We start from the raw sequence: 57,044 nt of genomic DNA on the forward strand, positions 1-57,044 counted from the left end.
GGCATCGCGCCTCCGTCCAGGAGGCGCGGTGCCGGTTCTCGTGGAGAGCGCACCTCTCTCGTGGCGCGCGTCCAGAGTCGCCGCCCGGAGCGCTAGTAGATTGAGGGCATGAGCGCTCCCGACAAGGACTACCGGCTGCCGAACGGGGGCCCGCGCCTCGCGGCCCTGCCGAAGGTCTCGCTGCACGACCACCTCGACGGCGGACTCCGGCCCGAGACCATCGTCGACCTCGCGGTCGAGGCCGGCATCGATCTCCCCGCGTCCGAACCCGAGGCGCTGCGCCGCTGGTTCGTCGAGAACGCCGACTCCGGCACCCTCGTCGACTACCTCGCGACCTTCGAGCTCACGGTCGCGGTCATGCAGACCCGCGAGCAGCTGACCCGGGTCGCGCACGAGTTCGTCCTCGACCTGGCCGCCGACGGCGTCGTCCACGCCGAGGTGCGCTGGGCCCCCGAGCAACACCAACGGGAGGGGCTCACCCTCGACCAGGCGGTGGAGGCCGTGCAGGCGGGCTTCGCGTCGGCCGTGCGGTCGCTGGCCGACGACGGGTACGAGATCTCGGTCGGGCAGATCCTGAGTGCGCTGCGCCAGGGCGAGCGATCGCTCGAGATCGCCCAGCTCGCCGTGCGCCATCGCGAGAACGGCGTGCTGGCCTTCGACATCGCCGGTCCCGAGGCGGGTTACCCGGCCGCCGACCACAGGGTCGCCTTCGACCTGTTGGCCCGCGAGTTCATGCCCGTCACGGTGCACGCGGGCGAGGCCGACGGTCTCGACAGCATCCGGGGTGCGCTGATCGACGGGCGGGCCCTCCGGCTCGGCCACGGGGTCCGCATCGCCGAAGACATCCGCGTCGTCGCGAGCAAGGGGTCGACCTCCACCGTCGAGATCGGGCCGATCGCGTCGTGGGTGCGCGACCGCGAGATCCCGCTCGAGTTGTCGCCGCAGTCGAACCTGCAGACCGGTGCCATCGCCGCCTGGGGAACGGACCTCGACGACCACCCCTTCGACCTGCTGTACCAGCTCGGCTACGGCGTGACGGTCAACACCGACAACCGCCTGATGAGCGACACGAGCCTCTGCAAAGAGCTCGCCCTGCTCAGCCAGGCCTTCGACTACGACCTCGACGACCACGAGACCTTCCAGCTCAACGCCGCCGCGTCGTGCTTCCTGCCCCTCGAGGACCGCGAGGCGCTGGCCGACCGCATCACCGCCGGCTTCGAGGGGGCCTGACATGGCGCTCCCGCCGCTCCCGGACGAGGCCGTCGTCATCGGCGCCCAGGTCGTCGACTGGCGTGAGGCCGTCCGGGTCGCCGGTCGTGCCCTGGTCGACTCCGGTGCCGCCCGCGAGGGCTACGGCGACGAGATGGTCCGCATGATCGACGAACACGGCCCCTACGTGGTCATCGCCCCCGGTCTCGCGCTGGCCCACGCTCGGCCGGGTGACGACGTCGTCCGCGACGGCCTGGCCGTCGTGACCCTGGCCGAGCCCGTTCCGTTCGGGCACCCGCACAACGACCCGGTCAGTGTGGTCCTCGGCCTCGCGATCGTCACCGTCGGCGGCCACCTCGAGTCGATCGCCGACCTGGCGAACGTCTTCAACGAGGCCTCCGTCATCCCCGCCCTCGCGGCCGCCTCCTCGGTCGACGAGGTGCGGCGGCTCATGGGCGTCCCCGCCTGATCGCCCTCCCACGGATCGAGACCTCCCCACAATGAAGATCGTCACCATCTGCGGCGCCGGCATCGGCAGCAGCGGAATCCTCAAGGTCAACGCCGAGCGGGTCCTGGCCAAGCTCGACATCGAGGCCGACGTGGTCGCGGCCGACATCGGCTCGATCGCGACGGTCGGTGACGATGCGCAGGTGATCCTCACGTCGGCCGAGTTCGTCGAGGCGATCGGCTCCACGTTCGCCGACGTCATCGTCATCCAGAACCACTTCGACCAGGCGGAGCTCACCGAGAAGCTGCAGAAGTCGCTGGGCTGACCGCGGCGTGCGGCACCGGGTGAACCGCACCGGCCAAGACGAGAGAGACCCCGGAGGCGCAGCTCGCGCCTCCGGGGTCTCTCTCGTCGTCCGGGCGGTCACCGCCCCGACCGTCAGGCCAGGAGGTCGCGCATGCCCGCGTCGAGATCGGCCACGGCCGCCTCGGCGACGGCTCGACGGGCGACGGCGTCGCCCTCGGTGCTCGACGCGTCGATGTAGACCTTGAGCTTCGGCTCGGTGCCGCTCGGGCGGACGATGACGCGTGAGCCGTCGGTGAGCCAGTAGCGGAGGATGTCGCCCGCGGGGAAGGCTCCGAACCCGTCCCGGAAGTCGTCCACCCGGTCGACGCGGTGCGAGCCGATCGTCGACGGCGGGCGCCGGCGGAGACCGTCGGTGAGGTCCGTGATGGTGGCGAGGTCCTCGACCCGGATCGAGATCTGCGAGGAGGCGTAGGCGCCGAACCGCTCGTCGAAGGCGACGAGGTGCTCGGCCAGGCTCGACCCGGCCGTGTGCAGCTCGGTGGCGAGGGCGAGGAGGTCGACCGCGGCCGAGATCCCGTCCTTGTCGCGGACGACGTCGGGGTCGACGAGGTAGCCGAGTGCCTCTTCGTAGCCGTAGAGCAGCCCTCCGACGCGGGAGACCCACTTGAATCCCGTGAGCGTGTCGACGTAGTCGAGTCCGTGTACCCGGGCGATCTCGCGCAGGGCGGGCGACGAGACGATGCTCGCGGCCAGGGTGCCGTCGCGGTCGTCCCGTCGTGCCCGTTCTGCGGCGCGCCAGCCGAGCAGCGAGCCGACCTCGTTGCCGCTGAGTCGACGCCAGCCGCCGTCGACGGGGATCGCGACCGCGAGCCGGTCGGCGTCGGGATCGTTGGCGATGACCAGGTCGGCCTCGACGCGGCCGGCCGTGGCGTACGCGAGGTCCAGGGCGCCGGGCTCTTCCGGGTTGGGGAAGGCCACGGTCGGGAACGCCGGGTCGGGGGCGCTCTGCTCGCCGACCGGGATCGGCTCGGTGAAGCCGGCGGTCGCGAACACGCGGCGTGCGACCTCCCACCCGACGCCGTGCATCGCGGTGTAGACGACCCGTGGCTGACGACCGTTCGCCGCCGTGCCGGCCACCGCGGCGGTGCGACGGACGTACTCCATGACGAGGTCGTCACCGGCCTCGCGGTAGTCGTCGGAACGGGCCAGTCGCGTGACGGGGGACTGCGCGGCCTTCTCGATCTCGGCGGCGATCTCGCCGTCGACCGGGGACACGATCTGCGAGCCGGCGTCGACACCGCCGAGGTAGACCTTGTAGCCGTTGTCCTGCGCCGGGTTGTGGCTCGCGGTCACCATGACGCCTGCGCTGACGTCGAGGTGGCGCACGGCGAAGGCCAGCACCGGGGTCGGGAGGGCGCGGGGCAGGATCGTGGCCGCGACGCCCGCGGCGGCCATGATCTCGGCCGTGTCCCGCGCGAAGACGTCGGAGTTCTTGCGCCCGTCGTACCCGATGACGATGGAGGGGCTCGACTCGCGGCCCCGCAGGAAGGCCGCGAAGCCGGCCGCGGCCTGCGCCACGAGCACGCGGTTCATGCGGTTCGGACCCGAGCCGAGGGCGCCGCGCAGGCCGGCCGTGCCGAACTGCAGGCGACCGGCGAAGCGGTCGGCGAGTTCGGACGAGGCGTCGGCGTCGTCGGAGCCGGCCCGGGTCAGCAGTCGGTCGAGCTCGTCGCGCGTCTCGTCGTCGGGGTCCTGGTCGCGCCAGGAGGTGGCCGACGCGATCAACCGCTCGAGGTCGGACGAGACCGGCGAGCCGTCGCTGCCGGGCCCCGTCACGTCGCCGCTCACAGGGCCGCCACGATGCGGGCGAGCAGGTCGCTGATCTTGGCCTCGGCGTCGCGCCCGGCCTCGAGCACCTCGGCGTGGCTGAGCGGGGTCTTCTGGATGCCCGCGGCCAGGTTGGTGATCAGCGACATGCCGAGCACCTCCATGCCGGACTGGCGCGCGGCGATGGCCTCGAGGGCCGTCGACATGCCGACGATGTGCCCGCCGATGGCCTTGGCCATCTGCACCTCGGCCGGCGTCTCGTAGTGCGGGCCGCGGAACTGCGTGTAGACGCCCTCGTCGAGGTCGGGATCGATGCCGCGGGCGACGTCGCGGAGGCGCGTCGAGTAGAGGTCGGTCAGGTCGATGAACGTCGCGCCCTCGAGGGGCGAGTCCGCCGTGAGGTTGATGTGGTCGCTGATCAGCACCGGCGTGCCGGGCTTCCAGGTCTCCTTGATGCCCCCGGCACCGTTCGTCAGGATCATGGTCGTCGCGCCCGTGGCGGCGGCCGTGCGCACGCCGTGCACGACCCGACGCACGCCGTGGCCCTCGTAGTAGTGGGTGCGGGCGCCCATGACGAGGGCGTGCTTGCCCGAGGGCAGTGCGATGCTGCGGATCGAGCTGGTGTGGCCGACGACGGCCGACGCGGCGAAGCCGGTGATCTCGGTCGCGGGGACCTCGGCGACGGTCTCACCGATCAGGTCGGCGGCCTTGGCCCAGCCGCTGCCCAGCGTCAGGGCGATGTCGTGTCGGGCGACGCCGGTCTTCTCGGCGATCTCGGCGGCGGCGGTGCGGGCGACCTCGAAGGGGTCGGCGGCGCGGTCGTCGAGCGGGTGCGTGGTGGTCTCAGACATGGCGTCCACTCTAGGGTCTGCCGACGCGCGTCCCCGGTCGCCGCCGGGCCCGGCGCGGGGGTCAGTCGATGCTGAGCAGGACGTGACCCGACGAGACCGTCTCGCCGACGACGGCCGCGATGCCCGAGACGGTGCCGTCGCGGTGGGCGGCGACGGGCTGCTCCATCTTCATGGCCTCGAGGACGAGCACCAGGTCGCCCTTGACGACCTGCTGACCGGCCTCGACGGCGAGCTTGACGACGGTGGCCTGCATCGGAGCCTTGACCTCGGCACCGGTCGCGGTGACGACCGACGACCGGGGCGCGCCCCGGCGCTTGGGCGCGACCGCAGGAGGCGCGGTGCGCGACCCGAGGCCGGCCGGCAGCGAGACCTCGAGGCGTTTTCCGCCCACCTCGACCACGACGGTGTCGCGTTCGTCGGCCGGCCGGGGGGCCTCGGCCTCGCCGCTCCACGCAGGGATGGTGTTGTCGAACTCGGTCTCGATCCAGCGGGTGTAGATGGAGAACGGTGCACCGTCGGCCGGCGCGAAGGCGGGGTCGTCGACGATGGCACGGTGGAACGGCAGCACGGTCGGCAGGCCGGCGACCTCGAACTCGGCCAGGGCGCGACGGGAGCGCTCGAGCGCGTCCTCGCGCGAAGAACCCGTGACGATCAGCTTGGCGAGAAGCGAGTCGAACGACCCGCTGATCTCGTCGCCGGCCTGGACGCCGCTGTCGACGCGGACGCCGGGACCGCCCGGGGCCTTGAAGACGTGGATCGGACCGGGGGCGGGCATGAAGCCCCGACCGGCGTCCTCGCCGTTGATGCGGAACTCGAACGAGTGGCCGCGGGCCTCGGGGTCGTCGTAGTCGAGCACGCCGCCCTCGGCGAGGCGGAACTGTTCGCGGACGAGGTCGATGCCGGTGACTTCTTCGGACACGGGGTGTTCGACCTGGAGGCGCGTGTTGACCTCGAGGAACGAGACGGTGCCGTCCTTGCCGATCAGGAACTCGCAGGTGCCGGCACCGACGTAGCCGACCTCGCGGAGGATGGCCTTCGACGACTCGTACAGCTTCGTGGTCTGCTCGTCGGTGAGGAACGGTGCGGGGGCCTCTTCGACGAGCTTCTGGTGACGGCGCTGCAGCGAGCAGTCGCGGGTCGACACGACGACGACGTTGCCGTGGGCGTCGGCCAGGCACTGGGTCTCGACGTGGCGGGGCTGGTCGAGGTACTTCTCGACGAAGCACTCGCCGCGTCCGAAGGCGGCGACGGCCTCACGGGTGGCCGAGTCGAACAGCTCGGGGACCTCCTCGCGGGTGCGGGCGACCTTGAGACCGCGTCCACCACCACCGAACGCCGCCTTGATCGCCACGGGGAGGCCGTGCTGGTCGACGAACTCGAGCACCTCGTCGGCGCCCGAGACGGGGTTGAGGGTGCCGGGGGCGAGCGGGGCGCCGACGCGCTCGGCGATGTGCCGGGCCGAGACCTTGTCGCCCAGCTGCTCGATGGCCTCGGGCGACGGGCCGATCCAGACCAGGCCCGCGGCCTGGACGGCCCGGGCGAAGTCCGCGTTCTCGGCGAGGAAGCCGTAGCCGGGGTGCACGGCGTCGGCACCCGAGCGACGGGCGATCGAGAGGATCTTGTCGATGACCAGGTAGGTCTCGGCGCTCGTCGTCCCGCCCAGGGCGTAGGCCTCGTCGGCGAGGCGGGCGTGTTGGGCGTCGCGGTCCTGGTCGGCGTAGACCGCCACCGAGCCGATTCCGGCGTCACGCGCGGCCCGGATCACGCGGACGGCGATCTCTCCACGATTGGCGATGAGGACCTTGCTGATACGCGGCATAGTTCCCCACCCTATTGCGCCCTCCCCGTCCGCCTTTGGCTGACGTGCACAAAAAGGACGAGGAGGCGCGAGGCAGAACCTACAAGGAGCCGGCGGTCGGCGAGGTCCACAGCTCGTGCCACGGCACGCCGAAGCCCCGGACGAGCGACCGCAGCACGGGCACCGAGAGTCCGACGACGGCGCTCGGGGTGCCCTCGATGTGCGTGATGAACGCGGATGCCCGACCGTCGATCGTGAAGGCCCCCGCGACCTCGAGCGGCTCGCCCGTCTCGACGTAGGCCGCGAGCTCGCGCGGGTCGAGGTCGTCGGCGAAGGTGAGGGACGCGCTCGCGACCCGGCCCGCGCCTCCTGAGGGGGTCTCGGCGGTGACGCGCGGAGCGCCACCGCGGTGGTCGACCAGCCAGTGACCCGACCAGAGGGTGCCGTGGCCGATCTCGGCCATGCGGCGCCACCGGTCGAGCGCCAGGGCGGGCTCGTGGGGTTTGCCGTGCACCTCGCCGTCGAACTCGAAGGCGCTGTCGCCCCCGAGGACCAACCCGTCGAGGGGGCGGCCGTCGACGACCGTGTCGAGCACGGCCTCGGCCTTGAGCCTGGCGAGGTGCTGCACCGTCTCGGCCGCCGTGAGCGCTCGGCCGAGCCGTGTCGACTCGACCGCGACCGCGGCCTCTTCGTCGACACCGGGACTGATCAGCACCGGCTCGACGCCGGCGGCGCGCAGCAGGGCGAGACGGGCGGGGGAGGTGCTGGCCAGGTAGAGCGGGACGGTCATGCCGCCCAGCCTGTCAGACTCGACGCATGGGAGACATGCTGGGCCGCGAGGTCGAACTGGACGTGACGGGCATCGCACACGGGGGCATCTCGGTGGCCAGACTCGACGGGCGGGTCGTGTTCGTGACCGACACCCTGCCCGGCGAGAAGGTCGTGGCGCGCATCACCGACGACCGCAAGAAGGCGTTCTGGCGGGCCGACACGGTGCGCGTCCTCGAGGCGAGCGAGCACCGTCGACCCCACGTGTGGGGCGCGGCCGCCCTCGAGGTCGATCCGACCGACCGTGCCGGCGGCGCCGAGTTCGGGCACGTCGAGCTCGGCCACCAGCGCGAGCTGAAGCGACGCGTGGTGGTCGACGCGCTGACCCGCATGGGCGGGATCGCCGACGCCGACGGCCGCGTCTCGGTCGAGGCCCTGCCCGGCGACGACGAGCGCGGCGGCACCGGGTGGCGCACGCGCCTGCGCCTGCACCTCGACGCCGAGGGGCGTCCCGGTCAGTACGCGGCTCGGTCGCACCGGGTCGTGCACGTGCCCGACCTGCCGCTCGCGTCGCCGGAGGTCGCCGAGGTGGCGCCGCTGGGTGACGCCTTCCCCGGCGAGGAACACGTCGATGTCGTCGCCCCGAGCGGCGGAGGCGCGCGTCTGATCATCGGGCGGCAGGCCCGCTCGACCATCACCGAGGTCGTCGGCGACCGCGAGTTCCGGCTCGACGACGGCGGCTTCTGGCAGGTGCACCGCGAGGCAGCGGCCACGCTCACGGCCGCCGTGCAGACCATGATCGACCCCGAGCGCTTCGACCCGAAGGGCGCCAACCTCGACCTGTACGGCGGGGTCGGACTCCTCGCAGCCGCCGTGGGGGACCGCTTCGGTGCGGGGACGCGCATCACGAGCGTCGAGAGCGACGAGCGGGCCACCGAGCACGCGTCCGAGAACCTGGCCGAGTGGATCGGCGCGTCGGCCGTGACGGGACGCGTCGAGCGCTGGTTGCGCCAGACAGCGTCGCAGGCGAGCGACGCCGAGCGCGAGCGCCTCGCCGCCGCGACGGTCGTGCTCGACCCGCCCCGCTCGGGCGCCGGGCGCGACGTGGTGTCCGAGATCGCGGCCCTCCGCCCGGCCCAGGTCGTCTACGTCGCGTGCGACCCGGTCGCCCTCGCCCGGGACGTGGCCCTCTTCGCCGAGCGGGGCTACGCGCTCGACGCCCTGCAGGCGTACGACCTCTTCCCGAACACGCACCACGTCGAGACGGTGGTGCGCCTGCTGCCGGCCTGAGCCGCCGTCCGGTTACGATGAACCCCGTGCACGCCCGGGATTCAGGGACCAGGGCACACGCCGACCGAAGGATCACCGTGTCAGACATCACGACCGAGACCCCCATCGCCACCCGCCAGACAGCACCCGTGCGGGTCGCCGTCGTCGACGACCACGAGTCGGTGCGGCTCGGCATCCAAGCCGCGTGCCAGAACGAGGGCTTCGAGGTGATCCTCACCGCCGCCGGCGTGCAGGAGTTCGTCGAGAACCTCGCGGGTCGCGAGGTCGACGTCGTCGTCCTCGACCTGTCGCTCGGCGACGGCTCGACCGTCACCGAGAACGTCAAGCGCGTCCAGGCGACGGGGTCGGCCGTCCTCGTGCACAGCATCGCCGACCGGGTCGCCTCGGTCCGTGAGGCGCTCGCCGCGGGGGCGGCCGGCGTCATCCCGAAGTCCTCCGCCACGAAGACCGTCATGGCCGCGGTCGCCACGGTCGCCCGCGGCGACGTGCTCAACAACCTCGAGTGGGCGAGCGCGATCGATGCCGACCGCGACTTCGCCAAGGCCCAGTTGGGTCGTCGCGAGCGCGAGATCCTGCACCTCTACGCCTCGGGTCTGCCGCTGAAGCTGGCCGCCCAACAGCTCGGCATCGGCTACTCGACGGCCCGCGAGTACCTCGACCGCATCCGCGTCAAGTACGTCGAGGTCGGACGCCCGGCACCCACCAAGGTCGACCTCCTCCGTCGCGCCGTCGAGGACGGCATCCTGCCGGGGCTCGACGCGGACGGTGGCGATGGCCGGTGAGGGTCGGCTGACCGGCCCGCTCCCGCTCGGGCCCCTGCGGCCCCCGCGCAACCCGATCAGTCGTGCCCTGCTCGACAAGGTGCTGGGGCGCATCATCGCCGCGGCCGGTCTCGTGTTCGGCCTGCAGGCCCTGCCCGGGATGATCGGTCAGGTCGGGAGCATGCAGCTCGCCTGGGCCTGGGTGATCGGCCTGGCCATGTTCGGCGGGTTCCTGGCGTTGGTCGTGGCGAGCCTCGTGCAGCGCGGCGTGACCACGGTCGAGGCCTTCGTCGCGATCGCCTACCTGATCGCGCTGGTCACCTGGCCCCTCGCCGTCGACGACCCCAGCGAGGTCCAGGCGAGCGTGCCCTGGCTCTGGTACCTGTGCACCGTCGCCACGGCCTCGGCCGCGTCGGCGTTCTCCACCTGGATCGCGACCGGCTACCTCTTCGTCGCCCCCGCCGTCTACGGCTTCATCCGCCTGACGCCGTCGGGCGGAGCGGTCTCCCCGCAGCGCGCGACCCTCGACTCCGTCTACGCGATCCTGCTCGGCGGTGCGGTCCTGATCCTCGTGGTGATCCTGCGCCAGGCGGCCGCGAACGTCGACCAGGCCCAGGCGACCGCGGTCGCGCGGTACTCCGAGGCGATCCGCGAGCACGCCACCGAGCTCGAACGGGTGCAGGTCGACGCCATCGTGCACGACAGCGTCCTCACGACCTTCATCCAGGCGGCCAGGGCCTGGTCACCCGAAGAGCGTGAGCTGTCGACCAACATGGCCCGGAACGCGATGTCCCACCTCTCAGCGGCGGCGAGCACGACTCCGTTCGACGAGTCCGACACGACGGTCACGGGCATGGTCGACCGCATCGAGGCCGCCGTGTCGGACCTGGGCGTCTCCGTCGAGCTGCGCCGGGGCCCGATCGAGGGCGAGGGCATCCCGTCCACCGCCGCGGAGGCCCTCTACTCCGCCGCCGTGCAGGCCCTGGTGAACAGTTCCCAGCACGCCGGGGACGCGCCCGGTGTCCGGCGGTGGGTCGACGTCACCCGCGAGGCGACCGGCCTCACGACCGTCGAGGTCGGCGACACGGGCAAGGGCTTCGAGCCGGCGACGGTGCCGACCGAGCGTCTGGGTGTCCGGGTGTCGATCCACGAGAGGCTGAACAACGCCGGCGGACTCGCGACCATCGACTCGGCACCGGGGCGCGGAACCCTCGTGCGACTGCAGTGGCCGGTCGGCGCCCTCCTTGAGGGAGGATCGGCTCCCCGTCCCTCGCCCGACCGCGCCGACGAGACGGGCATCCCGGAGGGCGTCGCGTGAGGGTCTCCGTGCCGCGGTGGCTGATCGTCTCGCTCGCCGCCGTCTTCTCGGCCTACCATCTGGTCCTCGCCGTTGCCTCGTTGGACCGGTTCACCGATCCGCTTCCCGTCGTCGCGTGCATGGTGTTGTATGCCGCGGCGACCGTGGCCGTGCTGTGGCCCAGCCGCCACGTCATCATGCCCGTGTGGCTGGCCTCGTTCTGCCTCGCCGTCAGCATCGTCCTCCCGCTGGTCGTGACCTCCGAGCTCGACAGCTCGGTGAAGAACGGCTATGCCACGTGGTACGTGGCGGCCGTGGGCACGCTCATGGTGATCGTGTCGACGAGACGCCGCCAGGGGTTCGCCTGGCTCGGGGTCGGATTCATGGCGGCTCACGGGGTGCTCTGGGCCGGGGCCGAACAGATCGCCGACCTCGGCATCGTCGGCAGCGTGGTCTGGGTCGCCTTCAGCCACGCGATGTCGAGCACGCTCACGCGTGCCGGGCGCGAGACGCGAGAGTTCATCCTCGCCGAGCACGAGGCGGCGGACTGGCAGGCCGCGCAGGAAGCCCACGTGAACGAGCGGCAGTACCGGCTGCTGCAGACGGGCCGGACGGCACGGCCGATGCTCCAGACCATCGTCGATCGACACGGCGACCTGACCGCGGCCGAGCGCCAGGAGTGCCTGAACCTCGAGGGGGCCATCCGGGACGAGATCCGGGGACGCCGCCTCCTCGACGACGACGTGCGTCACGAGGTCATGGCGGCGCGGCGTCGCGGGGCCGTCGTCAGCCTCCTCGACGAGGGAGGCCTCGACGACCTCGGGCCCACCGACCTGCGGCGGGTCCATGCCGTGCTCGCCGAGGCCCTCCGCGGCTCGCTCGCCGATCGCATCATCGTCCGGACCGTCCAGGGCGGGGGAGACGACGCCGTCACGGTCGTCGGGCTCGGTTCGCCGGACCTGTCGTCGAGCGCCCTCGGCCGGGGCGTCTCGGCCGACGCGGACGAGGACGACGACGCCGACGAGGTGCAGCTCTGGCTGCAGATCCCCCGCTCGGCCCCCTGATCATCCACCGGGCAGCCTCACGGCAGGGCCGGGGAAGAAGGAAGGGCCGGACGATCGTCCGGCCCTTCCGAGACCCTGAGTCAGGGCGGCAACCCGAATGTCGCCCTGACTCCCCCCGGCAGGAATCCACTACCCATGTGGTCCTGCTGGTGGTGTGACTCCGAGAGAGACACCTAGCAAGAGCAAGCATGGTGGGTCGGGGCCGCGGGTGCAGTCGTCATTTAGGGGGACAGGCGGGGGAAGATGACTGCGTCTACCCCCGTTCCGGGGGCGTCAGCCCTCGAAACCCCGCCAGCGGCCTTCTCCGGCCGTGATGACGGGACGCGGTGCCCGGGCCGATCGCGTCCAGCCCGACGTCGTGGGTCGGGAGGACGTCGTCGTCGCCGATCCGGCCCGGCCGACCGCGACGGCGGCGAGCAGCGCCGTGACGGCCGCCAGTTCGTCGGGCGTCGGGTCCCCGGCGACGACCCTGATGAGGGGAGCCGACGGCTGCTCGTCCGGGTCGGTGGGGGAGTCCGCCGGGTCGGGGGAGGCGGCGGCGTGGCGACCACTCACAGGGGGATGTTCCCGTGCTTCTTCGGCGGCAGGGTCGCCCGCTTGGTCTTGAGGGCGCGCAGTGCCTTGATGACGGCGACGCGGGTCGCGGCCGGTTCGACGACACCGTCGAGTTCGCCCCGCTCCGCGGCGAGGAAGGGACTCGCCACGTTGTAGGTGTACTCGTTGGCCAGTCGCGTGCGCACGGCCGCCACGTCTTCGCCCGCCTCGGCCGCCGCCTTGATCTCGTTGCGGTAGAGGATGTTGACGGCGCCCTGACCGCCCATCACGGCGATCTCGGCCGTGGGCCACGCGAGGTTGATGTCGGCACCCAACTGCTTCGACCCCATGACGATGTAGGCGCCGCCGTACGCCTTGCGGGTGATCACCGTCACGAGCGGGACCGTGGCCTCGGCGTAGGCGTAGAGCAGCTTGGCTCCGCGACGGATGACACCGGTCCACTCCTGGTCCGTGCCGGGCAGGTAGCCGGGCACGTCGACCAGGGTGAGGATCGGGATGTTGAACGCGTCGCAGAAGCGTACGAAACGACTGGCCTTCTCGCCGGCCTCGATGTTGAGGGTGCCGGCCATGGCGGACGGCTGGTTGGCGATCACGCCCACCGGACGGCCCTCCACCCGGCCGAAGCCCACGACGATGTTGGGCGCGAACAGCGGCTGGACCTCGAGGAACTCGCCGTCGTCGACGACGTGGTCGATGACGGTCATGACGTCGTAGGGCTGGTTCGGGCTGTCCGGGATCAGCGTGTTCAGCTGGCGGTCGTGGTCGGTGGTCTCGAGTTCGACCGGCACGTCGAAGACGTGCGGGTCGGCCAGGTTGTTGTCGGGCAGGTACGAGAGCAGCGCGCGGGCGTAGTCGAGGGCGTCGTCCTCGTCGCTCGCCAGGTAGTGCGACACGCCCGAGACCTTGTTGTGGGTCAGGGCTCCGCCGAGCTCTTCGAAGCCCACGTCCTCGCCCGTCACGGTCTTGATGACGTCCGGGCCGGTGACGAACATGTGGCTGGTCTTGTCGACCATGATCACGAAGTCGGTCAGCGCGGGGGAGTACACCGCGCCTCCGGCCGCGGGGCCCATGATCAGCGAGATCTGGGGGATGACGCCCGAGGCGGCCGTGTTCAGCCGGAAGATCTCGCCGTACTTGCCGAGGGCGACGACGCCCTCCTGGATGCGCGCTCCGCCCGAGTCGAGGATGCCGATGATGGGCACCCCGGTCTTGAGGGCCAGCTGCATGACCTTGATGATCTTCTCGCCCGCGACCTCGCCGAGCGAGCCGCCGAAGATGGTGAAGTCCTGCGAGTAGACCGCGACCTGGCGGCCGTGGATCGTGCCCGTGCCCGTGACGACCGCGTCGCCGTAGGGCCGTTTGGCCTCCATGCCGAAGGCGTGGGTGCGGTGCCGGACGAACTCGTCGAGTTCGACGAACGAGCCCGGGTCGAGCAACTCGTCGATCCGTTCGCGGGCCGTCTTCTTGCCCTTGGCGTGCTGCTTCGCGATCGCGGCCTCGCCGCTGGCCGTCACGGCCTCGTGATAGCGGGCCTTGAGGTCGGCGAGCTTGCCCGCGGTGGTGTGCAGGTCGTGCGCGGCGTCGGTGGGTGGCGCGGAGTCAGGAGTCACGCGCTTCACTCTACTGACCGACCCGCAGCCATCCGTTGGAGGTTTCCACGCGTGGACGCCGTCGTACGTCGTAGGAGTCGTCAACCGAGGCCGCCTAGGCTGACCCGATGGACTTCCCCCTCAGCGCGTCCGTCAGCCCCCGTCTCGTGGTGCTCGAGTCCACCGGATCGACCAACGCCGACCTGCTGGCCGCCGTCGACGAGCCGCACCTGGCGACCTGGCTGACCCTCGACCAGTCCGCCGGGAGGGGCCGGCTCGGTCGACGGTGGGAGACCGCGCCCGGTCGTTCCCTCGCGGCGAGCGTCCTGCTGCGCCGCGGCGACCTGCCGGTCGACTCGCTCGGCTGGGTGCCGCTCCTCGCCGGCGTCGCGATGCGCGCCTCCGTCCAGGGCCTCCTCCCGGGCGGCGACGTCACGCTGAAGTGGCCCAACGACGTGCAGGTGGCCGGCGGAAAGGTCTGCGGTCTGCTCGCCGAGCTGAGGCCCGACGCGAGCGCCGTGGTCGTGGGGGCCGGGGTCAACCTCACGGTGCCGGCCGACGAGCTGCCGACGCCGACCTCGACGTCGCTCGGTCTGCACGGTGCGCGGGGCACGGCTCTCGAGCTCGCCGACGCGGTGCTGTCGGCCTGGGTCTCCGGTCTGGCCCGGTTCGTCGCCGACCTCGTCGCGGTCCGGGGCGACGCCGTGGCGAGCGGTGCCCTGGCGCTGGTGCGCACGCACTGCGCGACGTTGGGGCGCGACGTCCGCGTCGAACTCCCCGGAGGCGCTGCTCTCGTGGGCGAGGCCGTCGACGTCGACGAGGCGGGCCGGCTGGTCGTGCGTTGCGCCTCGACCGGCGGGCTGACGGCCGTCGCTTCGGGTGACGTCACGCATCTGCGGTATGAATGAGCCTGTGAGCAGCGACGGACCACAGCCGACCGAGTACGTCGTCGCGCGGCTGCGTCCCCACGCCCGGGTTCTGTTCTGGCCGTCCCTCGGGCTCGTCGGCATCTGCGCCGCGACCGGCTACTTCGGCGGTCGCTTCGACGTCGCCTGGCAGAACTACGTCGTGCTGGGCTCGGCCGTCGCCCTCATCGTGCTGCTCTGGTTGGTGCCCGTGCTGATCTGGCTCGGCAAGCGCTACGTCATCACCTCGCGTCGCCTCGTCGTGCGCAAGGGGCTGTTCGTGCGCACTCGTCAAGAGTTGCTCCACAGCCGCGGCTACGACCTCACGGTGCGCAAGAACTCGGTGCAGAGCGCCTTCCGCAGCGGAGACGTCCTGATCAACACCGGCCTTGACCGTCCGCTCGTCCTCTGGGACGTGCCGTCGGCCGACCTCGTCCAATCGACCCTGCACGACCTGATGGAGTCGAACCTCAACAGCGTCGCGCAGCGTCGCCAGCACGAGCAGTCCGTCGGACACACCGACACCACCTCATGGGGCGACGACCGGGTCATCTGATCCGGCTCGCGTGATATAGGATATTACAATGCGAATCTCAGTCATCGGTTGCGGTTACCTCGGAGCCGTGCACGCCGCGTGCATGGCCGACCTCGGGCACGACGTGGTCGGCATCGACGTCGACCCGGGCAAGATCGCCCTGCTCTCGTCGGGTCACGCCCCGTTCTTCGAACCCGGACTGCCCGAGGCGCTCCGCCGGGCCCTCGACTCGGGGCGACTGCGGTTCTCGACCGACCCGGCCGACGCCGCCGGTTCGCAGGTCCACTTCGTCGCCGTCGGCACCCCGCAGACCCCGGGCAGCGACGCGGCCGACCTCACCTACGTCGACGCCGCGGTCCAGGGGCTCTTGCCCCACCTCGCCGACGGCGACCTCGTGGTGGGCAAGTCCACCGTTCCCGTCGGCACCGCCAGCCGACTCGCCGACCTGGTCCGCGCCTCCTCCGGGGCCGACCTGGCCTGGAACCCCGAGTTCCTCCGCGAGGGCTTCGCCGTGGCCGACACCGTCGCGCCCGACCGCTTCGTCTACGGAGTGCCCGAGGGTGACGCCGGTGAGCGGGCGACGGCCGTGCTCGACGAGGTCTACGCGACGGCTCTGGCGACGGGCACGCCCCGGCTCGTGACCGGGTACGCGACGGCCGAACTGGTGAAGGTCTCGGCCAACGCGTTCCTCGCGACGAAGATCTCGTTCATCAACGCGATGGCCGAGATCGCCGAGGCCACCGGTGCGGACGTGACGCAGCTGGCCGACGCGATCGGGCACGACGCCCGCATCGGCCGCCGGTTCCTCAACGCCGGCCTCGGCTTCGGCGGCGGGTGCCTGCCGAAGGACATCCGGGCGTTCCGGGCCCGATCGCGCGAGTTGGGGCTCGAGTCCCTGGACTTCCTCGCCGACGTCGACGCCGTCAACCTGCGCCGCCGCGACCGCGTCGTCGAGCTCGCGGGCGAGCTGCTCGGCGAGGTGCGCGGTGCGCGCGTCGCCGTCCTCGGGGTGGCGTTCAAGCCCGACAGCGACGACGTCCGCGACTCGCCGGCCCTCGACGTCGCCCGTCGACTGCACGCCGCCGGCGCCGACGTGGTCGTCCACGACCCCGAGGCCAACGAGACCGCCGCTCGGCTGGCTCCCGACCTCACCTACGTCGGGGACGTCCCCACCGCCCTCCGCGACGCCGAGCTCGTGTTGGTCCTCACCGAATGGACGCAGTTCAAGGCGCTGCGTCCGGCCGACGTCGCCGCCCTCGTCTCCCGGCGACGCATCGTCGACGCGCGCAACGTGTTCGACCCCGCCGAGTGGCGCGAGGCCGGGTTCGAGTTCCGGGGGCTCGGGCGACCGTAGCCTCGCGACGAGCTGTGGGTGCGCGATCTCGTGCCGGTGCCGGGCCCCGTCCGGCAGGTCGACGACGCCCGGCCGGATGCCACCGATACGATGACCGCATGACGAACCGGGCCCTCATCGCCATGCTGACCGCCGGGGCCCTGGCCCTCACCCTCTCCGCGTGCACGAGCGACGACGACCCGACGCTGACGGTGTCGAGCTTCAGCCCGACGTCGACCGCATCACCGTCGGCTCCCGACACGGGGGCCGAGACGGTCGCCCCCACGGCGCCGACGGACGACCCGAACGACACCGTCGAGACGCCTGTCCCCGTGCCGTCCGACCAGGCGGACGGCTGGACCGACGCCCGCGCTTACGACGCCTGTCGGAACGAGGCCACGAGGTCGCAGGGCGCGGACTACACCTGGAACGACCGTTCGTCGCAGACCCTCGTGCAGGGGCCCGGGGGGCGCACCATCGACGTCGCCGGGCTCTACACAGGAGGCGACGTCGGTGTCGCCAACGTCACGTACCGGTGCACGGTCGGTGGAACTCCGGACTCGCCGGAGTTGAGCGGGACGGTCGTCAGATGACGGCTCTTCGTGTCGGCGTGATCGGTGGCGGCCAGCTCGCCCGCATGATGATCCCGCCCGCCGTGCACCTCGGCATCGAGATCAGCGTCCTTGCCGAGGCCGAGGGCAGTTCGGCCAGGCTGGCGACCACACAGGTGGGTGACTACCACGACGTCGACGTCGTCCTCGATTTCGCCCGCACGGTCGACGTGGTCACCTTCGACCACGAGCACGTCCCCCAGCAGGTCCTGGCCGCCCTCGTCGACGCGGGTGTGCCCGTGCACCCCGGGCCGTCCGCGCTGGCCGTCGCGCAGGACAAGATCGTCATGCGTCAGCGGCTCACCGAGCTCGGGCTGCCCGTCCCGGACTGGGCGGCCGTCCACGACGCCTCCGAGCTCGAGGCGTTCCTCGCCGACCACGGAGGCCGGGCGGTCGTCAAGACCGCGCGGGGCGGTTACGACGGCAAAGGCGTGCGCGTGGTCTCGGCCGCGCACGAAGCCGACGACTGGTTCGGAGCCCTGGCCGAGGACGGCAACGGAGGCGCGCTCCTCGTCGAGGAGCTCGTCGAGTTCCGGCGTGAGCTGTCGCAGCTCGTGGCCCGTCGGCCGAGCGGCGACATCGTCCCGTGGCCTCTCGTCGAGACCGTCCAACGCGACGGGGTCTGTTCCGAGGTCTTCGCCCCGGCGCCCTCGAGTGCCGGTCGTCTGGCCGACCTGGCCGACGAGATCGCCCGGACGGTGGCCGAGCGGCTCGACGTCACCGGGGTCCTGGCCGTCGAGCTCTTCGAGACGACCGACGACCGCCTGCTGATCAACGAACTCGCCATGCGGCCGCACAACACCGGCCACTGGACGATCGACGGGGCCACCACCAGCCAGTTTGAACAGCACCTCCGGGCCGTGCTCGACCTGCCCCTGGGCGACACGGGCTGCCACCGCCCGTGGAGCGTCATGCTGAACGTGCTCGGCGGACCGGCGACCGGGTCGATGGCCGACCGACTCCCCGCTCTCATGGCCGACCAGCCGGCGGTCAAGGTCCACGACTACGGCAAGGAGCCGCGGCCCGGGCGGAAGGTCGGTCACGTCACCGTGGTCGGCGACGACCTCGACGAGGCCGTCTTCCGGGCGCGCGCCGCTGTCGAGTTCTTCACCGACTGACGGCTATCCTCTAGTCCGTGTCCGACCCGAAGAGCACCGACGTGCGCCCGAACGACCCCGCCGTACCCGCGAAGGTCGCCATCGTCATGGGCTCCGACAGCGACTGGCCCACCATGCAGGGCGCGTCGACGATCTTGTCCGAGCTGGGCATCCCGCACGAGGTCGAGGTCGTCTCGGCGCACCGCACGCCCGACAAGATGATCGCCTTCGGTCGAGACGCCGCCGGTCGGGGGATCTCTGTCGTCATCGCCGGGGCCGGGGGAGCAGCGCACCTGCCCGGCATGATCGCCTCGGTGACGACCCTTCCCGTGGTCGGCGTGCCCGTCGCGCTGGCCAAGCTCGACGGTCTGGACTCGTTGCTCTCGATCGTGCAGATGCCGGCGGGCATCCCCGTCGCGACCGTGTCGATCGGTGGCTCGGTCAACGCCGGCCTGCTCGCGGCCCGCATCATCGGCACGCACGACCCGGCCGTCGCCGAGCGCTTGGCCCGCCACGCCGAGTCCCTCGCCGGTCTGGTGGAGCAGAAGAACGCCGACCTGCGCCGATCACTGTGAGCACGTCCCTGCCCGTGCGTCACCCCGACGCCACCTCCGAGCCCTTCATGACGAAGCGAGCGTGGGTGCTCGTCCTGTTGAACGTGGTCGTGCCCGGCTCGGCCCAGGTGCTCGCGGGCAACCGCCGACTCGGGCGATGGGGGCTCGCCTCCACCCTCGTCTTCTGGGCGGTCGCGGTCGTCGTCATCGTCCTGGCGTTCGCCTTCCGCTCGCCCCTGATCGAGATCGCGACCAACGTCGTCGCCCTGACGATCGTCCAGGTCTTCCTCGCGTACTACGCGGTGTTGTGGGTGGTGCTGACCGTCGACACGTTGCGCTTGGCCCGCATCGTCCGGACGGCCCCCTCGGCGCGGGGATTCCTCGCCGGAGCGATGGTGCTCTTGATGGTGCTGACCGTCGGGCCCGCCGCCTACGGGGCCTACCTCGCCGGGGTGCAGCACGGTCTGCTGAACAGTCTCTTCACCTCGAGGGCCGACGCCGCACCTCCTGTGGACGGTCGCTACAACATCATGTTGCTCGGCGGTGATGCGGGGGCCGACCGCACGGGGCTGCGTCCCGACAGCATCTCGGTCGCCAGCATCGACGCCGAGACCGGTGCGACCACCATCGTGGGAATCCCGCGGAACCTGTACGACGCGCCCTTCGTCGCGGGATCACCGCTGTACGGCGACTACCCCGACGGCTACGACTGCGGCGACGACTGCCTCGTGAGCTTCCTGTACACCTACGGGGAAGAGCATCCCGACCTCTACCCCGATGCCGAGTCGAGGGGCAGCAACGCCGGGGTCGAGGCGATGCGCGACGCCGTCGAGGGCATCACGGGCCTGACGGTGCAGTACTACGCCCTCATCGACATGCAGGGCTTCGTCGACCTCATCGACGCGCTCGGTGGCATCCAGGTCGACGTGCAGCAGCGCATCCCGATCAACGGAGGCGTCGACGGCAACGGTCAGCCGATCAACGTCGACGGCTGGATCGAGCCCGGCGATCAGAAGCTCGACGGGTACCACGCCCTCTGGTACGCCAGGGCACGGCACGGTACCAGCGACTACGACCGCATGGCTCGTCAGCGCGAGGTGCAGCAGGCGCTCCTGTCCCAGTTCCAGCCGGCGACGGTGCTGTCGAAGTTCCAGGCGGTCGCGTCGGCCGGTGTGCAGACCGTCGACACCGACATCCCGCAGGGTGCCCTGGCCGCCTTCGTCGACCTGGCCGTCGAGGCGAAGTCGCAGCAGATCACGAGCCTCGAACTCGTGCCGCCCACCTACGACAACGTCTACCCGGACTACGACGCGATGCGCACCGCGGTGGCGCAGGCCACGACGTCCGTCACCGCACCCTGACGACCCGTCTCAGGCCGTGCGTCGAGGCCGATCGGCGGAAGCCGACCGGGTGAGGAGGCGCCCACCTGCGGCGCGGGTCACGCGCGTCGTGACCCGGGCCTCAGGGTTGCTCAGAGGTCGGCGTGCAGCTGCCACACCTTGTCGGCCGAGTCCCGCCAGCTGAAGGCGCGCGCTCGGTCGATCCCGGCGATGCCGAGACGGGTCGACAGTTCGACGTCGGAGACGACCTGGAACATGGCCTGGGCGAGACGCTCCGGGTAGCCGGCGGAGTCTTCCCGCGGCACGCTGACGGCCGCGTCCGCTGCGACCTCGAGGAGGGCGGGGGCATCCGAGACGATGGTGGGCGTGCCCAGGCTGAACGCCTCGACGACGGGCAGCCCGAACCCCTCGGCGAGACTGGGGAACACGAAGACGGACGCGCGCTGCAACAGGACGGCGAGCTGCTCGTCCGACACGAAGCCCATCGTGCGGACCTTGTCGGCGGGGAGCCCTGCCGCGGCGACCAGGTCGGCCACCTTGACGTCTCCCCATCCTTCGGGGCCGACGATCAGCAGAGGCAGGTCGGGGGCGTCGGGGTGTGCGAGGGCCCGGATGAGGGGCTCGAGGCCCTTGCGTGGTTCGAGGGTGCCGACGCTGAGGGCGTACCGTTCGGGAAGGTCCAGGGCATCGGCGACCTCGTCGGCGTCCGCGGGGACGGCGAGCTTGGGGCTCACGGCGCCGCCGATGACGCGCAGGCGGTCGCCGAAGGGGAACAGCTCGGAGAGCTCGCGAGCGACGCTGTGCGTCGGTACGACGACGCCGTCGGCGTGCTTGAAGGCCCGCTTGGTCATCGCCTTGTGCCAGCGGACGCCACGAGGGGTGAGGGTCTCGGGGTGGGTCCACGGCACCGTGTCGTGGATCGTGACGACGGTCTGCGTTCCCGGGTCGAGTGCGCGGTCGTGACGGTAGAGGGGAGCGAGCAGGCTGGTCGCGTGGACCATCCCCCGGCCGGGAAGGCCGACGACGCCGCCCTGCCACGCCAGCGACAACTCACGGCGACCGAGTGGCGACTTGGCGACACGGGACAGCCCCGGGAGCAGATCCGTCAACCGGTCGTAGTCGGTCTGTGGGTGGGCCGCCACGACACCCTCGACGTCGCAGCCGCGGGGGGCCGTCTCGACGAGGGCTCGGGTCAACTCTTCCGTGTAGCGCCCGATGCCTCCGGGGATGGGAGCCAGGATCTGGTCAACGACTACTCGCAGCGTGGTCATCGGTCTGCAACACTCCCCTGCTCGCGGCCTCGGCCAGCGCTTCTCTCCACGGACGCATGGGCGTCAAGCCGGCCCGTGCCCACGCGTCGTGGCCGAGGACGCTGTAGCTCGGTCTCGGTGCGGGACGGACGAAGGTGGAGCTGTCCGTCGGCAGGACCCTGGCCGGATCGAGTCCGGCTTCGTCGAAGACGGCCCGGGCGAACTCGAACCAGCTCGTACTGCCGGAGTTGGTGCCGTGGTACACGCCGGCCGGAGCGTCGGAGTCGAGCAGCGCGACGATCTGGGCCGCGAGGTCGGCCGTCCAGGTCGGCTGGCCGAGTTGGTCGTCGACGACCTTGACGGTGTCGTGTGAGCCCGCGAGCTTGACCATCGTCTTCGCGAAGTTGCCCCCGTGGGCACCGTACAGCCACGCCGTGCGCACGATGAAGGTGCCCTCCGGGTTGGCGGCGAGGGCGAGCTTCTCTCCCTCGGCCTTGGTGCGGCCGTAGGCGCTGACCGGCGCGATCGTGGCGTCCTCGGCATAGGGCGATGCGGCGTCGCCGTCGAAGACGTAGTCGGTCGAGACCTGGACGAGCTTCGCCCCGACGGATGCCGTCGCCTCGGCCAACAGACCGGCGGCGGTGCCGTTGACGGCCAATGCGGTTTCTTCGTCGGTCTCGGCCGCGTCCACGGCGGTGTACGCGGCGGCGTTGATGACGACGTCGTGTCCCTGGACGGCGGCGAAGACGGTATCCCGGTCGGTCACGTCGAGGTCGGCACGGCCGAGGACCGTGACGTCTCGCCCGAAGAGCGCTTCGAGCAGGTCGGTGCCGAGCATGCCCCGGGCCCCGGTGACGAGGTACTTGGAGTTCTGGGCGGCGGCCATCAGAGAGCGGCGCGCTCTTTGAGCGGCTGCCACCACTCGCGGTTGTCGCGGTACCACTGGACGACCTCGGCGAGACCCTTCTCGAAGGGCACCTGGGGCTCGTAGCCGAGCTCGTCGCGGATCTTCGAGATGTCGACGGAGTACCTCAGGTCGTGGCCCAGACGGTCCTGGACGCGGTCGACGTAGGACCAGTCCTTGCCGGTTGCCTCGAGCAGCATCTCGGTGAGTGCTTTGTTGGTGAGCTCGGTGCCGCCGCCGATGTTGTAGATCTCTCCGGCGCGACCACCGACGAGCACCATGGCGATGCCACGGGTGTGGTCGTCGACGTGCAGCCAGTCGCGGATGTTGTTGCCCTCGCCGTAGAGCGGCACGTGGACGTCGTCGATCAGGTTCGTGACGAAGAGCGGGATGACCTTCTCGGGGAAGTGGTACGGGCCGTAGTTGTTGCTGCAGCGCGTGATGGAGACGTTGAGGCCGTGCGTGCGGTGGTAGCTGCGGGCGAGCAGGTCGCTCCCGGCCTTCGAGGCGGAGTAGGGCGAGTTGGGCTCGAGCGGACGGTCCTCGGCCCAGGAGCCCTCGGCGATGGAGCCGTAGACCTCGTCGGTCGAGACGTGCACGAAGCGCTTCAGGTCGTTGCGCAGGGCGGCGTCGAGCAGCTGCTGCGTTCCCAGCACGTTCGTCTCTACGAAGATCGAGGCGTCGCGGACCGAGCGGTCGACGTGGGATTCTGCGGCGAAGTGGACGACGGCGTCGACCTCGGGGAAGAGCGTGTCGAGCAGGGCGCCGTCACGGATGTCGCCCTTGACGAACGTGTAACGGGGGGAGTCGGCGACACTCACCAGGTTGGCCTCGTTGCCCGAGTAGGTGAGCGCGTCGAGGACGACGACCTCGGCCCCTTCGAGGCCCGGATAGGCGTCTTCGAGCGTGCGGCGGACGAAGTTGGAGCCGATGAAGCCGGCTCCGCCGGTGACGAGGATTTTCACAGGTGTTCCTTGCAGGTCGGTCGCGGAAGAGTCGGTCGATCTTAGCCGACGGGGACGGCTGACCGAGTGGTCCGGAGGCCCTCGACGCGGACGTGCCCCCTGCCTCTGGGGGTAGACCGATGGCAGGCCGGCGTGCAAACGTCGTTCCATGCGCCCTGATACCTCTGTGCCCTCGGCACGTGACCTGGGCCCCGTCCTCGGCCGCCGGGGGCTCCTGAGCCTCGCGGCCGTCGCCGGTGCGGGTGCCTCGGGACTGCTCTCGACCCAGTCCGGTCGGGCCGCCACGACGCTCGGCGAGACGTCCGACGGCGTCCAGACGATCGAGTCGGCTCTCGCGCAGGCCGCGACCCAGGCGTGGGGAGGCCAGGCCAACGGCCGCATCCCGTCGGGCCTCCTGGTCCCCGTGCCCGCGTCGGTCGGCGGATCGGGCTTCCTGCGGGACGACGCCGCTCGGCAGTACTTCGCGATGGGCCTCGCCTTCCAGGCGGCCGTCGGCCGTCCCCTGCACATCACCGAGGGCTACCGCTCGTACGACCGTCAGGTCGACTACTGGAACCGCTACCAGGCGGGCACCGGCAACCTGGCCGCCTATCCGGGCACCTCGAACCACGGTTGGGGCATCTCCTGCGACTTCGGCGCCGGGGTCGACGCGGCGGGGTCGTCGGCGAAGCGGTGGATGGACGCGAACTGCGGGCGATACGGCTGGGCGCCGACGGGCAACACGTTCTCCCGGCCCGAGGCCTGGCACTTCGACTACGTGGCGGCGTACCCGGGTCCTGCATCGGCGGTCCGCGACACGTCCGGGCTCGTCGCGGTCCGCGTCCCGGAGTCCATGCCCGGGGTCGGGACGAGCTACACGGCTCTCCTGGGCATGCGGTCCTTGCGTCACTTCACCACGATCGGGCAGGTGAACGCCGTCCGAGCCGTCGGCATCCCCTACTTCGACGTGGTCTCCCGACGAGACTTCGAGGGCTTGCTCGACGCGATGTCCATCCCACGTTCTGCGCTCACGACCAACGCCGACTACTGGCGTCCCTGACCTCTAGGAGAAAACATGCTCGTCCTGCACTGCTACGACAACCTGCCCGAGGTCGGCCGGGGCTACGTCTGCGTCGTGGCGCCACGCATGCTGCGGCACGTGACCACCGAGTCGACGGTCACCGCCCTGCGTGCCGTCGGCATGGCACCACGAGACATCAACGGCCAGGGGTTCTACGACATCCTCGCGTCGTTGTCCATCCCACGCTCCGAGCTCAAGACCAACGCGGACTACTCGCGGCGGTGACCGGGGCTGCAGTGCGCGAGCCGCGATCGGCGCTTCCGTGCCCCGCGCCGGCTCTTGGTAAGCTGCCCCGGTGCAGATCCGCGAACTGAAGATCCCAGACAGCTACGAGATCACCCCGAAGCAGTTCGGTGACGACCGGGGCGTCTTCCTCGAGTGGTACCGCTTCGACAAGCTCGCCGAGGTGGTCGGGCACCCCGTCCAGCTTCGTCAAGCCAACACCTCCGTCTCGAAGCGCGGTGTCGTCCGAGGCATCCACTTCGCCGACGTCCCGCTCGGCCAGGCCAAGTACGTCACCGCGACGCATGGTGCGGTCCTCGACTACGTGATCGACATCCGGGTGGGCTCCGCCACCTACGGCCAATGGGACTCCGTGCTCCTCGACGACGTAGACCGGCGCGCCATCTACCTGTCCGAGGGCCTGGGGCACGCGTTCGTCGCGCTGACCGACGATGCGACGGTCAGCTACCTGGTCTCCGACACGTTCCACGCCGAGCGCGAACACGGGATCGACCCCCTCGACCCCGAGATCGGCCTCGTCTTCCCCGAGGGTGCCGGTGAGCCCCTGCTCTCACCGAAGGACACCTCTGCGCCGACGCTGGCCGAGGCGGCGGTCGCCGGGCTCCTGCCGACGTGGGACGACATGCGCGCCTACTATGCGTCCCTGGATGCGGCACACGCCGCCGGAGAGGGCGAATGACATGAAGGGCATCATCCTCGCCGGCGGGTCCGGCACGCGTCTCTGGCCGATCACCAAGGGCATCTCCAAGCAGCTCATGCCCATCTACGACAAGCCGATGGTCTACTACCCCTTGTCGACCCTGATGATGGCAGGCATCCACGAGGTGCTCGTCATCACCACGCCCGAGTACAACGACCAGTTCCGGGCACTGCTCGGCGACGGGTCGCAGCTGGGCATGACCATCGAGTACGCCGTTCAGCCATCGCCCGACGGCCTGGCCCAGGCATTCGTCATCGGCGAGGACTTCATCGGTGACGACAGCGTCGCCCTGGTCCTCGGCGACAACATCTTCCACGGCGTCGGACTCGGCTCGAACCTCAAGAAGAACGCCGACGTCCAGGGCGCGACGATCTTCGCCTACCACGTCGCCGATCCCAAGGCCTATGGGGTCGTCGAGTTCGACGAGGCGTTCAAGGCCGTCTCCATCGAGGAGAAGCCCCTGGCACCGAAGAGCAACTTCGCCGTCCCCGGTCTCTACTTCTACGACAACGCCGTCGTCGGGATCGCGAAGACCATCGAGCCGAGTGCTCGGGGAGAGCTCGAGATCTCGACCGTCAACGAGCGTTACCTCGAGGCCGGCGAACTGCAGGTACAGGTCCTCGACCGCGGCACCGCGTGGCTCGACACCGGCACCTTCGAGTCGATGATGCAGGCGTCCGAATACGTCAGGGTGATCGAGGATCGCCAGGGTCACAAGATCGGCTGCATCGAGGAGATCGCCTGGCGCAACGGGTGGATCGACGACGAGCACCTGGCCGCGTTGGCCGCTCCGCTTGCCAAGAGCGGATACGGTCTCTACTTGCAGAAGCTCCTCGCCGACTGACGTCGGCTCGCCGACCACCGACGACACGAGACCGACCGGAGGGTTCCGGTCGGTCTCGTGTCGTCGTTCGTCGTGTGGCCGGCCTCACGCCTCAGCTGGCTCGAGACGGAGCCGCTCCACCTGACCGGAGCCGACCGTCGCCCCAGCCGGACCGACGGACGCTGCCCACGACGTAGGCCGGTCCCACCTGTCGTTGGAAATGGTAGAAGACGTCCTTCAAGGGTTTGAGGGCGTGGTACTGGTTCAACTCCTCGGACACGAGGCTGATGTCGGTACGCGCCTTGACGACACGCCAGCCCTTGGCGTGTGCGAAGAACGACATCCACTGATCCTCGAGGAACGCGAACCGGCGGGGGAGGCGAGCGAAGAACGCGTCGTCCGACACCAGTTCGCAGTCGTACACCGTGCCGCCCGTGCCGGCGTGGTCGGCGGGGGAGCCCGGAGCGATCTCGGCGCGGGCCCAGTACGATCCGTGCTGACTGAAGGCCCACCAGGAGACCACGGATCGGGACTCGTAGTCCGCCAGGAGATCCGTGACGAAACGGGATGAGACGTCCTGGTCGTCGTCCAACATCACGACCGGTCCGCGGTACCCGGCGTTCCACAACAGACGGGCGGCGACGAAGCGGGCGAGACCGCCGATGTTCACTGGACTCTGGACCAGATCCACGCTGACCAGGCTCCCGGTCGCGGCGCCACGGACGGCTTCTGCGTAGCGAGCCGCGTCGGCCGCGTTGTTGTTCCACAGGAGGAGGCGGACCGGACGCTCGGCGTCGAGTGCCGCGAGCATGTCGAGCACGTGAGGCAGCCGGTCCGGTCGGTTCCACAGGCACATGACCATCGGGATGCCGGCCGAGTCGGGGCGGCCCCAGGCGCCACTGGTCGACACCGAGACGCCCGTTCGCAGGAACTCGCCGATGACGGCCTGCCAACGGCTGTCCCGTCGTCGTTCGGCCGCCACGCGTGCGGATCGGAGGCCACGGTCGTAGACGCGCTCGACGCGCAGCATCCGGGCGACCGCTCGGGACGCGCGGCGGAACCGACGGTTCATCTCGTGCGTCGGGTTCGTTCGCGGACTCCGTCGACGAGCTTGACGATCCGGCGGTTCTTCATCGCCCCGACCTCCGCACGCGTGCGAGCGAGCTCGTCCTCCAACCCGGCGGCGTGTCGACGGAGTCGAGCGGCCTCGTCCTCGGCGTCCGACAGGGCCTGCGCGGCCTGGTCGAGCCGCGCCTCCTGCCGGGAGATCTGTTCGTCGCGGCCGACGAGCGAACGGCCGAGCCCGCCGAGGTACCGGTCGACCGGCTCGGTGAACGGGACGTCGGGCGGGTAGGGGCCGGAGGGCGGCACCACCGCGAGGAACTCGACGAGCGAGCGATCGAGGCGGAACGGACCCTCGGCGGCCTCGGCATCCGTCACGTGCCGGGCGGCGTAGTAGGACAGGAGCGTGCCGTCGAGCAGGCGACGGTAGTCGCGCATGCCGTGGTGATTGGGACTGGGGGTCAGATGAGGGCTGGCGAGGTACCCGAGTCCTGCGCTCTCGACCTTGCGCCGGAACTGCGTCCAGGAGCGCCACGGAAGGTGGAGCACCTCGAGTTCGAGCCCCTGCGCAGGTGCACCTGTGCTGGCGATGCTCACCACGTGGTTGCCCTGTGCGACGGTGACGTCGGCGTCGGCGACGTGGACCGCGTTGGTGGTCGGCTGGGCGAGCACGCCGACCGCCCGGAGTTCGTCGTTGGTGCGTTCGTCACGCCACACGAGCCGGTCGATGCCGGGACCGTCGAGCGCGACGGGCCCGACCATGTTGACTACCGGCACCGAGAACGAGCCCAGGCCGGTGTCGAGTCGCGCGAACACGTCGGCCAACCGCAGCGAGCGGTCCCGGGGGATCAGGAACTCGTCGGCGTCGGCGTTGACGACCCAGTCGGCACCGTGGACGGTCGCGGCTTCTCGGGCCATGCGCGTCACGACGGCACCCTGTTGTTTCCGGTGCTCGGGGTCGTGGTGCAGGACGATCGTTCCTGCGGCCTCGAATTCGGTGAGGATCTCTGTGGTGCCGTCGGTCGAGGCGTTGTCGGTGACGATGATCACGTCGACGCCCTGAGCCACGTGGTAATCGACCCATCGGCGGATGATGTCCGCCTCGTCGCGGACCATGGCGGTGACTGCCAGCGTCATCGTTTTCCCGTCGGGTTCGGGGTGGACGCCCGGCGGGGGAGCCCGCCGAGCCGGAAGCGAGCCTCGAGAGCGACGCGGAGTGCGGCGCGGACGGGCCAGAGGTACCACGCGCGGTACTTCGACGCGAGGAAACGGTAGGCGCTGCGGTGGTGCTCACGTCGCATCGCGTCCGACGACTCGCGCGTCGAGTGGGCGCCGACGTGGACGACGGTGGCGGCGGGCTCGTAGACGCTCCGGCGGCCGGAGAGGCCGATGCGATAGCCCAGGTCCACGTCTTCGAAGTACATGAAGTAGCGCTCGTCGAACCCTCCCAACTCGTCGAACACGTCGCGACGCACGAGTAGGCAGGCACCGGAGAGCCAGCCGGTGTCGCGCCGGGCCTCGTGCTCGCCTTCGCGCCGGTACGAGCGAGACCAGGGGTTCGTCGGCCAGAGGTTCGCGAACAGCGCGTGACCGAGGCCTGTTCGCAACGAGGGGATCTGTCGAGCGGAGGGGTAGGGCTCACCGTCGGCTTCGACGATCGCCGGGCCGACCGCGGCGATGTCGTCGCCGGAGCGGAGGGTGTCGAGCAGGACGTCGACGACGCCGGGGGCGAGGACGACGTCGGGATTCGAGATCAGGACGTGGTGGACCGAACTCGGCAGGTGGGTGACGGCCCGGTTGACCGCCGTGCCGTAGCCGCGATTCGCCCCGACCTCGACGAAACGACCACCGGCGCCCTCGGTCGTCGTCCGGGCCGCGTCGACGTCGTTCGACGCGTTGTCGGCGACGACCAGACGGGTCGGCTCCGCCGAGGCGGACTCGGTCGACGCGAGGAAAGCGCTCAGGTAGCGGCCGGAGTTGTAGCTGACCGTGACGATCGCCACGGTGGGCTCGTCGGAACGGGTGGGGGTGGTCATGGTGTCGTGTAGGCCTCGTCGTGCGCGAGCGCGCACCGCGCCCAGGTGAAGAGTGTGGCACGTTCTCGTGCCAGGGCACCGAGGCGGGACCGCTCGTCGGGTGAGGAGAGCAACGCCGACAACGCCGTCCTGAGCGAGGTGACGGTCGCCTCGGCGTAGGCGACGGCGTCGCCACCGATCTCGGGCAGAGCCGTCGACCGCGTCGTCAGGACGGCAGCGCCCGTAGCCATCGCCTCGAGCACGGGCAACCCGAACCCTTCGCCCGTGCTGGGGTACGCCACGACGCTCGCCCCGCCCAGGAAGGCGGAGAGGTCGTCGAGGGGGAGGTAGCCGAGGTGCCGGAGCGCTGCTCCGGGACGGTTGCCCGCCTCGGTCAAGGTCCGCGCGGCGTCCGCGTCCCAGCCCAGACCACCGGCGACGAGGAGCGGAGGAGCGTCGGGCCCGAGGAGGCGGTGGGCTTCGATGAGGGACGGCACGCTCTTGCGGGGTTCCACCGTCCCGAGGAAGGCGATCCACCCCGGGTCGGTCGTCAGCCCGTTCACCTCGGCGAACGCCCGGACCTGGTCGGTCGACGGAGCGTGGAAGACCGCCCGGTCGACCCCGTGGTGCGCGACGACGACGGGTGCCCTCGACGGGCCGACGTGACGGTCGAGTTCGGCCGCCGTGCTGGCGCTGGGCACGACGACCGCACGTGCCCGACGTCGAGCAGCCTTCGTCCACACGGAGAAGAAACGCCGCTTGCCCGTGGAGTGGTCGCCGGGGCTGCTGAAGAAGGTCGCGTCGTGCAGGGTGACCACCGTGCGTCGGCTGAGGACAATCGGGAACGTGTAGTGGGGCGAGTGGAGGGTCTGGACGCCGAGGCGGTGGGCCAGGACCGGGAGGGCGATCTGTTCCCAGGCGAGCCGCATCGGCCGACGGGACACCAGCGACGGAGCCGCGACGTAGCGGTGGGTCGGTGCCTGCTCGCGGAGCCAGTCGAGATCGTCGGGCTTGACCACGACCGTGACGACCGTTCCCGTCTCGCCGAGACCCGTCAGGAGCCCGGCGATGTATCGCGCGACGCCGCCCTTGGTCGGAGGGATGGACGTCGCGTCGAGCAGGACCGTCCCCGGGCCGCGTCCGCTCAGGATTCGAGCTCTCGGACGGTGGCCGGGATGCGGACGACTCCGGCCGCGTACTCGTCGTCGGCCATGACGAACCGCGCGGCCTGACGCTGGATGGCGATGTGTGACCCGTCGGCCGCGGCGAGGAAGCTGTGGACGAAGTAGGGCCCGCCTCCGAACTGGATGTCGTCGAGGCGGTACTCGACGCTGGCCGTCCCGTCGAGGGGGGCGTGTCGGAGACCCATCCGACGACTGTCGGTTCCGTAGACCTGCGTGCCCAGGTTCGTCTCGATCTTGAACCCCGAATGCCACGTCTGCAGGGGCGTGCTGTGGCTGTAGTGCATGCGGACCACGAGGGTGTCTCCGGGCTGAAGCTCTTCGCCGGCGGCGCGTCCCTCGACGAAGACCTCGGTCGCGGTGACGCGGCCGGGCGCCGCCTCGACCTCGGGTTCGGCGGCTTCTGCCTCGGCGATTCGCCGACCCTCGAGGATGTCGCGGAAGTTCTTGACCGCGTCCGCTGCCGACCCGGCGAACTTGACCTCGCCTCGGGAGAGGACGACCGCCCGGTCGCAGAGCTCTTGCACCTGCCCGAGCGAGTGGCTGACGAGGATGATCGTGCGGCCCTGTCGCTGGAACTCGCGGATCTTGTCGAGGCATTTGCGTTGGAAGGCTTCGTCACCGACGGCCAGCACCTCGTCGACGAGCAGGACGTCGGGATCGGTGTGGATGGCGACCGCGAAGGCGAGCCGCACGTACATGCCCGACGAGTAGAACTTGACCTGGGTGTCGATGAAGTCGCCGATGCCCGAGAAGGCGAGGATGTCGTCGAAGCGGTCCTCGGTCTCGGCCTGGCTGAGACCCAGGATGGAGGCGTTCAGGAAGACGTTCTCCCGGCCGGTCAGGTCGGGGTGGAAGCCAGCGCCCAACTCGAGCAGGGCGGCGAGTCGACCACGACGTTTGATCGACCCGGACGTGGGCTCGATGATGCCGCCGATGGCTTTCAGCAGGGTGCTCTTGCCGGAGCCGTTGGGGCCGAGGAGACCTATGGTGCTGCCGGCGGGGATCTCGAGCGAGACGTCCTTCAACGCCCAGAACTCCTCGCTGTGCCGACGACCGGCGCGTCCGAGGGTGACGAGACGCTCTTTCAGCGAGTTGTCCTTGCGGATGACGAACTTCTTCGACACGTTCTCGATCGACACCACGGTGGGCGAGCCAGCGGGGGAATCGGGTGAGGCCAGAGGGGTCGACAACTGATCGGTGCTCATGGGTGCGGGACGTCCGTTCGGGTTTAGAGCTCTTGGGCGAAGTTGCCCTGCAGGCGGGCGAAGACGCGGTGGAACGCGTACACGAGCACCAGCCCGATCAAGGCGGCGACGCCCATGCGCAGCAACAGGTCGGCCGGGTACGACGAGTCGTCGCCGGCGATCCAGAAGGCACGGTGGAATCCGAGCACAGCGAGGGTGATCGGATTGTCGGTGTAGAGACCGAGCAGCCATTCACGGCCACCTGTCAGGGCGTTCGAGACCATCGTCCAGGCGTAGACGATGGGCGATGCCCACATCGCGAGCATCAACAACACCTCGACCAGGTACTGCATGTCGCGCAGGTAGACGTTCAAGGCGGCGAGCAGGAGTCCGAACGCCGTGCCATAGATCAGGATGAGGAGCACCGACGGGAAGAAGTACAGGATGTCGAGGTGCGCCGGGAAGCTGCCCGTGACGATCGTGGCCCCGATCAGTACGACCATCTGGATGCCGAAGTTGAAGAGGGCCGAGCCGATGCTCGCCAGGGGGTAGATCTCTCGAGGCGTGTAGACCTTCTTGATCAGGCCACCGTTGCTGACGATCGACGACGTCGAGCCCGCGATGATCTCACTGAACAAGCCGTAGATCGTGAGGCCAGAGAAGATGTAGACCGCGAATTCGGGGATGTTGCGCGCGGCGCCGAGGATCTGCCCGAGGACGACGTAGTAGATGATCAGCTGGGTGATGGGGCGGATGAGGGTCCAGAGGAACCCCAGCGCGCTGTCCTTGTAGCGCGACTTGAGGTCGCGTCGGATCAGCAGGTCGAGGAGCTGCCGGTGCGAGTAGATCTCACGCACGATGCCGAAGGTGCCGCCGAAGACCTTCGACGGCTGGCCCGCGACGACCATGGGCTCTTTCGCGAGGCGCTCGAAGCGCTCGCCCGACGTACTGCTCGGTGTCGTGGTGGTCATGGGCGTGGACCCCTTCGTGGTCAAAACTGAAGCACTATACCCCGGTCGGCTGAGGCGGACCGGTTCACGGGAGGGCGGGAGCCTACTTGCCGTACTTGCCGTACTTGCTGGCGCGCATGGTCGCCAGACGGTTCTGCACCTTGCTGCGCAGCACCTCGATGCCGCCTCCGTCGGTCACGTAGTGGCGGGCGAGCGCGAGGTCGCGCGCGACGCCGTGACGGCGGTTGGCGATCTCGTGGAACTTCTCCTCGCTCGACCTGGCGACCTTGCCGCGCAGCGCCTTGACGGTCGTGACCGCCGTGCTCTCGAGGGCACGGTCCGGTGCGACGTGCGGGTCACGGCAGAACTCCACGAGCGGGGAGAGTGCTTTCTCCCAGGTGAAGTCCTCGCGAACCCGGGACACCGCGTCCCGGGTCGCCGCCGTCACCTCGGGATCGTAGAGAACGGACTCGAGCGCGTCGGCGAGTGCTTCGACGTCACGCTCGGGGACGGCCACACCCATCCCCTCGGCGCCGACGAGATCGCCGAAGCTGTCACCCCGGGTCGTGACGATGGGCAGGTTCGCCCACATGTAGTCGAGGATGCGCGTCCGGAAGGAGAACGTCGTCTCGATGTGGTCGTAGTGCGTGCTGACGCCGGCGTCGGCCTCGAGCAGGTAGTTGGCGCGGTCGTCGAGGGCGACCCACTGCTCGTTGAAGAACACGTTCTTGCCGGCGACTCCCAGCTCGGCGGCGAGCTGGCGGGTCCGCGCGACGATGGCCATTTCGGGCACGTCGGGGTTGGGGTGGGCCACCCCGAGGAAGAACAGGCGGACGTCCGGGCGCCGTTCGGCGAGCAGAGCGATGGCACGGATCAGGGTGAGCGTGTCGAACCAGTTGTAGATCCCGCCGCCCCAGATGACGACCTTGTCGTCTTCGCCGATGCCCGGGACGACGCCCCGGATGGCCTTGCGCGTGCGCGCAGGGGGAGTGGAGTCCATGCCGAACGGGGCGATCGCGATGAGCTTCTCGAGGTTTTCGTCAGCCGCGTAGTTCTCGGGGTTGATGCGCCCGAGGCCGGCCAGCTGCCCGAGCCAGAAGAGACGCTGACGCTCGGAGGCGCAGAGGAAGAAGTCGGCTCGGAGCAGCTGCTCGTTGAGGACGTCGGTGGCCGAGGCGACCTGGTTCTTCCACTGCGCGAGGCCCCACTCTCGGCCCTGTTCGAGCTGTTCGAGGTGCATCGGGTCGTAGAGGTCCGCGACCATGATCTTCTTCGACCTCTTGAGGGTCGTGAAGTGGTGCAGGGCGTGGCCCTGGAAGACGATGACGTCGGCCCACTCTTCGTGCGCCTTCATCTCGTGCTCGTTCTGGAGGCGGACGCGATCCACCTCGAAGAGGTCGGACTTGCGGGCCGCGACGTTCCAGGTCAGGAGCCGGACGTCGCTGTGCTCGGAGAGGGCCTCGCTGATCTTCCAGGCCCGCATGGCCGGCCCGGCCATCTTGTCGCCGATGGCATCACCCGTGATGACGAGCACCTTCGTCCGCTGGGTGTGCTCGCGGATGTCGAAGGCGTCGACGATGGAGCGGAAACCCTCGAGGTAGTAGGGGTCGCCGAAGAGCGGCTTGAAGATGTCGCCGAAGAGCCGGAAGACTTCTCCGTCGGTCTTGGTCCGGCGGGCCTGCAGGTCGTCTCGCGCGGCCTGCAGATCGGGCAGCTCGGCGACGAACTGGTCGAGTGCGAAGAGGCCCGCCATGGTGTCCTTCGACACGGGGGTCTCGGGGTCGAACTCGTCGGCCGCCCCGACGAAGCGGCGGATGTCGAACATCTCGGAGTCGAGGCCGCTCTTGGCCACGGCGCGGCGGGCGAGCAACGCGAGGGCGCCGGGCAGGAACTTCGCGAGGCTCTCGTCCGAGAGGTTCTTGAAGAGCAGCATCAGGGCGTTGCGCTCGAGCAGGTACATCTCTCGGTGCTCGCCGAAGCTCTTCATCGAGCCGTGGTGCTTGTGGAAGACGATCGACTGCGGTGCGAATCGGACCCGGTAGCCCAGGATGTTCAGTCGCCAGCCGAGGTCGACGTCGTCGTAGAACATGAACAGCTTCTCGTCGAAGCCCCCGACCTGCTCGAAGACGGACTTGCGCACGAACAAGGCGGAGCCCGTGCCGAAGAGCAGGTCTTTCGGGGTGTCGAACTGGCCGTCGTCGACCTCGGTGACGCGGTCCTTGTAACCCATGCCGAACCAGGTGAGGCTGCCCTGGACGAAGTCGATGGCCTTGCCGTCCCAGTCCAGGACCTTGCTGCCGACTGCCGCGACCCGAGGACTGACGTTGAACTGGTCGAGCGCCTCACGGATCCATCCGGGGTGGGGCTTGGCATCGTTGTTCAGGAACGCCACGAACTCGCCCTTGGCCTTCTTGGCGCCGAGGTTGCTGCCACCGGTGAACCCGAGGTTGTCCTTCGAGACGACGATCTTGACGTTGGCGTGGCCACCGAGCGCGGCCTCGAGACGCTGGCGGCTGTCGTCGCCCGAACCGTTCTCGACCACGACGATCTCGAGCTGGTCGGTCGGCCAATCCACCTCGGTGAGGCGGGCGACGCACTCGAGGGTGTCGTCCGTCCCGCGGAAATTGACGATGACGACCGAGACGACGCTCGACGTGGAAACAGGCACGGTGGGTACTCCCAAGGACGGTGGTGCGGGCCGGTGGGCCCCGCGAGTGCGCTCCCACTATACGAGGGCGTCACCGGCACCCGCCCCCGGCGCTGCCAGAATGGTCGGATGGACGCATCCGTGATCGTCGTCAACTGGCGTCAACCCGAACTCACGCTGCGCTGCCTCGAGTCGCTCGTCGGCCAGCGAGCGAGCGCCTCGTTCGAGATCGTCCTCGTCGAGAACGAGGCGTCGCCTGGCGGCACCGAACCGTTCCGACGCCTCGTTCCCGATCTCGTCGTGGTCGAAGAGGCGACCAACGCCGGCTTCGCGGGTGGGGTGCGTCGAGGTATCGAGGCCTCGCGCGGTGACGTCGTCGTGCTGCTGAACAACGACGCGGTCGCCGAACCCGGCTTCGTGGAGGCGGGCCTTGCAGCCCTGCGCGCCGGCGGACCTCGGGTGGCCGCCGCCTCGGCCACCGTGACGCTCGAGGGCGGTTTCGTACGCGCCACCCCTCGGGACGAGGGTGCGCTGGTCGACGGCCGCGGGACGGCGTGGCTCCGGTCGTCGGCTCCCGAGGCCGTCGGCCTGCTGAACGGAACCGGTGTCGAACTCGCCCCCGACGGCAACGGTCGCGATCGAGACTGGCTGCAGCCCTCGGACGACGTCGTCGACCATCCTGCCGACCCCTTCGGATTCTCGGGAGGGGCGGCCTTCGTCCGGCGGACGGCCCTCGAGGCGGTCGGGGGCTTCGACGCGGGGCTCTTCATGTACTACGAGGACCTCGACGTCTCGTGGCGGCTCCGGCTCGCGGGCCTCGAGATCGTGCACGCCGCCTCGGCCCGGACGATCCATCGACACGCGGCGAGCTCGGCCGGCAGCGGTGCCCTCGTGCGGCGACAGAGCATGCGGAACCGCCTGCTCGTCGTCGTCCGCAACGGTTCGGCAGGGTTCGTGGCGCGGGTGACGCTGCGGACCCTCGCGCGCCTCCTGATCGATCTGGCGCGCCCCCGCGGGGCCCAGCTGTCACGTCGGGACTGGGGCTCGGTGTGCCGTGGGCTGCCGTCGGCGGTCGCCGGGGCGCTCGTCTCGCGTCGGCGCTCGGGCGTGACGAGAAGTGCGCGTCGGCGTGTCGAGCAGTCGCTGAGGCCGATCGACCGCTGACCCGTCTTCGGGGGACACGGCCTTCCGGTCGGGGTACGGGAGGCTAAAGTCGGAGGACTGGTCGGGCTTCGCATCCGGTCTCCCGCTCGAACGACGAGGCACGCCGCCAGGGGGCGGCGGTGGGGAGGCGCCTCGACCGCGTGCCCCAGGGAGGCCACCCGTGTCCAGAAGGATCATCGCGATGGCTGCGGCCGTCGCCGTCGCCGCCGGTCTGTTGACCGGCTTGTCATGGGGGGCGTCCTCGCCGCCGGCCCAGGCTCTCTCGGGGGCGGACTTCGACCCGGGCAACATCATCACGGACCAGGTGTTCTTCAATTCGGGGGCGATGTCCGAATCGCAGGTGCAGTCCTTCCTCGCGTCCCGGATCGGCAGCTGCTCGAACTCGAACTGCCTCAACGTGAAGCGCCTCGACACGGCGTCGCGTCCGGCCGACGCGATGTGCAACGCCTATCAGGGGGCGAGCCAGGAGCCGGTCTCGCGGATCATCGCCAAGGTCGCCCAGGCCTGCGGCATCAACCCGCAGGTGTTGCTGGTGACGCTGCAGAAGGAGCAGAGCCTGGTCTCGGGTTCGATCGCCAGGGCCCCGTCCGATGCCCGGCTCGAGCGTGCCATGGGGTACGCCTGCCCGGACAGTGCCAACGGTGGCTGCGATCCGTCGTTCGCCGGGGTCTACAACCAGCTCTACAAGGCGTCGTGGCAGTTCAAGCGGTACGCCAACCCGGCCGGGACGAGCAACTACTTCACGCAGTACGCGCCCGGTGGCAATCGGACCGTGCTCTACAACCCCAACGCCGCCTGCGGATCGAAGTCCGTCTTCATCAAGAACCAGGCGACCGCCAACCTGTACTACTACACGCCCTACACGCCCAACGCCCCGGCGCTCGCGAACCTCAACGGGACGGGCGACTCGTGCTCGGCCTACGGCAACCGCAACTTCTGGGTGTACTTCACCGACTGGTTCGGCTCGACGACCGGTGGCAACGGTCCGCAGGGCGCGCTCGACTCACTGACGACCGGTCTCGAGTCCGTCTCGGTCAACGGGTGGGCCTTCGATCGCGACCTGCCCGCGCCCATCGGGGTGCACGTGTACGTCGACAAGACCGGGTACCCCTTGACGGCGGACCGGTCGCGACCCGACGTGGGTGCTGCGTACCCGTCCAAGGGCAACAACCACGGCTTCCAGGGCACCGTCCCGGCGTCCCCCGGCGTCCACGAGGTCTGCGTCTACGCCATCGGCCTGCGCGGCAACGGCAACACGACCCTCGGTTGCCGGACCGTCACGATCGCGTCGGCGTCCCCGGTCGGTGCCGTCGACTCGGTCGTCGCCGCTCCTGGCGGAGTCCGCGTCAACGGATGGGCCCTCGACCCCGAGAGCACCGCCTCCATCGCCGTCCACGCCTACGTCGACGGCGTCGGGTACCCCCTACGCGCCTCCGGGCAACGACCCGACATCGGGCGCGCGTACCCGGCGAACGGGGCGGCACACGGTTTCACGGCTGATCTGCCCGCCTCGGCGGGCGCGCGCTCGGTGTGCTTCTTCGCCATCAACCAGGGCGCGGGGGGCAACTCGAACCTCGGCTGCAAGACGGTCACGGCGGTCGGCTCGACACCGGTGGGAGCGCTCGACGTCGTCTCGACCTCGGCGAACGCCATCACGGTCGCCGGATGGGCCCTCGACGGTGACACCACTGCGTCGATCCCCGTCCACGTGTACGTCGACGGCGTCGGACTCGTCACGACCGCGTCGAACGCTCGCCCGGACATCGCCCGGAACTACCCCGCCTACGGAGCAGCGCACGGTTTCAGCTCGACGGTGACGGCGTCGGCCGGGTCCCACTCGGTCTGCGTCTACGCCATCAACCAGGGCGCGGGCACGAGCAACACGACGTTGGGATGCCGGACCGTCGTGGTCGGCGGCGCGCTGCCGGTCGGCAACTTCGAGTCGGCCGTCGGGACGACCGGAGGGGTCCGGGTGAACGGTTGGGTGGTCGATCCCGACACGGCTGCGCCGTTGCCCGTCGCGTTCACCGTGGACGGTGCCGCCGGCGCCACGGTCGTCGCCGACCAGAGCCGTCCCGACGTAGCGCGGTCGTACCCGACCTCGGGTCCGTTGCACGGCTTCGGGGCGGTCGTCCCCGCCGCTCCCGGTTCCCGGACCGTGTGCGGCACCGCCAAGGACTCGTCGGGCGTGGGGCAGCTGAACCTCGGCTGCCGGACGGTGACCGTTCCCTGACCGTCTGAGGCCCCCTGGGGCGAGACCACGAACGGGTGGCAGCCGACGAGGCTGCCACCCGTTCGTGCTTCCACCCGGCCGGGGTGGATCGCCTCGCGGCGTCAGGCGGAGGGGGGCCGCACCGAGGAGGCGCGATCATCGACGGCGGGTTCCTCCAGCCGCGTGTCGGCACGATCCGAGGCTCCGAGCGACGGGGCGTCGGTCGCTGGAACGTCGTCCATCGGCGAGAACGCCGCCCGGCCGAGGAGCACGGCACCGCCTACGAGGGTCACGAGCAGGACCGCAGCCCAGATGTACCACCCGCCCGGTGGCAGCCACTCGGGATCGGTGAACATGCGCGACCAGCCATCGGGCATTCCCAGCACGTAGCGCTGGAGATTCCAGACGTAGGTGTGGAACTGCATGATGGCGAGGATGACCAGGACGAAGCCCGCGAGGCGGCGGGCACCAGGCAGGGTGAACGCAGTCGGGAAGGCGTCGTCGAGGGCGATGCCTCCGGCGATGACGAGAGGGCAGACGATCGCCAGCAGGTAGCGTGCCTGCCAGATGTAGCCGTAGTCGGCCGCTGCGTAGCCCTGCATGAGCGGCGGGATGAACAGGAACGCCAGGATGAGCAGCAGGACGGTGCGACGCGGTCGGCCCCGGCCGAGGAACAGCCCGGCGACGGCCAAGGCGAACATCAGCCCGCCCCAGATGGCCACGGTGGTGAAGGGTGCGGGGACCTCTTGCCAACCGAAGATGCCGACGTAGCCGGTCAGGTTCTCGAACGTCAGGAAGGCCATGGTCCGGAAGGCGAGACCGAAGCCCGTGCCTGTGCCCGCGCTCTCGGTGGACACGCTGAGGCTCGCCGAGAGGACCGTCCAGGCGAGGCTGAAGGCGGTCCCGACGCCGATCGCGACGACGCCGACCCAGAAGGCGCGGGATCGGAGGAGGCGCTTGACGAGTTCGAGGTCGAACAGGGTCGCCAGGACGATGATCAGGACGTAGAGCGGGCCGATGCTGCGGCTGTTCGCGAGGGCGACGGCCGCGACGGCGACCATGGCGATGCGCACCGGGGGGACGCCGTCCTCACGCCATCTCTGGGCCAGCAGGCTCAGCCAGGAGAACAGCATGACGGCCGAGGCGATCTCGAGACTGTTGGGATTGATGCCGCTCGCCAGGAAGAGGACCTTGGGGGTGATCGCGACGGCGAGGGCGAGGAGGGCGAACCCCCGTCGCCTGAGCTGTGACAGGGCGACGACGGCGAGGGCCAGGAACGCGGAGACGAGCATCACGCTCACGCCCCTCATGCCGTAGTAGGAGGCCTTCCCTTCGAGGACGAGAGACGGGAGGCCCACGACGGCGTAGTAAGCGGGGTCGTAGGAACCCGCCGAGGTCGTCACGGTGGTCTCGACCTCGGAGTCCGGGACGAGCATCTGGCACTGGGCCGACTCGGCGTTGCGGAAGGCGAAGCACGGCAGGTCGTGGGCTATCGCGATGTACTCGGGGACTTCGACGTCTGTCCATCCACCCTTGCCGGTGGGCGTGCCGGACCATTCACCCCGAACGACGGCTGCGGCGTGGATGGTGTGCGCCGGCTCGTCGGGGAGAGACATCAGGGGGTTGGCCATGGCCCAGGTACCGCCGAGCAGGCAGAACGCCACGAAGGAGAGCAGGAAGGTGGTGAGGGGGCGCCGGGACCTGCCCTTCGAACGGGAGGGCTGTGAGGCGGTGCGGGTGTCGACGTTCATGTGGTCCTCAGATCGCGGGATCGGCAGGCACCCCGAGGGCGTGAACTGCACGGGCGGCCCCGACGATGATATCGATGGTGGGCGCTACCTCGATCTGGCTGACCGTAGGCTGACGCCATGAGTGTGAAGGGCGCGACCGCGACGACGGTGGAGCGGAAGAACGGTGCGATGGCCTCGGCGGCCCTTCTCTCGACCGTCGGGATCGGCGCTCAGGGCGTCAGCCGTCTCGTCTACACGGTCTTGATCGGACGTACCTTCGGCACGGAAGCACTCGGGCACGCCTCGACCCTCTTGTCCCTGTCGATCTTCGTCGCCCTGCTCTGGCCGACGGCGGCCGGGAACACCGCCTCGCGCTTCCTCGCCCTCGCCCTGCACCGCCGCGTCTCCGATGCCGCCCTCGTCCGTGTCCTCGGACGGACCATGCTCGCCTCGTCGTTGCTCCTGGGCGTGGCCACCGTGCCCGTCGCCATGGCTCTCGGCAACTCTCCTCTCGTGGCCGTGTCCGCCGCCGGGCTCGTCGTCGGCTACGGGCTCTACGCCTACGCCCGCGGCGGTCGGCTGGGGCGTCACGGCGCCGCCCGTGTCGCGCTCTGGGACTCCGTCTCGGCCGCAGGCGCGCTCGGCTTGTTGATCGTGGTCTGCCTCACCGGTCAGGGCACCTGGGTGCTCGTCCCCCTGACCGTCGGCTACCTCGTCTTCGCCGTCGCCTGCCTGCCCCGTGGCAACCGTCTGGCGGGACCCGAGCTCGAGGTCTCGCCCGTCCTCGGTTTCGCCCGATGGAACGTGGTGGCCGGGTTGACGACCAACGGCCTGCTCCAACTGGCCATGATCTCGGCCCAGGTCTGGGCTCCGGGCGACGCGGCCGGGTTCTTCGCAGCAGCCTTCACGCTGGCCACTCCCGCGTCCATGCTCGGCCAGGCCGTCAGTCAGATCGTGATCCCCGCGTTCGCCCACCGGGCGACGAGTTCGTCGCTGCGCCACCGTGGGCCGTTGTCGTTGTTCCTGGCATTCGCGGGGGGGTCGGCTCTCCTCTTCGGAGCGATGGTCCTGCTCGCTCCGTGGTACCTGCCGCTGTTCTACCCGACCGAGGGCGACGCGGCGGTACCCCTGTTGCGATTCCTGATGCTGGGTGTCTACGTCTTCACCGTCGCGCTCATCCCGGCGGCCCTCATGCTCGCCGCCGGTCGGTCCCGCGAGGTGGCCCTCAGTTCGGTGGCCGGGTTCGTCGCGGGCGTCACGGTGATGGTCGCGTCGGGCCCGACGGCGGGAGTGTCGTCCGGCAGCATCGGCTTCTTGGTCGGCTCGACGGTCAACCTCGTGGTCGTCGTCCTGTTGTCGGTCGGCCGTCGCCCGTCGGCGTCGTCACCGGACGTGGATCAGAGCAGCGAGCGCGCAACCCTCCAGTAGAGGCGCATCGACGCCTGCAGGAGGCCGGCGCCGGCGGGGAGCGGGAACACCTGCTGGTCCAGGGTGGCCGAGAGCAGCGGGGCCAGGTCTCGGTCGGACACGACCCTCCGGCTCTGCACCCACCGACGTCGTTGTCGTATCCACGCGGCGTTGTCACGGACCCAGGCATCGGCCCGCTTCTTCTCGGCAGCCCACCCCTGGCTCCGGGCCACCAGGGTCATGACGAGTCCGAGGGCGGTGACGGGCAGCCAGGTCACGACGCGCAGGCGTCGACCGTAGGCGGTCCGCAGGAAGATCTGTCGGTTCTTCTCGAGCAGGAACATCTTGAGGGGGTTCCGGCTGAACTCGTAGTGGTGGATCACCACGGCGTCAGCGACGTAGACGACGGTCAGTCCCGCCTGCCAGGTGCGCCAGCTGAGATCGACGTCCTCGTGGTAGGCGAAGTACTCGTCGGCGAATCCCTCCAGGCGCGTCCAGAGGTCGCGACGCAGGACGAGGCCTGCACCGGAGGCAGAGGCCACGAGGGTCTGGGCGGCGTGGTCACTCGCCGGTTCGTTCATGCCGCCGGCCCAGCTGAGGCCGACGACGTGGACGGGGTTGCCTGCCGAGTTCATGCGTCCGGGATCGGATGCCAGCCGGATGCTGCCCGTCGCGATGCCCACGCCGGGACGGGAGGCCACCGCCACGAGCTTGGCGAGGGCGTCCGGTGCGACCTCGGCGTCCGAGTTGACCAGGGCCAGGAACTCGCCCTCCGCGAAGCGGGCACCGTGGTTGACACCGCCTGCGAAGCCGAGGTTCTCGTGGGGGGTCACGATCCGCAGCCGTGGATCATCGGGCAGGTCGCGGACGGCGTCGCTCGTGCACCCGTTGTCGACCAACACGAGGTCGACGTCGACGCCGGTCGAGTCGAGCACCGAACGGACGGCTCGGTCCAGCACGGCCTCGTCACCATAGGCGAGCGTCACCACCGTGACGCGGGGCGACGCGGTCATGAGCGGCCGGCCCGGTCGGTGGGCTCGTCGGTCCGCAGGCCCGCGTCGGGTTCGTGCCCGGTGGCATCGCCCTCGGGGTGCGACGTCGTCACGCCACGGCCGGTGGCACCCACGTCGTCCGCCGAGGCCTTCCTGTCCGCAGCGCGGTCGAGACGGGAGACGCGCTCGTCGAGGAGGGCCACGTGTTCGGCCAGGGTGCGCGACTTCTCTTCGAGGATGGTCAGCTCGGCGCTGTGTTGCACCGAGACGAGGAAGAGGACGACCACGCAGACGAAGAATCCGAGGTTCGTGGGCACGGCGATGCCGAGCAGTCCGGCCAAGCCCGTCAGGACGTGCGGGAAGACGGCGATGAGCAGCGCGAGGGTGCCCGCGACCATCCACCACAGGGCGTGGCGCTCGCGGACGCGGCGACGACGCAACAACTCGAAGACGACGACGAGCACCAAGAGGGCCGAGACGATGCCGAAGACGTAGGTCGTGACGCTCACGCGGCGACCCCCGCGTCGCTGCGCAGGGACAGGGGCGGCCGCCACAGCGCGATGACGAGGGCGAGGCACGCTCGTCCGAGGTACACGGCGGCCTTGGCGGGATCGTGTGACGGGATGCCGCCGGCCCGGACCCGCATGGACACCGGCACCTGGGTGAGGCGGCAGCCGGCCCGGGCGGCGAGCACGAGTGATTCGACGGTGTCACCGAGGTACTCGGCAGGGTAGTGCTCGGCGAAGATCTCGACGGCCCGCGGGCCGGCCCCCCGGAATCCGGAGGTGGTGTCGGTCAAGGGCGTGTGGGCGATGCGGCTCACGACCGTGGCGAGCACGACCATCGCCCAGCGGCGCGGCCCGCGCGCCTCGTAGTCGCCCTCGCCCGCGAACCGGGCGCCGATGGCGACGTCGTGGGACTCCAGGGCCTTCAGCAGCAGCGGGACCCCTGCCGGATCGTGCTGCCCGTCCGAGTCCACCTGCACGACGTTCTCGAAGCCGTTGGCCCGCGCGAACTTGAACCCGGCACGCATGGCCCCCCCGACACCGAGGTTGAAGGGCAGATCGAGGACGGTCGCGCCCGCGGCACGGGCCACCTCGACGGTGCGATCCCGCGATCCGTCGTTCACGACGAGCACGCTGATGCCGGGCAGGGCGCCGAACACCTCTCGGACGACGTCTCCGACCGCGGCCTCTTCGTTGAAGGCGGGCATGACGATGAGCGTCTTCTCCAACGAGACCATGCAGTGATGCTAACAGTCGACCCGGCCGGCACCCGGCGCGCCGGGGGAGCGCGCCCGGACGGGGATGCAGGAGAATCGTCCGGTGACCCGAGCGCTTCCGAACACCACGACCGACCGGTCGGCGGACTTCGTCGACGACGATGCCGCCGACGCGCGACGAGCGCCCCGCCTCGTCCTCGACGTCGGCACGGCTGCCGCGCTGGGTGTCGTGGCGGCCCTCGTGTCGTGGTGGCGCCTCCCCGAGGCGGCGAGGTCGACCCTTTGGGCGGAGGACGGCCCGATCTTCCTCTCGCAGCGGCTCGACCTGGGCCCCTGGGAGTCCCTCGTGACCCCCTACGCCGGCTATCAGCACCTCGGCGCGCGCCTGGCGACCGACCTGGCGGTTCTCGTGGGCGATCTCGGGGACGTGGCCCACGTGATCGCTGCGGTCTGCTGCGGGGTGGTCGGCCTCGTGACCGCGCTCGTCTTCGTCCTCAGTCGTCAGTACGTCGTGTCCTCGGCCGCCCGGGTGGCGATCGCCGCCGTGACCGTGCTCGCCCCGATCGCCCCGATCGAGGTGTCCGGCAACCTGGCCAACCTGCACTGGTACCTGCTCTGGCTCTTGTTCTGGGCGGTGCTGCACGTGCCGCGCACCTGGTGGGGCAGCGGCCTGCAGGCGGGCGTCGTCCTCGTCTGCGCGCTCACCGAGGTCCAGTCGCTCCTGCTGGTTCCCCTCGTCCTCGTCACCGTCCGGCACCGACGCTCGTGGCCGGTGTCCGGTGCCCTGCTCGTGGGGGTGGCGGTGCAGCTGTGGACCTCGTGGGCCTTCCCCCGTCCGGCGTCGACCTACCCCGCACCCGATCTGACCGACCTCGTCCTCAGCTTCCTGGCTCAGCCGGTCATGTCGACCTTCGTCGCGTCATCCGGAACGGCCTCCGACCTGCTCGTCGAGACGTCCTGGGGCATCGCGGTACTCGTGCTGGCGGGCATCGTCCTCTGCGCCGGCTGGGCCGCCGTGGCGGGGCGGCGTCGACGTCTCTGGCTGGTCCTGGGTCTCGTCGTCTACGCACCGCTCCTCTGGGCCGCCGGCATCGTCGCGAACGCGAGCGGGCTCACCGAATACGGTCTGAACGGCCCGGGCTGGCTGGCGACGTCCGGCTACCTGAGGTACGCGCTCGTGCCGTCGATGCTGCTCCTGACCGCCGTCGCCCTCGCCGCGGACGCGTTCCTCGCGCGGCGCCGCGCCGTGACGACGGTCGCGGGCGCCGTCCTCCTCGCCGCCTTCGCCGGGGCCGTCCTGTGGCACCCACAGCTCGACCACGTGCTCCGCAGCGACTACGGCCCGTGGCAGTCGAACTACGACCAGGTCGTCGACCAGTGCCGCAGCGGGGACGTCGTGCTCGACGACGGCAAGGCCCTCGTGCCGATCGCCCCGACCGGCTGGTTCGTGGCAGCCGACTGCTCGACGCTCGACGAGCGCGGATGAGGCCCTGGCGCAGCCGTGGAATGATGGACGCACCCTGCCGCCCCCGTACCGAAAGCCACCCGATCGCATGACCTCCTCCGCGCACACCGGCGCCGGCGCCCTCGTCGTCCTCCCCACCTACGACGAGGTCGAGAACCTCCCGCTCATCCTGGGGCGCCTGTTCGCCGCGGCCCCCGAGATCGACGTGCTCGTGGTCGACGACGGCAGCCCCGACGGCACCGGTGAGTTGGCCGAGACGATGGCCGCCACCGATCCCCGCATCCACGTGATGCACCGCACGGGCAAGCTCGGGCTCGGTTCCGCTTACGTCATGGGCTTCGGCTGGGGCCTCGAGCGGGGCTACGACGTCGTCGTCGAGATGGATGCCGACGGCTCGCACCCGCCCGAGAAGCTGCCCGAGATGATCGCCCTGGTCAGCGCGTCCGGCCCCGGCACGCCGAGCCTCGCGATCGGCTCGCGGTGGGTTCCCGGCGGCTCGGTCATCAACTGGCCGGTCTCGCGCCAGGTCCTGAGCCGGGGCGGCAACCTGTACGCCCGCCTCGCCCTCGGACTGCAGCTCAAGGACGTCACGGCGGGGTTCCGGGCCTACACCCGTGAGGCGCTGCAAGCGATGGACCTCACGGGCATCGACTCGAAGGGATACTGCTTCCAGGTCGACATGACCCTCCGCGTCCTCGACGGCGGGGGGCGCGTCGTCGAGGTGCCCATCGAGTTCCGCGAACGCGAGCTCGGCGAGTCCAAGATGAGCCAGGCCATCGTCGTCGAGGCCATGCTGCGCGTCACGCAGTGGGGCTTCCGACGCCGCCTGCAGACCCTGCTCGGCAACCGCCCCGGGCCGCGCTGGGTCGTCGAGGACTGAAGCAGCGCGCCGGGTCGCGACCGGCGACCGACGTCCGCGACGGCACCCGACCGAGCCGCGCCTCCTAGCGGCGGTTAGCCTGCGGCAGCCGTGACCGCCACGACCGCTTGCGGGCGGCGATCGTCGCGATGGCGACGAAGGTCATCAGGGTTCCCTCGAACAACACGAAGCTCTCGGCGACGGCGGTGACCCCGATCAGCACCAGGACGAGCGCCGGCCAGACGTACGCCACGATCGGGTGACCCGACGCCGTGATCCAGCTGCGCACGAACGCCAGGGTGCCGGCCACGACGAGGAGCAACCCGCCGACCAGGCCCAGTTGCAGCCAGATGTCGAAGAACGCGTTGAGCCCCGTCTCGTGCGGTCGGCCGCTCGGCGCGATGATCGTCGAGTACGGGAAGATCCCGGTCGGCCACTGCCCGACGAAGCCCCAGCCGACGATGTCGTGCACCGCGGCCAGTTCGCGGATGCGCGCCCAGAGCAGCGATCGCACCGACAGGTCGTTGGTCGCGTCCACCGCGTCCAGGAGGCGCGAGCGACCCGCGTATGCCAGCGCACCACCCAGCACCACGATCACCGCGAAGACCGATTGCAGGAGCGACCGTCTCGACTCGGGAGCCCGGCGCAGCGCGTCGAGCGCCACTCCCGCCACGATCAGGACGATGACCGCGATCGCCGTCGCGGGGGAGCGGGCGAAACCGAGCGCCGTGAGGGCGAGCACGCCCGAGGCGACGGCCTGCCGCCGAGGGACCGACCGGGTGAGGAACTCGACGGCGAACGTGATGACCGCGAGCGTCGCCAGGAAGCCCAGGTAGTTGCGCGTGCCCGAGATGCCCTGGATCGGACCGCCCGCGGCGAGGTTGCCCTGGATTCCGAGGAACGCGATCGGTTGGTCGATCAGCAGCCCGCTCAGCACCTCGAGCGACAGCGACACGACGAGCAGGATGCGGAGCGCGTCCCCGAAGGCCCGCACCACCTGGACCAGGTCGCGGCCCAGGGCCAGGTACAGCCCGAGGGCGCCGAACCCGACCGCGTAGGCCACACCGCCGACGGTGACCCAGGTGTACTCGCTCCAGAAGACGCTGAGGGCCATGAAGCCGAACAGGGCGATGAGCGACACCGGCAGGATGCCGTGCCACTCGATGTGGTGTCGGCCACCGACCAGGGAGAGGGTCGCGAGCACCACGAGGGTGCCCAGGACGGCGAGCGAGCCCGGCCACCCCATCAGGGCGCGGACCGACTGGGTCGAGAACGCGTAGAGCACGATGGCGACCGAGAGGGCCTGCGAGAAGTGCCCGCCGGCCGAGAAGCCGATCCAGGCCGAGAGGTACCGGCGCAGGGGATCGCGGCTGCGGTCGAACCCGTGGCCGTGGCCGGACGTCACCGGTCGTGGCCCGTCCAGCCGAAGGGGTCGCGGCGCGTCACGAGCACGACGACCACGAACGTGGCCCAGCCCCACTCGACGATCAGCCGGGACTCGGTCAACCCGTGGACGAGCAGGGCCGTCACGAGCAGCAAGGGCAACAGGTCGAGGGCCGACCACGGCGCTGCGACCCCGCGCGAGAGCATGCGGCGGTCGACGGCCCACCACCACGATCTCAGGACGACGCCGACGATCGTGAGCCCGAACAACGCGAGGCCGATCCAGCCCAGCTGGAACCAGACGTCGAGGTACGCGTCGTGCGCCTGCAGGTACACGACGCCGTTGCGCTCGGCGAGGTCGGTGAACGGTTCGACGAACGGGAACCAGTAGCTGACCCAACCCCAGCCCACGACGGGGTGCTGGACGCCGAGGTCGTAGACGGCCGACCAGATGTCGGTGCGACCCGTCAGGTCGCCGCTCTTCCCCAGCAGCGCGAGCAGCGGGCCGCGGGCGAGGACGACCACCGTGACGGCCGCCAGCACGACGAGCGCCGCCACGCCGAGGACGGGCCCCCGGCGGCCGGGCTCGCGGCGTCGGGTCGCCACCACCAGCAGCGACACGAGGCCGACGGCGACCGCGACCACCGCGACGGTCGCCGACCGGGTCAGGGCGAGCGCCAGGAGCGAGGTGACGAGACCGACGATCGCCGTGCCGCGACCGATGGACCGGTCCGCCGCCTGGACCGCCGTGACGATCAGGGCGAGCAGGGCGATGATCGCGAGGATGTTGCTGTTGCCCTGCAGCCCCTGGATGCGACCGCCCTCGAAGAGCACGTCGCGCGACCAGAACCACGCCGCCGGCCGATCCGTGCAGTCCAGGTACACCGGGCAGACCGGCCGGCGGACGACCAGTCCGACGACGACCTCGAAGAGCAGGGAGGCCACGACGTGGATGCGCAAGGCCCGACCGAGGGCGGTCACGATGGTCGGCCACGAGGCGACGACGGTGACCGCCAGGGCGCCCACGCTCGTCATCAGCGTGAGGACGATGCCGATCGCCGAGCCGGCGGGGTACTGCGACCACGCGATCGAGACGACGGCGAAGAGCAGGAAGAGGACGAGGAGGCGCGGGAGGGTCCGTACCCGGGGCGGATGCCGCACGACGAGGACGACGGCGGCGACGACCATCGCCACGCAGGCCGCCCCCCAGCCCCACCAGCCGGTGCCGTTGCGGAGGACGTCGCCACCGAACAACACGAGGAACGCCAGCGTCGCGAACGTCGTGGCTCCGCGCGTCGGTACCGTCCGGGCGGGCCGCGCGGGCAACGTCGTGGTCATGGGCACCAGGCTAGACGACGGGGGAGGCGCGGAGGAGCGACCGGGGGCCGCCCCTCCCGGATCAGACGAACGCCGCCTGGCCCGTGATGCTGCGGCCCACGATGAGGGTGTTCATCTCGCGGGTCCCCTCGTAGCTGTACAGCGCCTCGGCGTCGGCGAAGAACCGGGCCACGTCGTACTCGAGCACGATGCCGTTGCCGCCCATGACCTCGCGGGCGTACCCCACCGTCTCGCGCATGCGGGCCGTGGTGAACGCCTTGGCGAGCGAGGCGTGCTCGTCGCGCTGGGTGCCCTCGTCGAGCATCTGCGAGCACCGCACCACCATGCCGATCGAGGCGGTGATGTTGCCGATGCACTTCACCAGCAGGTCCTGGATCAGCTGGTGCTTGGCGATGGGCTTGCCGAATTGCACGCGCTCGTTGGCGTACGCCAGGGCGGCCTCGTAGGCGCCGATCGAGTTGCCCACGGCCGCCCAGGCGACCTCGGCCCGCGTCAGGCGCAGCACGGCCGCCGTGCTGCGGAACGAATCGGCCTGTTGCAGTCGGTGGCTCTCGGGCACGCGCACGTCCTCGAGGGTGATGTCGGCGTTCTGGACGATGCGGAGGCTCTGCTTGTCCTCGATCTTGGTCGCCTTGTAGCCGGCGGTGTCGGTCGGGACGATGAAGCCCTTGACCTGGCCGTCCTCGGCGCTCTTGGCCCAGATGATCGTGATGTCGCTGAACGTGGCGTTGCCGATCCACCGCTTGGAGCCGTTCAGCACCCAGTCGTCGCCGTCGCGGGTGGCGATCGTGCGGAGTCCCTGGGCCGAGTCGGACCCCGACAGCGGTTCGGTCAGGCCGAAGGCGCCCACCAGGTCACCGCTCGCCATGCGGGGCAGCCACTCGGCACGCTGCTCGGGCGAGCCGCCGACGCCGATCGAGCCCATCGCGAGTCCGTTCTGCACGCCGACGAAGGTCGCGACGGACGCGTCCACGCGCGCGAGCTCGAGCGCGACCCAGCCGCGGAAGACGGCGGAGTTCTCGAACGGGCGCGTCTCCTCCCACGGCATGCCGAAGAGGCCCAGGCCGGCGAGGCCCTTCACGATCTCGTGCGGGAAGGTCGCGTCGGCCCAGTGGCGGTTCACCCCGGGCTTGACCTCGGTCTCGAGGTAGTGGCGCAGGTCGGCCAGCACGCCCTTCTCGCGGTCCGAGAGGAGGTCCTCGTAACCGTAGAAGTCGCTGACGAGGGAGGTGAACGAGGTGAGGGTCGCTGATGACATCCGTGCTCCATTGCTTCGTGTCGGGACGACAGGAGCCTAGGCAGCGCCCCAGCCGCCGCCAAGGGGTTGGTAGCTTTGATCAACGCCCCGGCGTCGTCGACCTCACCGCTTTGTAGGGGGCGACCAAGCACGACCTCCGACAAGCAGGTAAAGCCATGTTCCTCGCCATCACCAACACGCCCCGCGACTACGCCTGGGGCTCGACGACGGCCATCGCCGACCTGCTCGGTCGTCGACCGAGCGGCCGCCCCGAGGCCGAGCTGTGGCTCGGTGCGCACCCGGGTTCGCCGAGCGTCGTCGTCGCCCCGGCGGTCGTGGGTGGTGCCGACACCCTCGCCGACTGGTTCGCCGCCGAGCCGGGCAGGGCGCTCGGCCGCGACCGGGACCACCTGCCGTTCCTGCTGAAGTTGCTCGCGGCCGACGGCCCGCTGTCCATCCAGGCGCACCCCACCCCCGAGCAGGCCCGCGAGGGCTTCGCGCGCGAGGACGCCGCGGGCATCCCGCTCGACGCCCCCGAGCGCAACTACAAGGACTCCTCGGCCAAGCCCGAGATCATCGTGGCGTTGAGCGACACCTTCGACGCCCTCTGCGGGTTCCGCGAGCCGGCCCGGACCCTGGCCGACCTCGACCTCCTCGACGACGGCTCGGGGCGCCTCGACCTGCTCCGCCGACACCTGGGCGAGTCCCTGCGGTCGACCCTGGCCTTCCTCTTCCAGGGCGACGACGAGTCGTCCGCGGCCATCGCGGCGGTGAGCGAACTCGCCGCCGCCCACCGGGCGGACGGCGCGGGCATCGCCACGGTCGTCGACCTGGCGGAGCGCTACCCCGGCGACCCCGGCGTGGTCGTCTCGCTGTTGCTCAACCGGGTGACGCTGCGTGCCGGGGAGGCGCTGTTCCTGCCCGCCGGCAACGTGCACGCCTACCTGGGCGGCTTCGGCGTCGAGCTCATGGCGCCCTCCGACAACGTGCTGCGCGGCGGCTTGACTCCCAAGCACGTGGACGTCCCCGAGCTGCTGAAGGTCCTCGACTTCGAACCACTGCCCGTCCCCCGTCTCGACCCGACCACGGTCGCCCGGGGGGTCGAGCGCTTCGCGCCTCCCGGCACGGGCTTCGCCATGCTGCGGGTCGACGCCGAGGGTCCGGGGGCCGTCGTCGAGATCGGCGGTCCGAGCATCGTCCTGGTCACCGCCGGAGAGGTCCACGTCAAGGGTCAGGACGGCACCATCCGGCTCGGTCGTGGCGAGTCCGCGTTCGTCACCCCCGACGAGGTCCGACTCGCGATGACCGGCGGCGGCACCGCCTACGTGGCGACGCCGGCCTGAGCCGGGCCGAGCGGCCGGGCGGAGCCGTCCGCTCCGCGTGACGTCCGGCTCCGCGCGCCCCACCCGGCGCTCGTGGTGGCACCCGTGACCCGTCGGGCACCCGATAGGTTGGCCCCATGTCATGGTTGGTCACCGGCGGTGCCGGGTACATCGGTTCTCACGTCGTCCGCGAGCTCACGGGGGCGGGCATCGACGCGGTCGTCCTGGACGACCTCTCGTCCGGCCTCGAGGCCTTCGTGCCCGCCGACGTCCCGTTCGTCCGGGGTTCCCTCCTCGACCGCGAGCTGATCGAGCAGACCATCGACCGGCACGGCGTGACCGGCGTCGTCCACGTCGCGGGCTACAAGTACGCCGGGGTCTCGGTCCAGCGGCCGTTGCACACCTACGACCAGAACGTCACGGGGACCGCCCGCCTCCTCGAGGCCATGTCGAGCCGGGGCGTCGACCGGATCGTGTTCTCGTCCAGCGCGGCCGTCTACGGCACGCCGCCGACCGAACTCGTCACCGAGGACACGCCCAAGGCACCCGCGTCTCCCTACGGCGAGAGCAAGCTGATCGGCGAGTGGCTGCTGCGCGACCAGGGGGTGGCCGAGGGCCTGCGCCACACCAGCCTGCGCTACTTCAACGTCGTGGGTTCGGGTCGGCCCGACCTCTGGGACGCCAGCCCGCACAACCTCTTCCCGCTCGTCTTCGCCGCGCTCGCCGAGGGCCGCGTCCCGCGCATCAACGGCGACGACTACGACACCCCCGACGGGACGTGCGTCCGCGACTACGTCCACGTCGCCGACCTGGCGGTCTCGCACGTCGCGGCGGCCCGCCGACTGGACGCGGGCGAGCCGGTCGAGCCGGCCTACAACCTCGGTTCGGGCGGCGGCGTCTCGGTCGCCGAGATCATGACCGCGATGCGCGAGGGCACCGGCATCGACTTCACGCCCGAGATCGCCCCGCGTCGTCCCGGCGACCCCGACCGCATCGTCGCCGACGGCAGCCTGGCGGCGCGCGACCTCGACTGGGAGATGCGGCACACGCTGCTCGAGATGGTCACCAGCGCCTGGCAGGCCGCGCCTCGCGGTTGACCGTCCGCCACGTACCCGACATCACCCGTTCCCGTCGAAACGTCCCCCGACACGCCGGGGCTCCCTTGCCCCTGATCGGGGGGTGGAGGGTTTATTGGCCCTCGACTTGACGGATGGGTAATGACACCGGTGTAATTACCTTGTCGCGTACATTCACGGGCGATCGACACGAGGGGAGATGCGCTGTGGGCATCCACGAGAACCGCGCCGGCGTCCCGGACGACTGGCACGTCGACCCGATCCAGCTGGGCGTCCCCGGCATCGGATCGTCGTCGCGCACAATCGTCGCCGACGACGAGAACCAGCTGGCCTGGCAGGCGGACTCGCTCTGCGCCCAGACCGATCCCGAGGCGTTCTTCCCCGAGAAGGGCGGCTCCACGCGCGACGCCAAGAAGATCTGCGCCTCCTGCGACGTCCGGGCCCAGTGCCTCGAGTACGCCCTGCAGAACGACGAGCGCTTCGGCATCTGGGGCGGGCTGTCCGAGCGCGAGCGTCGCAAGCTCCGCAAGCGGGCCTGACCCGCGCCTCCTCGGCTTCCGACGGCATCGACCCCTCCGGGTCGGTGCCGTTCCGTCGTGATGGCCCGAGGTCGCGGGGACCAGGAGGCGCGGGTCGGCACGTCTCGCCCGTCGCGTCGGCGCGCCGAGCCGGTGCCCGCGCCGGTGCGACCTAGGCTGCACGAGTCATGCAGCCGAGAGTCACAGCGATCCTCGTCGCCCCTGGTGGAGCGACCTACCTCGACCGAACCCTCGACGGACTGTCGCGTCAGACGCGGCCCCCCGAGGCATTGGTGGTGGTCGACACGGGCGGCAAGGACTCGGCCGCGGGTCGGCTGTCGCTGAGCGGCGCCGCCCAGTTGGCCTCGCTTCCCGACGCGAAGACGTTCGGTGCCGCCGCCGCGCACGGCGTGCGACTCTCCGACCCGGGCGACGGGGACCCCGACGAGTGGGTCTGGCTGCTCGGGCACGACAACGCACCCGCGCCCGAGGCGCTCGAGCGCCTCATGACGACCGTCGAGGTGTCGCCCTCCGTCGCGGTCGCGGGCCCCAAGCTGATGCGGTGGGGCCAGCCCGGTGTCATCGCCGAGTTCGGCGAGACCGTCACCCGGTACGGCGCCTCGCTCGCCCGCGTCGAGAACGAACTCGACCAGGGCCAGCACGACGTCACGGACGACGTGCTCGGCGTCGCGGCGGGGGGCATGCTCGTCCGTCGCACGGTCTGGAACGCCCTGGGCGGCTTCGACCCCGCGCTGCCGCACGTCGACGCCGCACTCGACTTCTCGATCCGTGCCCGCCTCGCCGGTCACCGGGTGGTCCTCGTCCCCGACGCGAAGGTCGACAGTGCCGGGCCGCCGGAGGAGTTCGGCCACGGGCCCGTCGGGCACGCCCGCCGGGCGCGCCTGCACCGTGCCGCCCAACTGCACCGGCGCCTCGTCTACTCGGCGGCCGCCCTGTTGCCGCTGCACTGGCTCAGCCTGGTGCCGCTGGCGGTCGTGCGCAGCGTCTGGCACCTGCTCACCAAGAACCCGGGAGCCGTGGTGGGCGAGTTCGCCACCGCGTTCCGGGCTGCCTTCGGCGGCTCGCACGTGCGCTCGGCTCGTCGGGCCCTCGCCCGGACCAAGAGCGTCGGCTGGAGCTCGGTGGAGCCCTTGCGCGCGTCCCGCGCGATGCTCCGAGAACGACGGGTCACCGAACGTGACGCACAGGTCGCCGGCGTCGAGGACGCACCCGACCCCCGGGCGAGCTTCGTCCACTCGGGCGGCCTCTGGGTCGTGCTGGTCACCGCCGTCGTCGGTGTGGTGGCGTTCCTGCCGCTGCTCGGCAACCCGGCCGTCACGGGTGGGGGACTCCTGCCGCTCAGCACCTCGGTGGGTCAGCTCTGGTCGTCGGTGGGCTACGGCTGGCGCGAGATCGGCACCGGGTTCCTCGGCCCCTCGGACCCGTTCGCCGCGCTCGTCGCGGTCCTCGGCACCCTGACGCCCTGGTCGCCGTCGACCGCGGTCCTCGGGGTCTACCTCGTGGCCCTGCCGCTCTCCGCGCTGGGCGCGTGGTTCGCCACCCGCCGCGTGACCCGCCGCACCTGGGTGCCGGCCGTCGCCGCGGCGCTGTACGCCTTCTCGTCCCCGCTGCTCTCGGGTCTGCAGTCCGGTCACCTCGGTGCCGTCCTCGCGCACGTGGCGCTGCCGTTCCTCGTCTGGGCCATGATCGGGGCCGCGAGGTCGTGGACGGCCGGGGCCACCGCCTCCTTGCTGTTCGCCGTCGTCGCGGCGGCCGCTCCCTCGCTCGTGCCGGCCCTCCTCGTCGGTTGGCTCGGGTCGATCGTCAGCCGCCCCCGCGGCACCCATCGCCTCGTGGCGGTGCCGCTGCCCGCGCTGGCCCTCTTCGCGCCCCTCGTCGTCGCCCAGCTGCAGCGGGGCACGTGGTGGGCCGTGTTCGCCGACCCCGGAGTCCCCACGAGGTCGGACCCGGCCTCACCGCTGCAGCTGCTGCTCACGTCCCCCGAGACGGGCCTCAACGGCTGGACGGCACTGATCGCCTGGACGGGTTTCTCGTCCGCCACGCTCGCCGTCCTGGTCGCCGTCGCGATCGCCCCGCTGGCGCTGCTCGCCGTGGCCTCGCCGTTCGTCGGCTCGCAGCGCCGCGCGGTCCCCGCCCTCTCGCTCGCCCTGCTCGGCTACCTGACGGCCGTCGCCGCGACCCACGTGTCCGTCACGGGCGTCGGCAGCGACACGACCACGATCTGGGCCGGCAGCGGACTGAGCCTCTACCTGTTGGGGCTCGTCGGCGCCGCGGCCGTGACCCTCGACCGGCTGCCCCGGGTCGCCCCGCCGGCCGGCGCCCTGGTCGCCGTGCTGGCGGTCGCCGCTGCGGCCCCCACCGTGATCGCGTCGTTCGGCCCTGTGGCCGACGTCCGTCCGAGCTCGGGGCGCATCCTGTCGGCCTACGTCACCGCCGAGGCCGAGGCGACACCCGACGTCGGGACGCTCGTCCTCACGCCCCAGTCGGACGGCTCGCTCGCCGTGTCGCTCGAGCACGGTCAAGGAGCGACGCTCGACGACCAGTCGACGCTCGACTCGACCGCCCCACGCCTCACCTCGGTCAACGAGGACCTCACCGTCCTGGCCGGCAACCTCGTCAGCCGCAGCGGTTTCGACCCGACCGACGACCTGCGTCGACTGGGCGTCGGGTTCGTGTTGCTGACGGCCACCGACGACGACGGCGACGCCGACCGGCTCGGCCAGCGTGCGGGCGAGGCGCTCGACGCCGACGCCGACTTCCTGCCGGTGGGCGACACGTCCAACGGCCTCCTCTGGCGTTACGTGGAGGCGCAGGACGAGCGCGAGGCGCGTCCGGCTGCGGGACCGCTGCGACCGATCGTCCTGATCAGCTGGGGACTCGTCTTCGGTTCCGCCCTGTTGCTCGCCATCCCGACGTCGCCGCGACGACGTCGATCCCGGGCCGGGACGCCCGAGGCCGAGCAGCCCGCCACGACCTTCGACGAGGAGCGAGATGAATAAGCGATCGGTCTTCTCCACGACGGGACGCGTCGCGGTCGGCGTCGTCGGTCTGGCCGTCGCCGCCGCGGTCGTCGGCGGTGCCACGGTCGTCCGCCTCCCCTCCTTCGAGACGGTGCCGGCGGGGCAGCTCGTGACGCCCGTGCCGGTCGACCAGCAGCGGGTCTGCACCGGTGCCCTGTTGCAGCTCTCGGACGCCGAGGGGCAGCAGGCCACGACCGCCAGTTCGGTGGGTAGAGCGGCCGTGGCCCGGGAATCGAGCGAGGGCGACGTCGACGTCGACGAGCTCGCCGGTGCCGACAGCAGCGACTCGCGACCGTCCGTGGTCACGGCACCCGTCGAGGGCACCGACGTGCCCCTCGTCGCGGCCGCCCAGAGCCAATCGGTCGACGAGGGCGACCTGCGCGGCTTCGCCTCGGCACCCTGCACCGAGCCCACCAGCTCGACCTGGCTGATCGGCGGCTCGACCGAGACGGGACGCGTGTCGCTCATCAGCCTCGTCAACCCCAGCGACGTCAACGCCACCGTCGACCTCGACATCCGTTCCGAGACCGGCGAGGTGCAGGGCCCCGGAATCGACGGGATCGTCGTCGCGCCCCGCAGCCAGAAGGTGGTTCCGCTCTCGGGCTTCGCGACCGGACTCGTCTCGCCGGCCGTCCACGTGTCGAGTCGCGGCGGGCAGATCGTCGCCACGCTCCAGCAGAGCGTCGTCCGCACCCTCGAACCGGGTGGGGTGGACATCGTGACCGGCTCGGCCGCGCCGTCTCGCGAGTCGGTCGTCACGGGGATCGTCGTCCGCGACTCCGCCAACCTCGAGGGAGCACTCGCCGACCCGTCGTCCTCCGACCTCCAGTCGGTGCTGCGCGTCCTCGTCCCGGGCCAGGGTCCCTCGCAGCTGAGCGTCTCGTTGGCCACCGACGACGGCACCGGCACCTCGTTCGAGACCCGGGTCGAAGGCGGGCGCGTCACCGACGTCC

The 57,044-nt window shown here is 70.7% G+C and carries 51 protein-coding genes (1 of these 51 running past the window's edge); 28 read left to right on the top strand and 23 right to left on the bottom strand.

Translation table 11 applies throughout. The features are described 5' to 3' along the window. Positions 1-108: 108 nt before the first annotated feature. From IFT79_RS05330 to IFT79_RS05340, 3 genes are read left to right on the top strand one after another with little or no spacing between them, the layout of a single operon-like run. Entirely contained in the window at positions 109-1,230 is a 1,122-nt protein-coding gene (locus IFT79_RS05330; protein WP_159825416.1) for an adenosine deaminase, read from the top strand. 1 nt (position 1,231) lies between these two features. Next, entirely contained in the window at positions 1,232-1,678 is a 447-nt protein-coding gene (locus IFT79_RS05335) for a PTS sugar transporter subunit IIA (protein ID WP_056046397.1), read from the top strand. Positions 1,679-1,709: 31 nt separating this feature from the next. Then, complete coding sequence (locus IFT79_RS05340) at positions 1,710-1,982, top strand: PTS sugar transporter subunit IIB (protein ID WP_056046395.1); 273 nt, start codon at positions 1,710-1,712, stop codon at positions 1,980-1,982. 113 nt (positions 1,983-2,095) lie between these two features. On the opposite strand, the gene IFT79_RS05345 is transcribed toward IFT79_RS05340, so the two are convergent. The 4 genes from IFT79_RS05345 to IFT79_RS05360 form a co-directional block, all read right to left on the bottom strand. Beyond that, positions 2,096-3,799, bottom strand: coding sequence for a phospho-sugar mutase (locus IFT79_RS05345; protein ID WP_192123918.1), 1,704 nt, complete (start codon positions 3,797-3,799; stop codon positions 2,096-2,098). A gap of 8 nt (positions 3,800-3,807) precedes the next feature. After that, on the bottom strand, positions 3,808-4,641 hold the full coding sequence (locus IFT79_RS05350; RefSeq protein WP_159825414.1) for a purine-nucleoside phosphorylase: 834 nt from the start codon (positions 4,639-4,641) through the stop codon (positions 3,808-3,810). 61 nt (positions 4,642-4,702) lie between these two features. Beyond that, positions 4,703-6,460, bottom strand: coding sequence for an acetyl/propionyl/methylcrotonyl-CoA carboxylase subunit alpha (locus tag IFT79_RS05355; RefSeq protein WP_123570459.1), 1,758 nt, complete (start codon positions 6,458-6,460; stop codon positions 4,703-4,705). Between the two features lie 79 nt (positions 6,461-6,539). Next, positions 6,540-7,229, bottom strand: coding sequence for a Maf family protein (locus IFT79_RS05360; protein ID WP_173151224.1), 690 nt, complete (start codon positions 7,227-7,229; stop codon positions 6,540-6,542). Between the two features lie 26 nt (positions 7,230-7,255). Between IFT79_RS05360 and IFT79_RS05365 the strand changes: the two genes are divergently transcribed. The 4 genes from IFT79_RS05365 (at position 7,256) to IFT79_RS05380 (ending at position 11,619) form a co-directional block, all read left to right on the top strand. Further along, on the top strand, positions 7,256-8,497 hold the full coding sequence (locus IFT79_RS05365; protein WP_056046386.1) for a class I SAM-dependent RNA methyltransferase: 1,242 nt from the start codon (positions 7,256-7,258) through the stop codon (positions 8,495-8,497). Between the two features lie 77 nt (positions 8,498-8,574). Continuing rightward, the gene (locus tag IFT79_RS05370) at positions 8,575-9,279 is read left to right on the top strand and encodes a response regulator transcription factor (RefSeq protein ID WP_123570456.1); all 705 of its coding nucleotides are present in this window, start codon (positions 8,575-8,577) and stop codon (positions 9,277-9,279) included. Further along, entirely contained in the window at positions 9,269-10,576 is a 1,308-nt protein-coding gene (locus IFT79_RS05375) for a sensor histidine kinase (RefSeq protein WP_192123151.1), read from the top strand. The genes IFT79_RS05370 and IFT79_RS05375 overlap by 11 nt, the downstream gene beginning before the upstream one ends. Next, positions 10,573-11,619 (top strand): hypothetical protein, encoded by a 1,047-nt coding sequence (locus IFT79_RS05380; RefSeq protein WP_056046380.1) that lies wholly within the window; start codon positions 10,573-10,575, stop codon positions 11,617-11,619. Before IFT79_RS05375 ends, IFT79_RS05380 begins: the two co-directional genes overlap by 4 nt. A gap of 273 nt (positions 11,620-11,892) precedes the next feature. Here IFT79_RS05380 and IFT79_RS16235 read toward each other — a convergent pair whose 3' ends face one another. Next, complete coding sequence (locus IFT79_RS16235; protein WP_192123152.1) at positions 11,893-12,174, bottom strand: acyl-CoA carboxylase epsilon subunit; 282 nt, start codon at positions 12,172-12,174, stop codon at positions 11,893-11,895. Continuing rightward, positions 12,171-13,784: an acyl-CoA carboxylase subunit beta gene (locus IFT79_RS05390; RefSeq protein ID WP_192123153.1), complete on the bottom strand. Its 1,614-nt coding sequence runs from the start codon at positions 13,782-13,784 to the stop codon at positions 12,171-12,173. The genes IFT79_RS16235 and IFT79_RS05390 overlap by 4 nt, the downstream gene beginning before the upstream one ends. A gap of 107 nt (positions 13,785-13,891) precedes the next feature. Between IFT79_RS05390 and IFT79_RS05395 the strand changes: the two genes are divergently transcribed. The 7 genes from IFT79_RS05395 to IFT79_RS05425 all read left to right on the top strand — a co-directional run bounded on the left by IFT79_RS05395 (position 13,892) and on the right by IFT79_RS05425 (position 20,159). Next, the gene (locus IFT79_RS05395) at positions 13,892-14,671 is read left to right on the top strand and encodes a biotin--[acetyl-CoA-carboxylase] ligase (protein ID WP_192123154.1); all 780 of its coding nucleotides are present in this window, start codon (positions 13,892-13,894) and stop codon (positions 14,669-14,671) included. A 4-nt stretch (positions 14,672-14,675) separates the two neighbouring features. Continuing rightward, a complete protein-coding gene (locus tag IFT79_RS05400) occupies positions 14,676-15,224 on the top strand; it encodes a PH domain-containing protein (protein WP_342211776.1) in 549 nt (182 codons plus the stop codon). 28 nt (positions 15,225-15,252) lie between these two features. Then, complete coding sequence (locus IFT79_RS05405; RefSeq protein ID WP_123570451.1) at positions 15,253-16,557, top strand: UDP-glucose dehydrogenase family protein; 1,305 nt, start codon at positions 15,253-15,255, stop codon at positions 16,555-16,557. Between the two features lie 98 nt (positions 16,558-16,655). After that, positions 16,656-17,129 carry a hypothetical protein gene (locus IFT79_RS05410; protein ID WP_192123159.1) on the top strand — a complete coding sequence of 158 codons (474 nt, stop codon included), beginning with the start codon at positions 16,656-16,658 and terminating at the stop codon, positions 17,127-17,129. Next, complete coding sequence (locus IFT79_RS05415; RefSeq protein ID WP_192123161.1) at positions 17,126-18,265, top strand: 5-(carboxyamino)imidazole ribonucleotide synthase; 1,140 nt, start codon at positions 17,126-17,128, stop codon at positions 18,263-18,265. Before IFT79_RS05410 ends, IFT79_RS05415 begins: the two co-directional genes overlap by 4 nt. An 86-nt stretch (positions 18,266-18,351) precedes the next feature. Beyond that, positions 18,352-18,819: a 5-(carboxyamino)imidazole ribonucleotide mutase gene (purE, locus tag IFT79_RS05420; RefSeq protein WP_173152166.1), complete on the top strand. Its 468-nt coding sequence runs from the start codon at positions 18,352-18,354 to the stop codon at positions 18,817-18,819. A gap of 47 nt (positions 18,820-18,866) precedes the next feature. Next, positions 18,867-20,159 carry an LCP family protein gene (locus IFT79_RS05425; protein ID WP_192123163.1) on the top strand — a complete coding sequence of 431 codons (1,293 nt, stop codon included), beginning with the start codon at positions 18,867-18,869 and terminating at the stop codon, positions 20,157-20,159. Positions 20,160-20,269: 110 nt separating this feature from the next. On the opposite strand, the gene IFT79_RS05430 is transcribed toward IFT79_RS05425, so the two are convergent. The 3 genes from IFT79_RS05430 to rfbB are packed head-to-tail and all read right to left on the bottom strand — an operon-like array spanning position 20,270 to position 23,257. Next, positions 20,270-21,409, bottom strand: coding sequence for a glycosyltransferase family 4 protein (locus tag IFT79_RS05430; RefSeq protein ID WP_056046366.1), 1,140 nt, complete (start codon positions 21,407-21,409; stop codon positions 20,270-20,272). Further along, entirely contained in the window at positions 21,384-22,274 is an 891-nt protein-coding gene (rfbD, locus tag IFT79_RS05435) for a dTDP-4-dehydrorhamnose reductase (protein ID WP_192123165.1), read from the bottom strand. The genes IFT79_RS05430 and rfbD overlap by 26 nt, the downstream gene beginning before the upstream one ends. Further along, the gene (gene rfbB, locus IFT79_RS05440; RefSeq protein WP_192123167.1) at positions 22,274-23,257 is read right to left on the bottom strand and encodes a dTDP-glucose 4,6-dehydratase; all 984 of its coding nucleotides are present in this window, start codon (positions 23,255-23,257) and stop codon (positions 22,274-22,276) included. Before rfbB ends, rfbD begins: the two co-directional genes overlap by 1 nt. 148 nt (positions 23,258-23,405) lie before the next feature. On the opposite strand from rfbB, the gene IFT79_RS05445 reads away from it, so the two are divergent. The 4 genes from IFT79_RS05445 (at position 23,406) to rfbA (ending at position 26,104) form a co-directional block, all read left to right on the top strand. Further along, positions 23,406-24,296: a M15 family metallopeptidase gene (locus tag IFT79_RS05445; RefSeq protein ID WP_192123169.1), complete on the top strand. Its 891-nt coding sequence runs from the start codon at positions 23,406-23,408 to the stop codon at positions 24,294-24,296. Between the two features lie 15 nt (positions 24,297-24,311). Then, entirely contained in the window at positions 24,312-24,542 is a 231-nt protein-coding gene (locus IFT79_RS05450) for a hypothetical protein (RefSeq protein ID WP_056046357.1), read from the top strand. 70 nt (positions 24,543-24,612) lie between these two features. Then, positions 24,613-25,239, top strand: a complete 627-nt coding sequence (locus IFT79_RS05455) for a dTDP-4-dehydrorhamnose 3,5-epimerase family protein (protein ID WP_056046354.1) — start codon at positions 24,613-24,615, stop codon at positions 25,237-25,239. A gap of 1 nt (position 25,240) precedes the next feature. Beyond that, a complete protein-coding gene (rfbA, locus tag IFT79_RS05460; RefSeq protein WP_056046351.1) occupies positions 25,241-26,104 on the top strand; it encodes a glucose-1-phosphate thymidylyltransferase RfbA in 864 nt (287 codons plus the stop codon). 91 nt (positions 26,105-26,195) lie between these two features. Here the strand turns inward: rfbA and IFT79_RS05465 are convergent, their stop codons facing one another. The 7 genes from IFT79_RS05465 to IFT79_RS05495 all read right to left on the bottom strand — a co-directional run bounded on the left by IFT79_RS05465 (position 26,196) and on the right by IFT79_RS05495 (position 35,146). Continuing rightward, a complete protein-coding gene (locus IFT79_RS05465) occupies positions 26,196-27,155 on the bottom strand; it encodes a hypothetical protein (protein WP_056046349.1) in 960 nt (319 codons plus the stop codon). Then, the gene (locus tag IFT79_RS05470; RefSeq protein ID WP_056046347.1) at positions 27,152-28,282 is read right to left on the bottom strand and encodes a glycosyltransferase family 2 protein; all 1,131 of its coding nucleotides are present in this window, start codon (positions 28,280-28,282) and stop codon (positions 27,152-27,154) included. The genes IFT79_RS05465 and IFT79_RS05470 overlap by 4 nt, the downstream gene beginning before the upstream one ends. Beyond that, complete coding sequence (locus tag IFT79_RS05475; RefSeq protein WP_192123171.1) at positions 28,279-29,181, bottom strand: glycosyltransferase family 2 protein; 903 nt, start codon at positions 29,179-29,181, stop codon at positions 28,279-28,281. The genes IFT79_RS05470 and IFT79_RS05475 overlap by 4 nt, the downstream gene beginning before the upstream one ends. Continuing rightward, on the bottom strand, positions 29,178-30,311 hold the full coding sequence (locus tag IFT79_RS05480; protein WP_342211817.1) for a glycosyltransferase family 4 protein: 1,134 nt from the start codon (positions 30,309-30,311) through the stop codon (positions 29,178-29,180). The genes IFT79_RS05475 and IFT79_RS05480 overlap by 4 nt, the downstream gene beginning before the upstream one ends. Then, positions 30,305-31,549, bottom strand: coding sequence for an ABC transporter ATP-binding protein (locus tag IFT79_RS16240; protein WP_056046345.1), 1,245 nt, complete (start codon positions 31,547-31,549; stop codon positions 30,305-30,307). Before IFT79_RS16240 ends, IFT79_RS05480 begins: the two co-directional genes overlap by 7 nt. A 23-nt stretch (positions 31,550-31,572) precedes the next feature. Next, complete coding sequence (locus tag IFT79_RS05490) at positions 31,573-32,499, bottom strand: ABC transporter permease (protein WP_192123173.1); 927 nt, start codon at positions 32,497-32,499, stop codon at positions 31,573-31,575. 82 nt (positions 32,500-32,581) lie between these two features. Next, on the bottom strand, positions 32,582-35,146 hold the full coding sequence (locus IFT79_RS05495) for a glycosyltransferase (RefSeq protein ID WP_192123175.1): 2,565 nt from the start codon (positions 35,144-35,146) through the stop codon (positions 32,582-32,584). A 108-nt stretch (positions 35,147-35,254) separates the two neighbouring features. On the opposite strand from IFT79_RS05495, the gene IFT79_RS05500 reads away from it, so the two are divergent. Together IFT79_RS05500 and IFT79_RS05505 are read left to right on the top strand one after the other, a co-directional pair. Then, the gene (locus IFT79_RS05500) at positions 35,255-36,289 is read left to right on the top strand and encodes a glycosyltransferase family 2 protein (RefSeq protein WP_192123177.1); all 1,035 of its coding nucleotides are present in this window, start codon (positions 35,255-35,257) and stop codon (positions 36,287-36,289) included. 181 nt (positions 36,290-36,470) lie between these two features. Continuing rightward, entirely contained in the window at positions 36,471-38,522 is a 2,052-nt protein-coding gene (locus IFT79_RS05505) for a hypothetical protein (RefSeq protein ID WP_192123179.1), read from the top strand. 101 nt (positions 38,523-38,623) lie between these two features. On the opposite strand, the gene IFT79_RS05510 is transcribed toward IFT79_RS05505, so the two are convergent. Then, the gene (locus tag IFT79_RS05510) at positions 38,624-40,252 is read right to left on the bottom strand and encodes a DUF2142 domain-containing protein (protein WP_192123181.1); all 1,629 of its coding nucleotides are present in this window, start codon (positions 40,250-40,252) and stop codon (positions 38,624-38,626) included. A 117-nt stretch (positions 40,253-40,369) separates the two neighbouring features. Between IFT79_RS05510 and IFT79_RS05515 the strand changes: the two genes are divergently transcribed. Next, positions 40,370-41,659, top strand: a complete 1,290-nt coding sequence (locus IFT79_RS05515) for a lipopolysaccharide biosynthesis protein (RefSeq protein WP_192123183.1) — start codon at positions 40,370-40,372, stop codon at positions 41,657-41,659. Here the strand turns inward: IFT79_RS05515 and IFT79_RS05520 are convergent. Genes IFT79_RS05520 through IFT79_RS05530 form a run of 3 tightly spaced genes read right to left on the bottom strand, consistent with a single transcriptional unit; the run spans position 41,629 to position 43,873 of the window. Continuing rightward, complete coding sequence (locus IFT79_RS05520) at positions 41,629-42,651, bottom strand: glycosyltransferase family 2 protein (RefSeq protein ID WP_192123185.1); 1,023 nt, start codon at positions 42,649-42,651, stop codon at positions 41,629-41,631. The genes IFT79_RS05515 and IFT79_RS05520 overlap by 31 nt on opposite strands. Continuing rightward, positions 42,648-43,139 carry a DUF2304 domain-containing protein gene (locus IFT79_RS05525; protein ID WP_082460294.1) on the bottom strand — a complete coding sequence of 164 codons (492 nt, stop codon included), beginning with the start codon at positions 43,137-43,139 and terminating at the stop codon, positions 42,648-42,650. The genes IFT79_RS05520 and IFT79_RS05525 overlap by 4 nt, the downstream gene beginning before the upstream one ends. After that, positions 43,136-43,873: a glycosyltransferase family 2 protein gene (locus tag IFT79_RS05530; RefSeq protein WP_192123187.1), complete on the bottom strand. Its 738-nt coding sequence runs from the start codon at positions 43,871-43,873 to the stop codon at positions 43,136-43,138. Before IFT79_RS05530 ends, IFT79_RS05525 begins: the two co-directional genes overlap by 4 nt. A gap of 82 nt (positions 43,874-43,955) precedes the next feature. On the opposite strand from IFT79_RS05530, the gene IFT79_RS05535 reads away from it, so the two are divergent. Then, positions 43,956-45,338, top strand: coding sequence for a hypothetical protein (locus IFT79_RS05535; protein WP_192123190.1), 1,383 nt, complete (start codon positions 43,956-43,958; stop codon positions 45,336-45,338). Between the two features lie 67 nt (positions 45,339-45,405). Continuing rightward, a complete protein-coding gene (locus IFT79_RS05540) occupies positions 45,406-46,197 on the top strand; it encodes a polyprenol monophosphomannose synthase (protein ID WP_192123192.1) in 792 nt (263 codons plus the stop codon). Between the two features lie 64 nt (positions 46,198-46,261). Here IFT79_RS05540 and IFT79_RS05545 read toward each other — a convergent pair whose 3' ends face one another. The 3 genes from IFT79_RS05545 to IFT79_RS05555 all read right to left on the bottom strand — a co-directional run bounded on the left by IFT79_RS05545 (position 46,262) and on the right by IFT79_RS05555 (position 50,155). Further along, entirely contained in the window at positions 46,262-47,581 is a 1,320-nt protein-coding gene (locus IFT79_RS05545) for an exopolysaccharide production protein (protein ID WP_192123194.1), read from the bottom strand. Then, positions 47,578-48,897, bottom strand: a complete 1,320-nt coding sequence (locus IFT79_RS05550) for an O-antigen ligase family protein (RefSeq protein ID WP_192123196.1) — start codon at positions 48,895-48,897, stop codon at positions 47,578-47,580. Before IFT79_RS05550 ends, IFT79_RS05545 begins: the two co-directional genes overlap by 4 nt. 61 nt (positions 48,898-48,958) lie before the next feature. Then, a complete protein-coding gene (locus IFT79_RS05555; protein ID WP_192123198.1) occupies positions 48,959-50,155 on the bottom strand; it encodes an acyl-CoA dehydrogenase family protein in 1,197 nt (398 codons plus the stop codon). 155 nt (positions 50,156-50,310) lie between these two features. Between IFT79_RS05555 and manA the strand changes: the two genes are divergently transcribed. The 5 genes from manA to IFT79_RS05580 all read left to right on the top strand — a co-directional run. Then, complete coding sequence (gene manA, locus IFT79_RS05560) at positions 50,311-51,477, top strand: mannose-6-phosphate isomerase, class I (RefSeq protein WP_192123201.1); 1,167 nt, start codon at positions 50,311-50,313, stop codon at positions 51,475-51,477. 116 nt (positions 51,478-51,593) lie between these two features. After that, positions 51,594-52,553: a UDP-glucose 4-epimerase GalE gene (gene galE, locus IFT79_RS05565; protein WP_056046313.1), complete on the top strand. Its 960-nt coding sequence runs from the start codon at positions 51,594-51,596 to the stop codon at positions 52,551-52,553. 185 nt (positions 52,554-52,738) lie between these two features. Beyond that, complete coding sequence (locus IFT79_RS16020; RefSeq protein ID WP_173151170.1) at positions 52,739-53,071, top strand: WhiB family transcriptional regulator; 333 nt, start codon at positions 52,739-52,741, stop codon at positions 53,069-53,071. A gap of 167 nt (positions 53,072-53,238) precedes the next feature. Continuing rightward, positions 53,239-56,070 carry a glycosyltransferase family 2 protein gene (locus IFT79_RS05575; protein WP_192123203.1) on the top strand — a complete coding sequence of 944 codons (2,832 nt, stop codon included), beginning with the start codon at positions 53,239-53,241 and terminating at the stop codon, positions 56,068-56,070. Then, on the top strand, positions 56,063-57,044 hold the 5' portion of the coding sequence (locus IFT79_RS05580) for a DUF5719 family protein (RefSeq protein ID WP_192123205.1). Its footprint extends 434 nt past the window's final position; 982 of the gene's 1,416 nt are visible here — the first part of the coding sequence; it begins with the start codon at positions 56,063-56,065; the stop codon falls past the right edge of the window. Before IFT79_RS05575 ends, IFT79_RS05580 begins: the two co-directional genes overlap by 8 nt.

It is taken from the genome of Frigoribacterium sp. CFBP 8759, from assembly GCF_014841655.1.
GTDB lineage: Bacteria > Actinomycetota > Actinomycetes > Actinomycetales > Microbacteriaceae > Frigoribacterium.

What these genes read in the sequence shown, in the direction of transcription:
- IFT79_RS05330 (WP_159825416.1), top strand. Translation starts at nt 109, where the DNA reads ATGAGCGCTCCCGACAAGGACTACCGGCTGCCGAACGGGGGCCCGCGC.
- IFT79_RS05335 (WP_056046397.1), top strand. Translation starts at nt 1,232, where the DNA reads ATGGCGCTCCCGCCGCTCCCGGACGAGGCCGTCGTCATCGGCGCCCAG.
- IFT79_RS05340 (WP_056046395.1), top strand. Translation starts at nt 1,710, where the DNA reads ATGAAGATCGTCACCATCTGCGGCGCCGGCATCGGCAGCAGCGGAATC.
- IFT79_RS05350 (WP_159825414.1), bottom strand. Translation starts at nt 4,641, where the DNA reads ATGTCTGAGACCACCACGCACCCGCTCGACGACCGCGCCGCCGACCCC.
- IFT79_RS05355 (WP_123570459.1), bottom strand. Translation starts at nt 6,460, where the DNA reads ATGCCGCGTATCAGCAAGGTCCTCATCGCCAATCGTGGAGAGATCGCC.
- IFT79_RS05360 (WP_173151224.1), bottom strand. Translation starts at nt 7,229, where the DNA reads ATGACCGTCCCGCTCTACCTGGCCAGCACCTCCCCCGCCCGTCTCGCC.
- IFT79_RS05365 (WP_056046386.1), top strand. Translation starts at nt 7,256, where the DNA reads ATGGGAGACATGCTGGGCCGCGAGGTCGAACTGGACGTGACGGGCATC.
- IFT79_RS05375 (WP_192123151.1), top strand. Translation starts at nt 9,269, where the DNA reads ATGGCCGGTGAGGGTCGGCTGACCGGCCCGCTCCCGCTCGGGCCCCTG.
- IFT79_RS05395 (WP_192123154.1), top strand. Translation starts at nt 13,892, where the DNA reads ATGGACTTCCCCCTCAGCGCGTCCGTCAGCCCCCGTCTCGTGGTGCTC.
- IFT79_RS05405 (WP_123570451.1), top strand. Translation starts at nt 15,253, where the DNA reads ATGCGAATCTCAGTCATCGGTTGCGGTTACCTCGGAGCCGTGCACGCC.
- IFT79_RS05410 (WP_192123159.1), top strand. Translation starts at nt 16,656, where the DNA reads ATGACGAACCGGGCCCTCATCGCCATGCTGACCGCCGGGGCCCTGGCC.
- IFT79_RS05415 (WP_192123161.1), top strand. Translation starts at nt 17,126, where the DNA reads ATGACGGCTCTTCGTGTCGGCGTGATCGGTGGCGGCCAGCTCGCCCGC.
- purE (WP_173152166.1), top strand. Translation starts at nt 18,352, where the DNA reads ATGGGCTCCGACAGCGACTGGCCCACCATGCAGGGCGCGTCGACGATC.
- IFT79_RS05425 (WP_192123163.1), top strand. Translation starts at nt 18,867, where the DNA reads ATGACGAAGCGAGCGTGGGTGCTCGTCCTGTTGAACGTGGTCGTGCCC.
- IFT79_RS05430 (WP_056046366.1), bottom strand. Translation starts at nt 21,409, where the DNA reads ATGACCACGCTGCGAGTAGTCGTTGACCAGATCCTGGCTCCCATCCCC.
- rfbD (WP_192123165.1), bottom strand. Translation starts at nt 22,274, where the DNA reads ATGGCCGCCGCCCAGAACTCCAAGTACCTCGTCACCGGGGCCCGGGGC.
- IFT79_RS05445 (WP_192123169.1), top strand. Translation starts at nt 23,406, where the DNA reads ATGCGCCCTGATACCTCTGTGCCCTCGGCACGTGACCTGGGCCCCGTC.
- IFT79_RS05450 (WP_056046357.1), top strand. Translation starts at nt 24,312, where the DNA reads ATGCTCGTCCTGCACTGCTACGACAACCTGCCCGAGGTCGGCCGGGGC.
- rfbA (WP_056046351.1), top strand. Translation starts at nt 25,241, where the DNA reads ATGAAGGGCATCATCCTCGCCGGCGGGTCCGGCACGCGTCTCTGGCCG.
- IFT79_RS05465 (WP_056046349.1), bottom strand. Translation starts at nt 27,155, where the DNA reads ATGAACCGTCGGTTCCGCCGCGCGTCCCGAGCGGTCGCCCGGATGCTG.
- IFT79_RS05470 (WP_056046347.1), bottom strand. Translation starts at nt 28,282, where the DNA reads ATGACGCTGGCAGTCACCGCCATGGTCCGCGACGAGGCGGACATCATC.
- IFT79_RS05475 (WP_192123171.1), bottom strand. Translation starts at nt 29,181, where the DNA reads ATGACCACCCCCACCCGTTCCGACGAGCCCACCGTGGCGATCGTCACG.
- IFT79_RS16240 (WP_056046345.1), bottom strand. Translation starts at nt 31,549, where the DNA reads ATGAGCACCGATCAGTTGTCGACCCCTCTGGCCTCACCCGATTCCCCC.
- IFT79_RS05490 (WP_192123173.1), bottom strand. Translation starts at nt 32,499, where the DNA reads ATGACCACCACGACACCGAGCAGTACGTCGGGCGAGCGCTTCGAGCGC.
- IFT79_RS05500 (WP_192123177.1), top strand. Translation starts at nt 35,255, where the DNA reads ATGGACGCATCCGTGATCGTCGTCAACTGGCGTCAACCCGAACTCACG.
- IFT79_RS05505 (WP_192123179.1), top strand. Translation starts at nt 36,471, where the DNA reads ATGGCTGCGGCCGTCGCCGTCGCCGCCGGTCTGTTGACCGGCTTGTCA.
- IFT79_RS05510 (WP_192123181.1), bottom strand. Translation starts at nt 40,252, where the DNA reads ATGAACGTCGACACCCGCACCGCCTCACAGCCCTCCCGTTCGAAGGGC.
- IFT79_RS05515 (WP_192123183.1), top strand. Translation starts at nt 40,370, where the DNA reads ATGAGTGTGAAGGGCGCGACCGCGACGACGGTGGAGCGGAAGAACGGT.
- IFT79_RS05520 (WP_192123185.1), bottom strand. Translation starts at nt 42,651, where the DNA reads ATGACCGCGTCGCCCCGCGTCACGGTGGTGACGCTCGCCTATGGTGAC.
- IFT79_RS05530 (WP_192123187.1), bottom strand. Translation starts at nt 43,873, where the DNA reads ATGGTCTCGTTGGAGAAGACGCTCATCGTCATGCCCGCCTTCAACGAA.
- IFT79_RS05540 (WP_192123192.1), top strand. Translation starts at nt 45,406, where the DNA reads ATGACCTCCTCCGCGCACACCGGCGCCGGCGCCCTCGTCGTCCTCCCC.
- IFT79_RS05550 (WP_192123196.1), bottom strand. Translation starts at nt 48,897, where the DNA reads ATGACCACGACGTTGCCCGCGCGGCCCGCCCGGACGGTACCGACGCGC.
- IFT79_RS05555 (WP_192123198.1), bottom strand. Translation starts at nt 50,155, where the DNA reads ATGTCATCAGCGACCCTCACCTCGTTCACCTCCCTCGTCAGCGACTTC.
- manA (WP_192123201.1), top strand. Translation starts at nt 50,311, where the DNA reads ATGTTCCTCGCCATCACCAACACGCCCCGCGACTACGCCTGGGGCTCG.
- galE (WP_056046313.1), top strand. Translation starts at nt 51,594, where the DNA reads ATGTCATGGTTGGTCACCGGCGGTGCCGGGTACATCGGTTCTCACGTC.
- IFT79_RS05575 (WP_192123203.1), top strand. Translation starts at nt 53,239, where the DNA reads ATGCAGCCGAGAGTCACAGCGATCCTCGTCGCCCCTGGTGGAGCGACC.